This window comes from Caulobacter sp. CCG-8, assembly GCF_037402475.1.
Taxonomy (GTDB): domain Bacteria; phylum Pseudomonadota; class Alphaproteobacteria; order Caulobacterales; family Caulobacteraceae; genus Caulobacter.
Genome location: NZ_JBBEUD010000001.1, coordinates 227,865 through 281,195, shown reverse-complemented (window position 1 = coordinate 281,195; position 53,331 = coordinate 227,865). Strand labels below are relative to the sequence as shown.

General features: G+C 69.1%; 59 protein-coding genes, 1 tRNA gene and 1 pseudogene (2 of these 61 running past the window's edge). 42 read left to right on the top strand and 19 right to left on the bottom strand.

What is annotated here, in order from left to right; genetic code table 11:
- Positions 1 to 116, top strand: partial view of a 3-hydroxyisobutyrate dehydrogenase gene (gene mmsB, locus WAE60_RS01120; protein ID WP_304413049.1) — the final stretch only. 811 nt of this gene lie to the left of the window's left edge; the window shows 116 of its 927 coding nt (coding positions 812-927); its start codon lies off the left edge, out of view; it ends in the stop codon at positions 114 to 116.
- Positions 117 to 312: 196 nt separating this feature from the next.
- Complete coding sequence (hemA, locus tag WAE60_RS01115) at positions 313 to 1,539, top strand: 5-aminolevulinate synthase (protein WP_029915224.1); 1,227 nt, start codon at positions 313 to 315, stop codon at positions 1,537 to 1,539.
- Between the two features lie 33 nt (positions 1,540 to 1,572).
- On the opposite strand, the gene WAE60_RS01110 is transcribed toward hemA, so the two are convergent.
- Positions 1,573 to 2,010, bottom strand: coding sequence for a MucR family transcriptional regulator (locus tag WAE60_RS01110; protein WP_029915221.1), 438 nt, complete (start codon positions 2,008 to 2,010; stop codon positions 1,573 to 1,575).
- Between the two features lie 203 nt (positions 2,011 to 2,213).
- Between WAE60_RS01110 and glyA the strand changes: the two genes are divergently transcribed.
- The 7 genes from glyA (at position 2,214) to WAE60_RS01075 (ending at position 9,132) form a co-directional block, all read left to right on the top strand.
- Positions 2,214 to 3,518, top strand: a complete 1,305-nt coding sequence (glyA, locus tag WAE60_RS01105) for a serine hydroxymethyltransferase (RefSeq protein WP_029915219.1) — start codon at positions 2,214 to 2,216, stop codon at positions 3,516 to 3,518.
- 32 nt (positions 3,519 to 3,550) lie between these two features.
- Entirely contained in the window at positions 3,551 to 4,024 is a 474-nt protein-coding gene (nrdR, locus tag WAE60_RS01100) for a transcriptional regulator NrdR (protein WP_029915218.1), read from the top strand.
- Between the two features lie 148 nt (positions 4,025 to 4,172).
- Entirely contained in the window at positions 4,173 to 4,637 is a 465-nt protein-coding gene (locus WAE60_RS01095; RefSeq protein ID WP_029915215.1) for a 6,7-dimethyl-8-ribityllumazine synthase, read from the top strand.
- The gene (nusB, locus tag WAE60_RS01090; protein ID WP_029915214.1) at positions 4,634 to 5,095 is read left to right on the top strand and encodes a transcription antitermination factor NusB; all 462 of its coding nucleotides are present in this window, start codon (positions 4,634 to 4,636) and stop codon (positions 5,093 to 5,095) included. The genes WAE60_RS01095 and nusB overlap by 4 nt, the downstream gene beginning before the upstream one ends.
- The gene (thiL, locus tag WAE60_RS01085) at positions 5,004 to 6,152 is read left to right on the top strand and encodes a thiamine-phosphate kinase (RefSeq protein WP_337684465.1); all 1,149 of its coding nucleotides are present in this window, start codon (positions 5,004 to 5,006) and stop codon (positions 6,150 to 6,152) included. Before nusB ends, thiL begins: the two co-directional genes overlap by 92 nt.
- A 44-nt stretch (positions 6,153 to 6,196) precedes the next feature.
- Positions 6,197 to 6,727 (top strand): hypothetical protein, encoded by a 531-nt coding sequence (locus WAE60_RS01080; RefSeq protein WP_337684464.1) that lies wholly within the window; start codon positions 6,197 to 6,199, stop codon positions 6,725 to 6,727.
- A 266-nt stretch (positions 6,728 to 6,993) separates the two neighbouring features.
- Positions 6,994 to 9,132, top strand: a complete 2,139-nt coding sequence (locus WAE60_RS01075) for a sodium-translocating pyrophosphatase (RefSeq protein WP_337684462.1) — start codon at positions 6,994 to 6,996, stop codon at positions 9,130 to 9,132.
- 80 nt (positions 9,133 to 9,212) lie between these two features.
- Here the strand turns inward: WAE60_RS01075 and WAE60_RS01070 are convergent, their stop codons facing one another.
- A complete protein-coding gene (locus WAE60_RS01070) occupies positions 9,213 to 9,545 on the bottom strand; it encodes a hypothetical protein (RefSeq protein WP_029915206.1) in 333 nt (110 codons plus the stop codon).
- Between the two features lie 213 nt (positions 9,546 to 9,758).
- Between WAE60_RS01070 and WAE60_RS01065 the strand changes: the two genes are divergently transcribed.
- The gene (locus WAE60_RS01065; protein WP_337684459.1) at positions 9,759 to 11,543 is read left to right on the top strand and encodes an SLC13 family permease; all 1,785 of its coding nucleotides are present in this window, start codon (positions 9,759 to 9,761) and stop codon (positions 11,541 to 11,543) included.
- 6 nt (positions 11,544 to 11,549) lie between these two features.
- Here the strand turns inward: WAE60_RS01065 and WAE60_RS01060 are convergent, their stop codons facing one another.
- Both WAE60_RS01060 and WAE60_RS01055 read right to left on the bottom strand, forming a co-directional pair.
- Positions 11,550 to 12,122 carry a response regulator gene (locus WAE60_RS01060; RefSeq protein ID WP_156035833.1) on the bottom strand — a complete coding sequence of 191 codons (573 nt, stop codon included), beginning with the start codon at positions 12,120 to 12,122 and terminating at the stop codon, positions 11,550 to 11,552.
- A 166-nt stretch (positions 12,123 to 12,288) separates the two neighbouring features.
- Positions 12,289 to 12,774, bottom strand: a complete 486-nt coding sequence (locus WAE60_RS01055; RefSeq protein ID WP_029915199.1) for an outer membrane protein assembly factor BamE — start codon at positions 12,772 to 12,774, stop codon at positions 12,289 to 12,291.
- A 120-nt stretch (positions 12,775 to 12,894) separates the two neighbouring features.
- Here WAE60_RS01055 and WAE60_RS01050 point away from each other — a divergent pair, with 120 nt between their 5' ends.
- The 7 genes from WAE60_RS01050 to WAE60_RS01020 all read left to right on the top strand — a co-directional run bounded on the left by WAE60_RS01050 (position 12,895) and on the right by WAE60_RS01020 (position 17,244).
- A complete protein-coding gene (locus WAE60_RS01050) occupies positions 12,895 to 13,425 on the top strand; it encodes a ubiquinol-cytochrome C chaperone family protein (protein WP_029915197.1) in 531 nt (176 codons plus the stop codon).
- Positions 13,410 to 13,967: a DUF177 domain-containing protein gene (locus WAE60_RS01045; protein WP_029915195.1), complete on the top strand. Its 558-nt coding sequence runs from the start codon at positions 13,410 to 13,412 to the stop codon at positions 13,965 to 13,967. The genes WAE60_RS01050 and WAE60_RS01045 overlap by 16 nt, the downstream gene beginning before the upstream one ends.
- Before the next feature lie 109 nt (positions 13,968 to 14,076).
- Entirely contained in the window at positions 14,077 to 15,168 is a 1,092-nt protein-coding gene (plsX, locus tag WAE60_RS01040) for a phosphate acyltransferase PlsX (RefSeq protein ID WP_337684458.1), read from the top strand.
- On the top strand, positions 15,165 to 16,142 hold the full coding sequence (locus WAE60_RS01035; protein WP_337684456.1) for a beta-ketoacyl-ACP synthase III: 978 nt from the start codon (positions 15,165 to 15,167) through the stop codon (positions 16,140 to 16,142). Before plsX ends, WAE60_RS01035 begins: the two co-directional genes overlap by 4 nt.
- A gap of 190 nt (positions 16,143 to 16,332) precedes the next feature.
- Positions 16,333 to 16,635, top strand: a complete 303-nt coding sequence (locus WAE60_RS01030; RefSeq protein WP_029915189.1) for an integration host factor subunit alpha — start codon at positions 16,333 to 16,335, stop codon at positions 16,633 to 16,635.
- Positions 16,636 to 16,650: 15 nt separating this feature from the next.
- Positions 16,651 to 17,082 carry a MerR family transcriptional regulator gene (locus WAE60_RS01025; protein WP_029915187.1) on the top strand — a complete coding sequence of 144 codons (432 nt, stop codon included), beginning with the start codon at positions 16,651 to 16,653 and terminating at the stop codon, positions 17,080 to 17,082.
- A gap of 85 nt (positions 17,083 to 17,167) precedes the next feature.
- A tRNA-Pro gene (locus WAE60_RS01020) sits at positions 17,168 to 17,244 on the top strand.
- 208 nt (positions 17,245 to 17,452) lie between these two features.
- On the opposite strand, the gene WAE60_RS01015 is transcribed toward WAE60_RS01020, so the two are convergent.
- Complete coding sequence (locus WAE60_RS01015; protein WP_029915185.1) at positions 17,453 to 17,680, bottom strand: DUF2842 domain-containing protein; 228 nt, start codon at positions 17,678 to 17,680, stop codon at positions 17,453 to 17,455.
- Positions 17,677 to 17,940: a GlsB/YeaQ/YmgE family stress response membrane protein gene (locus tag WAE60_RS01010; RefSeq protein WP_029915183.1), complete on the bottom strand. Its 264-nt coding sequence runs from the start codon at positions 17,938 to 17,940 to the stop codon at positions 17,677 to 17,679. The genes WAE60_RS01015 and WAE60_RS01010 overlap by 4 nt, the downstream gene beginning before the upstream one ends.
- Before the next feature lie 141 nt (positions 17,941 to 18,081).
- Between WAE60_RS01010 and WAE60_RS01005 the strand changes: the two genes are divergently transcribed.
- The 4 genes from WAE60_RS01005 (at position 18,082) to rpsI (ending at position 21,969) form a co-directional block, all read left to right on the top strand.
- Entirely contained in the window at positions 18,082 to 19,113 is a 1,032-nt protein-coding gene (locus WAE60_RS01005; protein ID WP_337684450.1) for a COX15/CtaA family protein, read from the top strand.
- Between the two features lie 78 nt (positions 19,114 to 19,191).
- On the top strand, positions 19,192 to 20,700 hold the full coding sequence (locus WAE60_RS01000) for an alkaline phosphatase (protein ID WP_337684449.1): 1,509 nt from the start codon (positions 19,192 to 19,194) through the stop codon (positions 20,698 to 20,700).
- 318 nt (positions 20,701 to 21,018) lie between these two features.
- On the top strand, positions 21,019 to 21,492 hold the full coding sequence (rplM, locus tag WAE60_RS00995; RefSeq protein ID WP_029915178.1) for a 50S ribosomal protein L13: 474 nt from the start codon (positions 21,019 to 21,021) through the stop codon (positions 21,490 to 21,492).
- Between the two features lie 3 nt (positions 21,493 to 21,495).
- Positions 21,496 to 21,969: a 30S ribosomal protein S9 gene (gene rpsI / locus WAE60_RS00990; protein ID WP_035018686.1), complete on the top strand. Its 474-nt coding sequence runs from the start codon at positions 21,496 to 21,498 to the stop codon at positions 21,967 to 21,969.
- Positions 21,970 to 22,043: 74 nt separating this feature from the next.
- Here rpsI and WAE60_RS00985 read toward each other — a convergent pair whose 3' ends face one another.
- The gene (locus WAE60_RS00985) at positions 22,044 to 22,733 is read right to left on the bottom strand and encodes a Crp/Fnr family transcriptional regulator (protein ID WP_051695911.1); all 690 of its coding nucleotides are present in this window, start codon (positions 22,731 to 22,733) and stop codon (positions 22,044 to 22,046) included.
- 234 nt (positions 22,734 to 22,967) lie between these two features.
- Here WAE60_RS00985 and WAE60_RS00980 point away from each other — a divergent pair, with 234 nt between their 5' ends.
- Positions 22,968 to 25,901 (top strand): AAA family ATPase, encoded by a 2,934-nt coding sequence (locus tag WAE60_RS00980; protein ID WP_337684447.1) that lies wholly within the window; start codon positions 22,968 to 22,970, stop codon positions 25,899 to 25,901.
- Here WAE60_RS00980 and WAE60_RS00975 read toward each other — a convergent pair.
- Complete coding sequence (locus tag WAE60_RS00975) at positions 25,849 to 29,379, bottom strand: cytochrome P450 (RefSeq protein ID WP_337684444.1); 3,531 nt, start codon at positions 29,377 to 29,379, stop codon at positions 25,849 to 25,851. The two genes, WAE60_RS00980 and WAE60_RS00975, sit on opposite strands and share 53 nt — an antisense overlap.
- 21 nt (positions 29,380 to 29,400) lie before the next feature.
- Positions 29,401 to 30,204 carry a hypothetical protein gene (locus WAE60_RS00970; RefSeq protein WP_337684442.1) on the bottom strand — a complete coding sequence of 268 codons (804 nt, stop codon included), beginning with the start codon at positions 30,202 to 30,204 and terminating at the stop codon, positions 29,401 to 29,403.
- Between the two features lie 423 nt (positions 30,205 to 30,627).
- On the opposite strand from WAE60_RS00970, the gene WAE60_RS00965 reads away from it, so the two are divergent.
- From WAE60_RS00965 to dusA, 3 genes are all read left to right on the top strand, one after another.
- On the top strand, positions 30,628 to 31,746 hold the full coding sequence (locus WAE60_RS00965) for an acyltransferase (RefSeq protein WP_337684440.1): 1,119 nt from the start codon (positions 30,628 to 30,630) through the stop codon (positions 31,744 to 31,746).
- Positions 31,747 to 31,756: 10 nt separating this feature from the next.
- On the top strand, positions 31,757 to 33,598 hold the full coding sequence (locus WAE60_RS00960) for an alpha-amylase family glycosyl hydrolase (protein ID WP_337684439.1): 1,842 nt from the start codon (positions 31,757 to 31,759) through the stop codon (positions 33,596 to 33,598).
- A gap of 78 nt (positions 33,599 to 33,676) precedes the next feature.
- Positions 33,677 to 34,693: a tRNA dihydrouridine(20/20a) synthase DusA gene (gene dusA, locus WAE60_RS00955; protein WP_337684437.1), complete on the top strand. Its 1,017-nt coding sequence runs from the start codon at positions 33,677 to 33,679 to the stop codon at positions 34,691 to 34,693.
- A 12-nt stretch (positions 34,694 to 34,705) separates the two neighbouring features.
- Here dusA and WAE60_RS00950 read toward each other — a convergent pair whose 3' ends face one another.
- Positions 34,706 to 35,206: a TIGR02281 family clan AA aspartic protease gene (locus WAE60_RS00950; protein ID WP_337684435.1), complete on the bottom strand. Its 501-nt coding sequence runs from the start codon at positions 35,204 to 35,206 to the stop codon at positions 34,706 to 34,708.
- 278 nt (positions 35,207 to 35,484) lie between these two features.
- Between WAE60_RS00950 and WAE60_RS00945 the strand changes: the two genes are divergently transcribed.
- The gene (locus WAE60_RS00945) at positions 35,485 to 35,844 is read left to right on the top strand and encodes a hypothetical protein (protein WP_337684434.1); all 360 of its coding nucleotides are present in this window, start codon (positions 35,485 to 35,487) and stop codon (positions 35,842 to 35,844) included.
- 6 nt (positions 35,845 to 35,850) lie between these two features.
- Here the strand turns inward: WAE60_RS00945 and WAE60_RS00940 are convergent, their stop codons facing one another.
- Positions 35,851 to 36,084, bottom strand: coding sequence for a DUF1289 domain-containing protein (locus tag WAE60_RS00940; RefSeq protein WP_337684433.1), 234 nt, complete (start codon positions 36,082 to 36,084; stop codon positions 35,851 to 35,853).
- A 102-nt stretch (positions 36,085 to 36,186) separates the two neighbouring features.
- Here WAE60_RS00940 and WAE60_RS00935 point away from each other — a divergent pair, with 102 nt between their 5' ends.
- The 7 genes and pseudogenes from WAE60_RS00935 (at position 36,187) to WAE60_RS00905 (ending at position 41,378) form a co-directional block, all read left to right on the top strand.
- Entirely contained in the window at positions 36,187 to 36,552 is a 366-nt protein-coding gene (locus WAE60_RS00935; protein ID WP_029915149.1) for a hypothetical protein, read from the top strand.
- 47 nt (positions 36,553 to 36,599) lie between these two features.
- Positions 36,600 to 37,478, top strand: coding sequence for a nicotinate-nucleotide--dimethylbenzimidazole phosphoribosyltransferase (locus WAE60_RS00930; RefSeq protein ID WP_337684431.1), 879 nt, complete (start codon positions 36,600 to 36,602; stop codon positions 37,476 to 37,478).
- A gap of 135 nt (positions 37,479 to 37,613) precedes the next feature.
- The gene (locus WAE60_RS00925; RefSeq protein WP_337684430.1) at positions 37,614 to 38,828 is read left to right on the top strand and encodes an acyl-CoA dehydrogenase family protein; all 1,215 of its coding nucleotides are present in this window, start codon (positions 37,614 to 37,616) and stop codon (positions 38,826 to 38,828) included.
- Between the two features lie 23 nt (positions 38,829 to 38,851).
- The gene (locus WAE60_RS00920; protein WP_337684429.1) at positions 38,852 to 39,316 is read left to right on the top strand and encodes a hypothetical protein; all 465 of its coding nucleotides are present in this window, start codon (positions 38,852 to 38,854) and stop codon (positions 39,314 to 39,316) included.
- A gap of 20 nt (positions 39,317 to 39,336) precedes the next feature.
- Positions 39,337 to 40,494 (top strand): acyl-CoA dehydrogenase family protein, encoded by a 1,158-nt coding sequence (locus tag WAE60_RS00915; RefSeq protein WP_029915143.1) that lies wholly within the window; start codon positions 39,337 to 39,339, stop codon positions 40,492 to 40,494.
- A 148-nt stretch (positions 40,495 to 40,642) separates the two neighbouring features.
- Complete coding sequence (locus WAE60_RS00910) at positions 40,643 to 41,011, top strand: hypothetical protein (protein WP_231499510.1); 369 nt, start codon at positions 40,643 to 40,645, stop codon at positions 41,009 to 41,011.
- Positions 41,012 to 41,238: 227 nt separating this feature from the next.
- Positions 41,239 to 41,378 (top strand): annotated as a pseudogene (locus tag WAE60_RS00905) (hypothetical protein).
- A gap of 83 nt (positions 41,379 to 41,461) precedes the next feature.
- Here WAE60_RS00905 and WAE60_RS00900 read toward each other — a convergent pair.
- A complete protein-coding gene (locus WAE60_RS00900) occupies positions 41,462 to 41,776 on the bottom strand; it encodes a hypothetical protein (protein WP_029915139.1) in 315 nt (104 codons plus the stop codon).
- A gap of 68 nt (positions 41,777 to 41,844) precedes the next feature.
- The gene (locus tag WAE60_RS00895; RefSeq protein ID WP_337684423.1) at positions 41,845 to 42,486 is read right to left on the bottom strand and encodes a TIGR00730 family Rossman fold protein; all 642 of its coding nucleotides are present in this window, start codon (positions 42,484 to 42,486) and stop codon (positions 41,845 to 41,847) included.
- A 118-nt stretch (positions 42,487 to 42,604) separates the two neighbouring features.
- On the opposite strand from WAE60_RS00895, the gene WAE60_RS00890 reads away from it, so the two are divergent.
- The 4 genes from WAE60_RS00890 to WAE60_RS00875 all read left to right on the top strand — a co-directional run bounded on the left by WAE60_RS00890 (position 42,605) and on the right by WAE60_RS00875 (position 46,068).
- Entirely contained in the window at positions 42,605 to 43,438 is an 834-nt protein-coding gene (locus WAE60_RS00890; RefSeq protein WP_337684422.1) for a hypothetical protein, read from the top strand.
- Positions 43,369 to 45,303, top strand: coding sequence for an ABC transporter ATP-binding protein/permease (locus WAE60_RS00885; RefSeq protein WP_337684549.1), 1,935 nt, complete (start codon positions 43,369 to 43,371; stop codon positions 45,301 to 45,303). Before WAE60_RS00890 ends, WAE60_RS00885 begins: the two co-directional genes overlap by 70 nt.
- 55 nt (positions 45,304 to 45,358) lie before the next feature.
- Positions 45,359 to 45,541, top strand: a complete 183-nt coding sequence (locus WAE60_RS00880; protein ID WP_029915130.1) for a hypothetical protein — start codon at positions 45,359 to 45,361, stop codon at positions 45,539 to 45,541.
- 89 nt (positions 45,542 to 45,630) lie between these two features.
- The gene (locus tag WAE60_RS00875; protein WP_029915128.1) at positions 45,631 to 46,068 is read left to right on the top strand and encodes a VOC family protein; all 438 of its coding nucleotides are present in this window, start codon (positions 45,631 to 45,633) and stop codon (positions 46,066 to 46,068) included.
- 9 nt (positions 46,069 to 46,077) lie between these two features.
- Here WAE60_RS00875 and WAE60_RS00870 read toward each other — a convergent pair whose 3' ends face one another.
- Positions 46,078 to 46,512, bottom strand: a complete 435-nt coding sequence (locus WAE60_RS00870) for a hypothetical protein (protein WP_029915126.1) — start codon at positions 46,510 to 46,512, stop codon at positions 46,078 to 46,080.
- Between the two features lie 106 nt (positions 46,513 to 46,618).
- Positions 46,619 to 47,695: an alkene reductase gene (locus WAE60_RS00865; protein ID WP_337684418.1), complete on the bottom strand. Its 1,077-nt coding sequence runs from the start codon at positions 47,693 to 47,695 to the stop codon at positions 46,619 to 46,621.
- A gap of 173 nt (positions 47,696 to 47,868) precedes the next feature.
- Here WAE60_RS00865 and WAE60_RS00860 point away from each other — a divergent pair, with 173 nt between their 5' ends.
- From WAE60_RS00860 to WAE60_RS00850, 3 genes are all read left to right on the top strand, one after another.
- The gene (locus tag WAE60_RS00860) at positions 47,869 to 48,087 is read left to right on the top strand and encodes a hypothetical protein (protein ID WP_337684417.1); all 219 of its coding nucleotides are present in this window, start codon (positions 47,869 to 47,871) and stop codon (positions 48,085 to 48,087) included.
- Between the two features lie 4 nt (positions 48,088 to 48,091).
- A complete protein-coding gene (locus tag WAE60_RS00855; RefSeq protein WP_337684415.1) occupies positions 48,092 to 48,298 on the top strand; it encodes a DUF6582 domain-containing protein in 207 nt (68 codons plus the stop codon).
- 68 nt (positions 48,299 to 48,366) lie between these two features.
- The gene (locus tag WAE60_RS00850; protein WP_337684414.1) at positions 48,367 to 49,308 is read left to right on the top strand and encodes a DUF808 domain-containing protein; all 942 of its coding nucleotides are present in this window, start codon (positions 48,367 to 48,369) and stop codon (positions 49,306 to 49,308) included.
- Between the two features lie 34 nt (positions 49,309 to 49,342).
- Here WAE60_RS00850 and WAE60_RS00845 read toward each other — a convergent pair whose 3' ends face one another.
- Both WAE60_RS00845 and WAE60_RS00840 read right to left on the bottom strand, forming a co-directional pair.
- Positions 49,343 to 49,930: a sigma-70 family RNA polymerase sigma factor gene (locus WAE60_RS00845; RefSeq protein ID WP_029915119.1), complete on the bottom strand. Its 588-nt coding sequence runs from the start codon at positions 49,928 to 49,930 to the stop codon at positions 49,343 to 49,345.
- A 93-nt stretch (positions 49,931 to 50,023) separates the two neighbouring features.
- Complete coding sequence (locus WAE60_RS00840; protein WP_029915117.1) at positions 50,024 to 50,671, bottom strand: DsbA family oxidoreductase; 648 nt, start codon at positions 50,669 to 50,671, stop codon at positions 50,024 to 50,026.
- A gap of 155 nt (positions 50,672 to 50,826) precedes the next feature.
- On the opposite strand from WAE60_RS00840, the gene argC reads away from it, so the two are divergent.
- A complete protein-coding gene (gene argC, locus WAE60_RS00835; protein ID WP_337684411.1) occupies positions 50,827 to 51,774 on the top strand; it encodes an N-acetyl-gamma-glutamyl-phosphate reductase in 948 nt (315 codons plus the stop codon).
- 7 nt (positions 51,775 to 51,781) lie between these two features.
- Here the strand turns inward: argC and WAE60_RS00830 are convergent, their stop codons facing one another.
- Together WAE60_RS00830 and soxR are read right to left on the bottom strand one after the other, a co-directional pair.
- Entirely contained in the window at positions 51,782 to 52,381 is a 600-nt protein-coding gene (locus WAE60_RS00830) for a DUF1287 domain-containing protein (protein WP_337684409.1), read from the bottom strand.
- A gap of 119 nt (positions 52,382 to 52,500) precedes the next feature.
- Entirely contained in the window at positions 52,501 to 52,983 is a 483-nt protein-coding gene (soxR, locus tag WAE60_RS00825) for a redox-sensitive transcriptional activator SoxR (RefSeq protein ID WP_337684408.1), read from the bottom strand.
- Positions 52,984 to 53,058: 75 nt separating this feature from the next.
- On the opposite strand from soxR, the gene WAE60_RS00820 reads away from it, so the two are divergent.
- Positions 53,059 to 53,331 carry the 5' portion of an antibiotic biosynthesis monooxygenase gene (locus tag WAE60_RS00820; protein ID WP_337684407.1) on the top strand. It continues 84 nt past the right edge of the window, so 273 of the gene's 357 nt are visible here — the first part of the coding sequence; the start codon lies at positions 53,059 to 53,061; the stop codon falls past the right edge of the window.

Below are 53,331 nucleotides of genomic sequence, written 5' to 3'. Positions count from 1 at the left end.
CTATGGGCGCCCAGGCCGAGGCGCTGTACGCCCTCTTCGACGGCAACGGATTCGGCGGCAAGGACTTCTCGGCGGTGCTGCAACTTCTGCGCGGAAAAATTGCCGACCTTCATTGACACAGCCTTGGCGAGAGTTCTCTCTAGCGAAGCTGTCCGTTCGCGAAGGCGACGCGTCGATTGGCGTCATTTGTGACGGCCAATATCTATCGGTAGGTATACGCCCTTATGTGGACAGGGCGCGTCGCTGGTGCGAAAAGCCGAGCCTTGAGAAGGGACCGATAGGACTCGTCAAAGTCCGTCGGGTGAAGTGACCATGGACTACAAAGCCGCGTTCCAGACCGCTGTGGACCAGATCCGCGAAGAGGGCCGCTATCGGGTGTTCGCCGATGTGAAGCGCCATCGCGGCGCCTTCCCGCGAGCCACCTGGACCCGTCCGGACGGCGGCGAGAGCGAGATCGTGGTCTGGTGCTCGAACGACTATCTGGGCCAGGGCCAGAACCCCGTGGTGCTGGACGCCATGCACGCGGCGATCGACAACCACGGCTCGGGCTCGGGCGGCACGCGCAACATCTCGGGCACCAACCATCACCACGTCGAGCTGGAGGCCGAGCTGGCCGACCTGCACGGCAAGGAAGCGGCCCTGCTGTTCACCTCGGGCTACGTGTCCAACGAGGCCAGCCTGTCGGCGCTGCAGAAGATCCTGCCGGGCCTGATCATCTTCTCCGACGCCCAGAACCACGCCTCGATGATCGCCGGCATCCGCAACGGCGGCTGCCAGCGGCACATCTTCCGCCACAACGACCTGGCGCACCTCGAGGAACTGCTGATCGCCGCGCCGGCCGACGCGCCCAAGCTGATCGCGTTCGAAAGCGTCTATTCGATGGACGGCGACATCGCCGACATGGCCGGCACGGTGGCCCTGGCCAAGAAGTACGGCGCCATGACCTATCTGGACGAGGTCCACGCGGTCGGCATGTACGGTCCGCGCGGCGGCGGCGTCGCCGAGCGTGACGGCCTGATGGACCAGATCGACATCATCGAAGGCACCCTGGGCAAGGCGTTCGGGGTGATGGGCGGCTACATCACCGGCGACGCCGTGGTGATCGACGCCATCCGACTGGTCGCCTCGGGCTTCATCTTCACCACCTCGCTGCCGCCGGCCCTGACCGCCGGGGCCCTGGCCAGCGTGAAGTACCTGAAGCAGCACCCGGAGGTCCGCGAGGCCCACCAGGAGCGCGCCAAGACCCTGAAGGCGATGTTCAAGGCCGCCGGCCTGCCGGTGATGGAGAACGACAGCCACATCGTGCCGGTGCTGGTGGGCGACCCCGTGCACTGCAAGATGATCAGCGACATGCTGCTGGCCGACCACGGCGTCTATGTGCAGCCGATCAACTATCCGACCGTCCCGCGCGGCACCGAGCGCCTGCGCTTCACCCCCACGCCGTTCCACACCGACGACATGATGCGCAAGCTGGTCGTGGCGATGGAAAAGCTGTGGGCCCACTGCAACGTCGCCCGCATGGGCGGCCACGCGGCCTAGAGGAAACGCTTCTTCTTCGAATTCCGAACGGACCTACCGCCCCCGCATCTTGCCCTTGCCCAGTCCGATGGACTTGGCGAAGTCGGACCGACGCTCGGCGTAGGCCGGGGCCACCATCGGATAGTCCCCCGGCAACGACCATTTGCGCCGATATTCCTCGGGGCTCATGTCGTAGTGGGTGCGCAGGTAGCGCTTGAGCATCTTCAGGCGCTTGCCGTCTTCCAGACAGACGATGTAGTCGCGCTGCACCGAGCGCGAGACCGGCACCGCGGGCTTGGCGCGTTCGGCCGCCGGTTCGGACGAGGTCGATCCCAGGGCCGACAGCGCGCCGTGCACCGAGCGGATCAGGTCGGGGATCGCCGTGCGGGCCACGGTGTTCTGGGCGACGTAGGCGGCCACGATGCTGGCGCTGAGGCCCAGGATGTCGACGTCCTCGTCATTGGTCGCCGCCTCGCCGTACGCCGTCGCCATACCCGTTCCGCCCTGTCTGTCGATCTGTTTGAAAGTCGCCAAAACGCCCGGCGCGCCAGGTGGTCCTGGCGCCGGCGTCTGACCAACGCTTCGGCGCGCCGCGCGGTTCCCGGATTGATCACAGCGCGAAGGGCGGTAAAGAGAGCGCGACCGAACTCCGCCCGAGTCCTTTCCTCCAATCTCCCAGCCCCAGGAGAGCGTCCATGACCGCACCGGCCAACAACATCACCGCCGACAAGAGCGCCTTTTTCGGCGCCGATCTGGCCGCCGCCGACCGCGACATCTTCGACCGGATCGGGCTGGAGCTGAACCGCCAGCAGAACCAGATCGAGCTGATCGCGTCCGAGAACATCGTCTCGCGCGCCGTGCTGGAGGCCCAGGGCTCGATCCTGACCAACAAGTACGCCGAGGGCTATCCGGGCAAGCGCTACTACGGCGGCTGCGAATACGTGGACGAGATCGAGACCATCGCCATCGAGCGGGCCAAGGCCCTGTTCGGCGCCGGCTTCGCCAACGTCCAGCCGCACTCGGGCTCGCAGGCCAACCAGTCGGTGTTCATGGCCCTGCTGCAGCCGGGCGACACCTTCCTGGGCATGGACCTGGCCGCCGGCGGCCACCTGACCCACGGCTCGCCCGCCAACCAGTCGGGCAAGTGGTTCAAGCCGGTGTCCTACACCGTGCGCCAGCAGGACCAGCTGATCGACTACGACGCCGTCGAGGAGATCGCCAAGGCCGAGAAGCCCAAGCTGATCATCGCCGGCGGCAGCGCCTACAGCCGTCAGATCGACTTCGCCAAGTTCCGTGAGATCGCCGACAGCATCGGCGCCTATCTGATGGTCGACATGGCCCACTTCGCGGGCCTGGTGGCCGGCGGCGTGTTCCCCAGCCCGATCCCGCACGCCCACGTGGTCACCACCACCACCCACAAGACCCTGCGCGGCCCGCGCGGCGGCATGGTGCTGACCAACGACGAAGCCATCATCAAGAAGGTCAATTCGGCCGTGTTCCCCGGCCTGCAGGGCGGTCCGCTGGAGCACGTCATCGCCGCCAAGGCCGTGGCCTTCGGCGAGGCGCTGCAGCCGGCCTTCAAGGCCTACGCCCAGCAGGTGATCGACAACGCCAAGGCCCTGGCCGAGGCGCTGCAGGGGCAGGGCGTCAACATCGTCTCGGGCGGCACCGACAGCCACCTGATGCTGGTGGACCTGCGTCCCAAGGGCGTGACCGGCCGCGACGCCGAGCACAGCCTCGAGCGCGCCCACATGACCTGCAACAAGAACGGCGTGCCGTTCGACACCGCGCCGTTCACCGTGACCTCGGGCATCCGCCTGGGCACGCCGGCCGGCACCACCCGCGGCTTCGGCACGGCCGAGTTCACCCGCGTCGGCCAGCTGATCGGCGAGGTCGTCAACGGCCTGGCCGCCAACGGTCCCGCCGGCAACGAAGCGGTCGAGGCCAAGGTCCGCGAGGAAGTCCTGGCCTTGACGGCCCGGTTCCCGATCTACAACTAATAGGCCCCATCTTGGTCGGGAGGGCCTAGATCATGCGTTGCCCGTTCTGCGGCCACATGGAAAGCCAGGTGAAGGACAGCCGCCCGTCGGAAGACGGCGCGGCCATCCGCCGTCGCCGGCTGTGCCCCGAGTGCGGCGGCCGCTTCACCACCTTCGAGCGGGTGCAGCTGCGCGAGCTGACCATCGTCAAGCGCTCGGGCCGGCGCTCGCCGTTCGACCGCGAGAAGCTGGTGCGCTCGATCTCGCTGGCCATGCAGAAGCGTCCGGTCGATTCCGAGCGGATCGAGCGGATGGTCAACGGCATCGTCCGCCAGCTGGAGAGCCAGGGCGAGACCGAGCTGCCGTCGTCGGCGGTGGGCGAGATGGTGATGAAGGCGCTGAAGTCTCTCGATGACGTCGCCTACGTCCGCTACGCCTCGGTCTATCGCGATTTCCGGGAAACTAGCGATTTCGCAAAGTTTCTCGGGCAGGAAGGCCTGAGCGACGTCGCCGAAGACGAACTATAGGCGCATTCTACGATTCGGTTTTCGGCGGCCTAGTCGTCACTCTACACTCGGATTCGGCGGCGAAGCCGCCGAGCGGCTACGATTGGATTTGGCGACGGCGCCGTTTGGTGCGAAGTGAGCGGTCCCGTCGAGGAGAATTCTAAGGACTATGGTGGAAGACAAGATTCGCCTGCTGATCGTGGAGGCCCGGCGTTATTCGGGGCTTTCCGACGCCTTGCTGCAAGGCGCGGCGGCGGCGATCGACGCCCAGGGCGCCGATTACGACGTGATCACCGTGTCCGAGGCGATGCAGATCCCCGCCGCCATCGCCCTGGCCGAGGAGGCCGGTCACCGGCCCGTCGGCGTGCGCTATGACGGCTTCGTGGCGCTGGGCGTCATCATGCGGGGCGAGACCTACCACTCCGAGATCATGGCCAACGAGACCGCGCGCGGCCTCAACGACCTGTCGTTCGGCAAGCGCCTGGCCATCGGCTACGGCGTGGTCAATGTCGACGAGGAAGACCAGGCCTGGACCCGCTCGCGCGCCTCGGAAGGCGATCGCGGCGGCAAGGCCGCTCAACAATGCCTGGAGATCGTGGGCTTGAAGCGTCAGCTGCTGGGGCAAGGCCGATGAGCCGCGGCGACCGCATCCAGCCGCGCTCGGTGGCCCGCCTGGCCGCCGTCCAGGCCCTGTACCAGATGGAAGTCTCCGGCGTCGGCGTCGACGCCGTCGTGCGCGAGTTCTCCGAGCACCGCTTCGACCGCGACGTCGACGGCCCCGACGGCGATCGCCTGGCCCAGGCCGACGAGACCTTCTTCGCCGAGCTGGCCAAGGGCGTCGTCGCCCATCAGGCCGCGGTCGACCAGGCCATCGTCAAGCGCCTGGCCTCGGGCTGGAAGCTGGAGCGCCTGGACGCCACCGCCCGCGCGGTGCTGCGCTCGGGGGCCTACGAGCTGATGCATCGGCCCGATGTGCCGAAAGAGGTCGTGATCGACGAATATGTCGAGATCGCCAAATCCTTCTTCGAGGGACCGGAATCCGGTTTCATCAACGGCGCCCTGGACGCCATCGCGCGTGACGCCAGAAGCTGACGACGATTGGTTCGACGAGCCGACGGCGCAGGCGCCGGCGGTCGATGACGCATGGTTCGACGAGGCCGCGACGCCCGCCGCCGCGCCGCCCGTCGACGAATTCGGCCTGATCGAGCGGCTGCTGCGGCCGCTGACCCGCGGCGACCGCGCGGCCCTGGACCTGCTGGACGACGCGGCCGTGCTGCCCTCGCGCCCCGGCTACGACCTGGTGATCACCAAGGACGCCATGGTGGCCGGCGTGCACTTCCTGGCCGGCGAGGACCTGGACGTGGTGGCCAAGCGGCTGCTGCGCACCAACCTGTCGGACCTGGCCGGCAAGGGCGCCGTGCCCTACGGCTACTTCCTGGCGGTGGGCTGGCCCTCGGGCACCACCCTGACCGATCGCGAGACCTTCGCACGCGGCCTGGCCGAGGACGGCGCCCTCTACGACATCAGCCTGCTGGGCGGCGACACGGTCACCACCTCGGGCCCGATGGTGGTCTCGGCCACCTTCCTGGGCTGGGTGCCCAGCGGCGACGCCGTGCTGCGCAAGGGCGCGCGGGTCGGCGACCGCCTGATGGTCTCGGGCACGATCGGCGACGGCTGGCTGGGCCTGCTGGCCCACTGGGGCGAGGTCGAGGACCCCGACGGCGGCCTGGTGCGCCGCTATCGCCTGCCGCCGCCGCGCCTGGCCATCCGCGACGCCCTGCGCGCCTACGCCCGCGCCGCCGCCGACGTCTCCGACGGCCTGCTGGCCGATGCGGCCCACGTGGCCAAGGCCAGCGGCCTGCGGGTCAATGTCGATCTCGACCGCCTGCCGCTGTCGCCCGGCGCCCGCCACTGGCTGGGCGCCCAGCCGGAAGCCGGCGAGGCGCGGATGTCGCTGGCCTCGGGCGGCGACGACTACGAGATCGTCTGCGCCGTCGACCCCACCGACGTGGCCGCCTTCCAGGCCGCCGCCATGGCCGCCGGCGTCCCCGTGCGCGACATCGGCGAATTCGTGGAAGGCGAGGGGATCTGCGCCCTGTTCAAGGGCAAGGACATCACGCCCGAACGCCTGGGCTGGCTGCACGGCTAAGGCCGGTAGCAAAACCTCAAGCCTTCTCGGTTAACAGGCGGAGCATGACCCGCCCTATCGCCGCCTCCCGCCGCGCCTTCCTGACCGTCTCGCTGGCCCTGCTGGCGACGCCAGCGCTCGCGCGCTCGGCCAAGAAGGAGAAGAAGGGCGGCAAGGAAGGCGAAGGCGAGGAAGCGCCCGATCCGGTGATCAAGCTGCAGTCCATGGCCCTGCCGATCATCGCCAACGGCAAGCTGGTCAACTACGTCTTCGTGCAGATGACCATCACCCTCAAGGACGGCGTGCCGACCACGGTCTTCGACGAGAAGGAGCCGGTGCTGCGCGACGCCATCGTCCGCGAGGCCCACGCCAAGCCGTTCATCCGTCCCGACAGCTACGTCGCCCTCGACGAGGGACGCCTGAAGGCCTCGGTCCTGCGCCAGGCCAACGGCCTGATCGGGCCGGGCAAGGTGGCCCTGGTGACGGTGGTCAAGCAGACGCCGCGCAACTTCATCCCGCCGCCGCCCAAGCCCGGGGCACAGACCAAACCCGCGCCCAGCGCCGCGCCGGCCGGCGACCCGAACCTGGTCCCCTAGCCGCCACGGGGCGCCAAAGGGCCGTCCGGCGGCCTCCGCGCGGCCGCGAGCTCAAGTGAACGCCGTTCCCGCAACCGGTTGACACCCGCCGGTCAACTGGCACTGTCCTGCCCTTGGCGTCGCGACGGCGCCACAGGGAGCATCGAGGGGGCAAGAGGCCATAGGCCCGCCCGCCGTGTGCGGCCGGGGGCGGTCTCTTCGATCGTGATCCTGTCGGGGCGGCGAACCCTCTCGTGATTTGAAACGCGAAAGAGGGCGACTTACCGATGAGTTCTTGGCTTTACGTGGCCATAGGGGCCGGGCTGCTGGCGGTGCTGTACGGCGCCGTGCAGACGGCGTCTCTGATGCGGGCCTCGGCCGGCAATGCGAAGATGCAGGAGATCGCCGCGGCGATCCAGGAAGGGGCCCAGGCCTATCTGAACCGCCAGTACACGACGATCGCCATCGTCGGCGTGGTGGTCATCGCCCTGCTGGGCTTCTTCTTCAAGTCGTGGGAACAGCCGGTCGGCTTCGCCCTGGGCGCGATCCTGTCGGGCGCGGCCGGTTTCGCGGGCATGCTGATCTCGGTGCGCGCCAACGTCCGCACCGCCCAGGCCAGCTCCGAGAGCCTGGCCAAGGGCCTGTCGATGGCCTTCACCTCCGGCGCCGTGACCGGCATGCTGGTGGCGGGCTTCGCCCTGATCGGCGTGGCCGGCTACTTCGCCGTGCTGCTGCAGACGGGCCATGCGGGCACCGACCGCGTGGTGGTCGACTCGCTGGTCTCGCTGGGCTTCGGCGCCAGCCTGATCTCGATCTTCGCCCGTCTGGGCGGCGGCATCTTCACCAAGGGCGCCGACGTGGGCGGCGACCTTGTGGGCAAGGTCGAGGCCGGCATCCCCGAAGACGACCCCCGCAACGCCGCGACCATCGCCGACAACGTCGGCGACAATGTCGGCGACTGCGCCGGCATGGCCGCCGACCTGTTCGAGACCTATGCGGTGACCACGGTCGCCACCATGGTCCTGGCGGCGATCTTCTTCCGCGGCACCGAAGCGGTGAGCTCGATGATGCTGCTGCCGCTGGCCATCTGCGCGGTCTGCATCGTCACCTCGATCATCGGCTCGTTCGCCGTGCGCCTGGGCAAGAAGCAGAACATCATGGGCGCCCTCTACCAGGGCCTGATCGTCACCGGCGTGCTGTCGATCCCGGCCGTGGGCTGGGTGATCTTCCAGCTCGTGCCCGAGGCCGTCATGGTCGCCGGCAAGAGCGTCAGCGCGGGCGACCTGTTCCACTGCGGTCTGGTCGGCCTGGCCGTCACGGCGGCCATCGTGGTCATCACCGAGTACTACACCGGCACCAACTTCCGCCCGGTGAAGTCGGTGGCCCAGGCCTCGGTCTCGGGTCACGGCACCAACGTGATCCAGGGGCTGGCCATGTCGCTGGAATCCACGGCCCTGCCGGCCCTGACCATCATCATCGGCATCCTGGTGACCTATAACCTGGCGGGTCTGTTCGGCATCGCCATCGCCACCACCACCATGCTGTCCCTGGCCGGCTTCATCGTCGCCCTGGACGCCTTCGGCCCCGTCACCGACAACGCCGGCGGCATCGCCGAAATGGCCGGCCTGCCGGCGGAAGTCCGCGTCACCACCGACGCCCTGGACGCCGTGGGCAACACCACCAAGGCCGTGACCAAGGGCTACGCCATCGGTTCGGCCGGTCTGGGCGCCCTGGTGCTGTTCGCCGCCTATACCGAAGACCTGAAGTTCTTCTCGGCCCACGCCGAGGCGGGCGGCTTCTTCGACGGCATGGGCCCGGTGACCTTCGACCTGTCCAACCCCTATGTCGTGGTCGGCCTGCTGTTCGGGGGGCTGCTGCCCTTCCTGTTCGGCGGCATGTCGATGACGGCCGTGGGCCGGGCGGCCGAGTCGGTCGTGGCCGAGGTGCGCCGTCAGTTCCGCGAGAACCCGGGCATCATGACCTACCAGGTCAAGCCCGAGTACGGCAAAGCGGTCGACATCCTGACCAAGGCGGCGATCCGCGAGATGATCGTGCCGTCGCTGCTGCCGGTGGTCTCGCCGGTGGTGCTGTTCTTCGTGATCCAGGCCATCGCCGGCAAGGTCGACGCGTTCGCCGCGCTGGGCGCCATGCTGATGGGCGTGATCGTCACCGGCCTGTTCGTCGCCATCTCGATGACCAGCGGCGGCGGCGCCTGGGACAACGCCAAGAAGGTGATCGAGGAAGGCTTCACCGACAAGGACGGCGTCCTGCACAAGAAGGGCGGCGACACCCACAAGGCGGCCGTCACCGGCGACACCGTCGGCGACCCCTACAAGGACACCTCGGGTCCCGCCGTGAACCCGATGATCAAGATCACCAACATCGTGGCCCTGCTGCTGCTGGCGGTCCTGGCCCACGGGATCTGATCGGTTCCAACAGCCTGACATGACGACGCCCCGGAGGTTTCCCTCCGGGGCGTTTTCAGTTCAGGGGATCGGCGCCGGCCTTAGCCGTGACGACGATAGTCCTGACGGTCGTGACGCTCGACCTGGATCTGGCGGCTCAGGCGGTCGAAGCGGGCGTCCAGGTCGGCGCGCTCGCGCATCGACAGGCCGTTCGACCGGCGATAGCTGGCTTCCAGGCGGGCGATCGAGCGGAACTCGCCGCGCAGGCGCATGGCTTCCGAGCGGGTCAGCGAGCCGTTGCGGACGCCCACGTCGATGCGGTGGTCCAGGTTGGCCTGGCGCTGGTTGATCGACTGCCAGGGCTGGGCCTGGGCGGCCAGCGGGGCGGCGGCGACGGTGGCCAGGGCGGCCAGGGCGAGAAGAGTGCGCTTCATGATGTAGTTCTCCGACGATAATCTGTCGGGCGCCCGACGCGTCCGATGGAGGCCATAAAGCGCCACCCTGGCTGAACGTTCCCAGAGGCCGTCGTTGTCTTCCGTTCATGTGGCGGGTTGTCGCGGGGGAGGGCCTTGCGCCGGTGAACGGAACGCCGGCCGGACCGTTGTCTCCCCGGGCCAAGCTTGTGGCCGCGTTTGGGGCGACGGCGCGTGACCTTGCAGCAGGGACTGTCTTTCGGCCTGATCGGCGCGACCGTGCTGTGCTTCATCTGGGGACGCTGGCGCTACGACCTGATCGCCCTGGGAGCCCTGGCGGTCGGCGTGGTGTGCGGTCTGATTCCGATCAAGTCGGCCTTCGAGGGATTTTCCAACGACATCGTCGTCATCATCGCCAGCGCCTTGGTGTTGAGCGCCGCGATCGCGCGTTCGGGCCTGGTCGACACCCTGATGGCGCCGCTGCTGCCGCATCTGAAGGACGAGCGCACCCAGGCGCCCGTGCTGGCGACCGTCACCACCCTGCTGTCGATGGCGACCAAGAACGTCGGGGCCCTGGCGCTGATGATGCCATCGGCCCTGCGCATAGCCCGCAACACCGGGGTGTCGCCCGGTCGCCTGCTGATGCCGATGTCGTTCGGTTCGCTGGTGGGCGGCCTGGCGGTGCTGGTCGGCACCTCGCCCAACATCATCGTCTCTGAAGTCCGGCAGGAGGCGCTGGGCAAGCCTTTCGCCATGTTCGACTTCATGCCGGTGGGCGGGACCCTGTCGGTGCTCGCGATCCTGTACCTCGCCTTCGCCTACCGGCTGCTGCCCAAGGGACGGGCGGCCGCGATCGATATCGACGCGGCCCTCGCGGCCAACGCCTATGTCACCGAAGTCGAGGTCCCCGAAGGCTGGAGCTATGAGCGTTCGCGGGTGGCCGACCTCCAGAAGGCCGCCGGGGAAGCGGTCGCCGTCGTGGCCGTACTGCGCGGCCGCAAGCGCATCGCCTCGCCGCACCCCAACCGCAAGCTCCTGGCCGGCGACGTGCTGCTGCTCGAGGGCCAGCAGCAGGAACTGAACGAACTGATCGTCAAGGCCAGGTTGAAGCTGACCGACGCCGACCGCCCCGTCGTGATGGACGAACCGGCCGACGAGGTTCGGGTGGTCGAGGCGGTGATCGGCGCGGAGTCCGATCTGATCGGCCAGACCGCAAGGGGTCTGACGTTGAACCAGACCTACGGCGTCAACCTGCTGGGCGTCAGCCGGGCGGGCTATCGCATGGCCGGCCGCCTTGCGACGGTCCGGATGAAGGCTGGGGACATCCTCGTGTTGCAGGGCGCCGAGCAGTTGCTGCCGAACGCCCTGCAGGCCCTGGGCTGCCTGCCGTTGGCCGAGCGCGAGGTGCGGCTGGGAGGCTTCCGCCACGCCTTGCTGCCGACCGCGATTTTGGCCGTGGCCATGTTGCTGGTGGCGTTCGGCGTGTTGCCCGTGGCCGGCGGCTTCTTCGCGGCGGCGGTCGTGGTGGTCGCCACCGGGGCTCTGCGGATGCGCGAGGCCTATGCGGCGCTGGACGCCCCGGTCCTTGTGCTCGTGGCGGCCCTGATCCCCGTCAGCGACACGGTCCAGGCCAGCGGCGGCACCGACCTGATTGCCGCCTGGCTGTCGGGCGCGTTCCACGGCCTGCCGCCGCTGCTGACGCTGACGGCGATGATGGCGGTGGCCATGGCGGCCACGCCGTTCCTGAACAACGCCGCCACGGTGCTGATCGTGGCCCCGATCGGCCTGGAACTGGCCAAGCACCTGGGCCTGAGTCCGGATCCGTTCCTGATGGCCGTGGCGGTGGGGGCGGGCTGCGACTTCCTCACCCCGGTCGGTCACCAGTGCAACACCCTGGTCCTGGGGCCGGGCGGCTATCGGTTCGGGGACTACGCGCGGCTGGGCGCGCCGCTCACCGTGCTGATCCTGCTCGTGGCGCCCGCGCTGATCGCCCTGGTCTGGCCGTTCGCGGGCCGCTGAGGCGGATCAGTAGCAGTCTTCCGGATCGAGGATCGGCTCGTCGGCGACCTGGCCGTGGGCGTCGGTGAACACCTGGGCCTTGGCGGTCTCGGCCACGCCGCGCCGCTCCTCGCCCTGATAGTCGTAGTCGATCTTGCGCCGCCGGCAGGGGCCGAAATAGGCGGCGGTGCGCACGAAGTCGCGCGGATTGTTGATCACCTCGTTCAGGCGGTGCAGCACGCCCTTGGCGGTGAGGGGCTTGGCCAGGAACTCGGTCACCCCGGCCATGCGGGCCTCGTCCAGGCTGGCGCGGGTGGCGTGGCCGGTGACCATGATGATCGGCGTGTAGGGATTGTTGCTGGCCGGCGAGGTGCGCACCCAGCGGATGAAGGCCAGGCCGTCGACCGGCTGCATCATCAGGTCGGTGAAGATGATGTCGACCTCGCGCTCGGTCACGATCTTCAGCGCCTCGACGCCATCGCTGGCGACGAAGATCTTGCGGATGCCCAACGACTTCAGGACCGTGGCGATGATCTCGCGCATCGGCTCGTTGTCGTCGATGATGAGCACCGTCAACGGGCGCAGATCAGGCGCGCTCACAGTCATTCCCCCGGAAGTCGCAGCGCCACGATACGCTGCCGCAGGCTTACTTCCGGAGATTGTATCCGTCGTCGTTTAGAAACCGTTGACGGATTGACAAATTGTCGCGGGATTTCAGCCGCTTATGCTTAACGCATCGTACGGTGAAGCTTCCGTTGGGGAAGGCCTAGCGGCGGTCCTGCGGACGGTTGCCGGGGGTGTCGTCGTCCTGCGGCAGCATGCCGCCGCGACCGACGTTGCCCAGCAGCTGTTCGAGGATCGTCATCTCGCGGCCGCGGGTCGGGGTCTCATGGCCGTTGTAGGCGATGACCTTGCCGTCCTTCAGCGTGTAGGTGTCGACCGAGGCGACCTTCTCGTCGGCCGGGTTGAACTTGATCGCCACCACGTCGCGCTTGATCACCCGGGGCTTGTAGAAGGCCACGCGGTCGGTGGTCTGCGAGATGTAGTACCAGGCGTTCTGGTCGAAGGTGGACGTGGCCGAGGGCGAGCCCAGCTTTTCCGTCACGGTCGACTTGCTGTCCTCGCCGATCTTCATGTCGGTCGGCTTGGCCTCGATGGCCTGGAACCCGGAATAGCTCGTCAGCGGCGTGCAGCCTCCGGCGACGACGGCGAGGCCGATGACGGCGGCGGCGAGAACGGCAGGACGAAACATTGAGGCTCCGGAACCTAGACAGGCTGACTTTGACCTATCGCCCGCGCGGGCTTAGTTCAATGGTCCGCGTGGATCGAACGGCTAACTAGTTCCGTGTCGCGGCGAAATCGAGGCGAAGTGATGTTTCTGGACCGGCTGCTCAAACCCAGGCCCGCCAAGGCGGCGGGGGGCAAACTCTATGCCTCGGCGGTGGCGCAGGCCCGATCGGCCGCGTTCTACGCCCGGATGGGCGTCCACGACTCGATGGAAGGCCGGTTCGAGCTGTTCACCCTGCACGTGGCCCTGCTGCTGGAGCGGCTGAAGGGCCAGGGCGAGTCGGCGGCCGAGGTCTCGCAGGAGACCTTCAACGCCTATACGCGCGGCCTGGACGACGCCTTCCGCGAGATCGGCGTGTCCGACACCGCCGTCGGCAAGAAGATGAAGAAGCTGGTCGGCGCCGCCTACGGGCGGATCAAGGCGTTCGACGAGGCGGCCAATGCCTTGCCCGACCGCTCGGTGCTGAGCGCGGCCCTGGCCCGCACGGCGTTCGAGGAGCGCGGCGAGGGCGACTTGGCCGGCCTGACGGACTATGTGGTGGCCGCGCGCGACGGCCTGGCGGCCCAGCCGCTCGAGACCCTGCTGCAAGGAGAGGCCCAATGGCCGAAGGCGTGATCGATCCCTGGCCCAGCGCCGTCTCCCTGGGACGGGTGAGCCGCGGCGGCGTCGATCTGCGATTCGAGCTGGACGAGGCCGCGCGTCGCGAGATCGCCAAGACCCTCGGCCTGGTCGCCGTGGAATCCCTGACCGCCCAGATCTTCCTGCGCCCCTGGATGGACGGCGCCGAGGTCTCGGGCCTGATCCGCGCCCGGGTGACCCAGGTGTGCGGCGTCTCGGCCGACGAGTTCGAGGAGCCGGTCGAGTCGCGGTTCAGCGTCCACGTCCTGCCGGCCGACAGCGAGTACGCGCCCCAGGACGAGGACACCGGCGGCGAGCTGGGCCTGGACCCGGAGGGCGACGATCCGCCCGACGTGCTCGAGGACGAGACCATCGACGTCACCGGCTATGTCATCGAGCACCTGGCCCTGGAGCTGGACCCGTTCCCCCGCAAGCCGGGCGCGGTGTTCCAGCAACCGCCCGAGCCCGTGGACCTTTCGCCCTTCGCGGCCCTGAAAAAGCTGAAGAGCGACCCCGAAGCCGGCGGGGAGGGGGGCTGAAATGGCCCATTCCTTCCGCTTGCGTGATATTACCGCGGCTGTATCGTCCGGCCGCCTGGCCCTCACCTTTGAACGGGCGGTGCGCCGCTTCTGGAGCCGATAGCGCCTCGTGCCTGATTCCGTAGTCATTTCGATCGACGCCATGGGCGGGGATCACGGTCCGTCCGTGATCGTCCCGGCCGTGGCGCTCGCCGCCAAGAGCCTGCCCGACGTCCGCTTCCTGCTGCACGGCGACGAGGTCCAGCTGAACGCCCAGCTGGCCAAGAACCCCGGCGCCCGCGCCGTCAGCGAGGTGCGCCACACCGACAAGGCCATCTCCATGGAGGAGAAGCCCGCCCAGGCCATGCGCCGGGGCAAGGGCACCAGCCTGTGGAACGCCGTCGAGGCGATCCGGGCCGGCGAGGCCGCCGCCTGCGTCTCGGCCGGCAACACCGGCGCGCTGATGGCGATCTCCAAGCTGATCCTGCGCATGGGGGCCAATCTGGAGCGCCCGGCGATCGTGGCCAGCTGGCCGACCATGCGCGGCGTCTCGGCCGTGCTGGACGTCGGCGCCAACGTCGAGAGCGACGCCAAGCAGCTGATCGAGTTCGCGATCATGGGCGCGGCCTTCCACCACGCGGTGCACGGCTCGGAGCGTCCGACCGTGGGCCTGCTGAACGTCGGCTCCGAGGACCAGAAGGGCCATGAGGAGGTGCGCGAGGCGCACGCCATCCTCAAGGACACCAAGCTGGACTTCGACTACCGCGGCTTCGTCGAGGGCACCGACATCGCCAAGGGTACGGTCGACGTGGTCGTCACCGACGGCTTCACCGGCAACGTGGCCCTGAAGACCGCCGAGGGCCTGGCCCGCTTCTTCGCCGCCGAGATCAAGACCACCCTGACCTCGGGTCCGCTGGCCATGCTGGGGGCGGTGATCGCCTCGGGCGCGTTGAAGAAGATGCGCCGGCGCCTGGATCCGGGTCGCGTCAACGGCGGCCCGCTGCTGGGCCTCAACGGCATCGTGGTCAAGAGCCACGGCGGGGCCGACGCCCTGGGCTACGCCTCGGCCATCCGCGTGGCGGTCGACCTGGCCCGCAGCGACTTCTCGGCCGAGATCGACCGCAACCTGAACCGTCTGACCGAAACCGGCCTCAAAGCCGGTGCAGAAGAAGAAACGGCCGGAGGCGTGTCGGGCGCCGAAGGCCAGGGAGCTTCCGAGTGAGCGTAATTCGTAGCGCCGTCACCGGCGTCGGGGCCTATCTGCCGGACAACATCGTCACCAACGACCAGTTGGCCGAGACCGTCGACACCAGCAACGCCTGGATCGTCGAGCGCACGGGCATCCGCCAGCGCCACATGGTGGCCGACGACCAGCCGGTCTCGGACCTGGCCTTCCGCGCCGCCCAGCAGGCGCTGGAACGGGCCGGCAAGACCGCAGCCGACGTCGACCTGATCATCGTGGCCACCACCACGGCGGACATGACCTTCCCGGCCACGGCCACCATCGTCCAGCGCAAGCTGGGCGCGCCGGTCGGCATCGCCTTCGACGTCCAGGCCGTGTGCTCGGGCTTCGTCTACGCGCTCAGCGTCGCCGACGGCTTCGTGGCCCGGGGCCACGCCAAGTGCGCCCTGGTGATCGGGGCCGAGGCCATGACCCGGCTGATGGACTGGACCGACCGCGGCACCTGCGTGCTGTTCGGCGACGGGGCCGGCGCCGTGGTGCTGGAACCGCGCGAAGGGCAGGGGACCACGGCCGACCAGGGCGTCCTGGGCTTCGCCCTGCGCGCCGACGGCACCAAGCAGGAGCTGCTCTATGTGGACGGCGGCCCGTCGACCACGGGCACGGTCGGCAAGCTGCGCATGCTGGGCAACCAGGTCTTCAAGCACGCGGTGGTCAACATCTCCGAGGCGATCTTCGCCGCCGCCGAAGTGGCCGGCGTGACCGTGCCCGAGGTGGACTGGTTCATCCCGCACCAGGCCAACCAGCGCATCCTGGCCGGCGTGGCCCATCGCTGCGGCATCGACGAGGACAAGGTGATCTCGACGGTCGCCCTGCACGCCAACACCTCGGCCGCCTCGATCCCGCTGGCCTTCGCCCAGGGAATCGCCGACGGCCGCATCAAGCCGGGCCAGCTGCTGCTGCTCGAGGCGATGGGCGGCGGATTGACTTGGGGCGCCTGCGTTCTCCGGCTTTAAGGCCAAGCTTGGCTGTTTTCGCCCGCTAGCTTGCGCTATCGTCTCAAGTCTTGGCCCTCAGCCTTTGACTCCACGCGATAATCGCGGCATGCAGGTTTGAGTTGATGAGAGCGCGTTGCAGAAACACGGGGCTCCACCCCGTCGGACGAGGGGCGCTCTGGGGTTTGTCAATCAAGCGTAAGGGGGCGTCATGAAAGGCGCGACATTGACCCGGGCCGATCTCTGCGAGGCGGTCCACGAAGAAGTCGGTCTGACCCGGCAGGACTGCGCGGGCCTGGTCGAACGCACCCTGGATCTGGTCGCCGAGGCGCTGGAACAGGGCGAGACGGTCAAGCTTTCCGGTTTCGGCGTCTTCCAGGTGCGCGACAAGCGGGCCCGCATGGGCCGCAATCCCAAGACCGGGGAACCCGCCGAGATCGAGCCCCGCCGGGTGATCGGTTTCCGGGCCTCGCAAGTCATGAAGGCGCGAATCGACCGCGCCTTGGGCGGCTAAGAAGGATTCGATGCGGTGGCGAAGGGGCCCAACGCCTTCCGCACGATTTCCGAAGCCGCCGAGGAGCTGGGCGTGCCACAGCACGTCCTGCGCTTCTGGGAAACCAAGTTCTCGTTCATTCGCCCGATGAAGCGGGCCGGCGGGCGGCGGTTCTACCGCCCGCAGGACATCGCCGTGCTGAGCGGCGTGCGCGCCCTGCTGCACGCCGAGGGCTACACCATCAAGGGCGTGCAGAAGCTGCACCGCGAGCAGGGCCTGACCCATGTGATCGCCGCGGGCCTGGGCGACAACGGCTCGGCCTCGCTGGACGGCCTGGCCGTCGCCGCCATCGTCGATTCGCCGTCGCACGTCGAGCTGGCCGACGAGGCGAGGGGGCGGCTGGTCCTGGCGCTGGACGACCTTCAGGCCGTGAAGGCCCGGCTGGACGGGCTTTTGCGGGGCGCCTGAGGCGCTTTCGAGCGCCGCTCAAAATCCCTCAGGAATCCCATTGCTCCCGGAGAAAGCCGCACCTATAAGGGCGCTCCTTCCGGATCGGAGCGTGGCGCAGCCTGGTAGCGCACTTGACTGGGGGTCAAGGGGTCGCAGGTTCGAATCCTGTCGCTCCGACCATTCCTCCTCGCGAGGATCGGGACCGGAAGAATGGAAAGGCCGCCCGAAAGGGCGGCCTTTTTCGTTGTCCGGTGCGGCTAACACTTGCCCCCTACGGATGGCTTCGCGAGGCTCTTCCCCCAGAGGGGGAAGAGCCTCGCGCCATGGGCTCCGCCCCCTACGGGGCGGACAGACCGCGAAGCGGTCAGGTGGGGCAAGTCCGTGAGCCTCAGCGCCCGATCGGCTTGTCCGCCTTGCCCATCCACGACATCAGCGGCATCAGCGGCAGGCCCCAGCCCATGCCCGCGACGACGAAATAGATCAGGTGCACGGCGCGATTGTTCGGCAGGTAGTCGTAGAGGCTGGTGAAGGCCCAGATCCAGGCGGCCAGGAACACCATGATGCCGATTCCGCCGATCAGCTTACGCAGGCGGGCGGGGATGAGGGGAGCGCTCAAGCGGGTCTCCGGAAGATGCTCGAAACAATGCCGAGGACGGCCAGGAAGAAGATCGCGCCCACGCTGGAGACCAGCAGGCTGCCGAGGAAGCCGTCGAACCGGAACTCCAGCCGCTGGGCGATGAACGTTCCGATGAACGAACCGACGACGCCGATCAAGAGCTTGGTGAACAGCGCATGGCGACGCGCCAGCACCAGGTCGGCGACATAGCCGGCCAGGATGCCGATCACCACGGCGACGAAGACGCCAACTCCGCTCATGAACCAACTCCACCCCCGAAACCGCCCCATCATCGCACGCGAGGCCTTACGCGTCATGAGGCCATGGACGCGGGGCGCTGTCAGGCGTACGGCAAGGCTTCGCCGTATTTCGGCCCCCAACTGACGTTTTTACCGGCTGTCATGACGTCCTTCTTGCGTTCCGATCGTTCCAGGCCCGTCGCCATCTGGCTGTTCGCCGTGGCCTTCCTGGTCTTCTGCATGGTGGTGGTCGGGGGCGCGACCCGCCTGACCGACTCCGGCCTGTCGATCACCCAGTGGAAGCCGATCATGGGCGCGCTGCCGCCGATGTCGGACGAGGCCTGGCGGGCCAATTTCGAGCTCTACAAGAAGATCCCGCAATACAGGCTGGTCAACGCCGGCATGACCCTGGAGGCCTACAAGGGCATCTTCTGGTGGGAGTGGGCGCACCGGCTGCTGGGTCGTCTGGTCGGGGCGGCGTTCGCCATCCCGTTCGTGGTCTTCCTGGTGCGCCGGATGATCCCGCGCCGCCTGATCTGGCGCTGCGCGGTACTGTTCGGCCTGGGCGGGCTGCAGGGCCTGGTCGGCTGGTGGATGGTGTCCAGCGGCCTGTCGGAGCGCGTGTCGGTGGCCCCCGAGCGCCTGGCCATGCACCTGGGCCTGGCCCTGATCCTGTTCGTCGCCCTTGTGTGGACGGCCCTGGACGCCTGGTCGGGCTCGCCGCGTATCGAGGAGCGCACCGACTGGCGTGGCTGGGCCCTGGCCTTCCTGGGCGCGGTGTTCTTCCAGAGCCTGCTGGGCGCCCTGGTGGCCGGCAACGACGCGGGGCTGGTCTATAACGACTGGCCGCTGATGAACGGCGCCCTGGTGCCGGCCGAATACGCCGGCCACGGCCTGTGGGGCACGATCGCCCACAGCCAGGGGGCGGTGCAGCTGCACCACCGGCTGATGGCCTACGCCCTGTTCGCGGCGGCGGTCGTCGTCGGCGTGGCCGCGAGCCGGTCGCGCCGCCTGCCGCAAGAGGCCAAGACGACCGCCTTCGTGCTGGTCGGGGTGGTCTGCCTGCAGGCGGGGCTGGGGATCTGGACCTTGATGGCCGCGGTGCCCCTGGCCTTGGGCGTGCTGCACCAGGCCGGGGCGGCGATCCTGCTGGCCACGGCCACGACCTTCGCCTGGCGCGTGCGACGGCCCTAGACCCTTTCAGGGCGAGCGCACAACGAACTGTCACGAAACTTCAGCACAGGACGTTCGACGTCCTTGCTGGAGCTTCCCGTGACCCGCGCCTCCCTGTTCCTCGCCGCCGCCCTCATCGCCTTTTCGGCCCAGGCTCAAGCCGCGCCCAAGGCCGCCAAGCCGGCCAAGCCGGCCGCCGCCGCGCCGGTCACCAACGCCGCGCCCGGCGACGCCTATTACCAGGCCGGCCAGGCCGCCCTGGCCAAGGCCCTGACCGTCAATCCGCGCACCGGCAAGGCCAAGAACATCATCCTGTTCCTGGGCGACGGCATGGGCATCTCGACGGTGACCGCCGGCCGCATCTACGAGGGCCAGCAGCGCGGCGTCGACGGCGAGAGCAATTCGCTGTCGTTCGAGAAGCTGCCCTGGACCGCGCTGTCCAAGACCTACAGCCATGACACCCAGGTCACCGACAGCGCCGCGGGCATCACCGCCATCACCACCGGGGTGAAGACCCGCAACAAGATCATCGGCCTGACGGGCGCGGCCAAGCCCGAGAGCTGCGCCAGCGAGGCGGGGACCCGCGTCGAGACCATCGCCGAGCTGGCCAAGGCCCACGGCCTGTCGGCCGGCGCGGTGACCACCACCCGCATCACCCACGCCACCCCGGCCGGAACCTACGCCCACACCGCCTATCGCGACTGGGAGGGCGACAGCGACATGCCGGCCGAGGCCCTGTCGGGCGGCTGCGTGGACATCGCCCGCCAGCTGGTCGAGGCGCCGGCCGGGGTCCGCCTGGACGTCGCGTTCGGGGGAGGGCGCTCGCGCTTCCTGCCCGAGGCCAAGGACGGCAAGCGCGCCGACGGCCGCGACCTGACCGCCGAGTGGCTGAAGACGCCGGGCGCGGCCTATGTGACCACCGACGCCGAACTGGCGGCCCTGGACCCGGCCAAGACCGGTCCGGTGCTGGGCCTGTTCGCCAACGAGCACCTGCCCTACGAGGTCGAGCGCCCGATCCTGGGCGAGGGCGTGCCGACCCTGGCGGCCATGGCGACCAAGGCCGTCGATCTTCTGTCGAAGAACCCCAAGGGCTACTTTCTGCTGGTCGAGGGCGGCAAGATCGACATGGGCAGCCACCTGAACAACGCCAAGCGGACCCTGACCGAGACGGTCGAGTTCTCCAAGGCGGTCCAGGCGGTGCTGGAGAAGGTGAACCTGGACGAGACCCTGGTGATCGTCACCGCCGACCACAGCCACGGCCTGGTGATCTCGGGCTACGCCAACCGCAACGCCCCGATCCTGGGGCTGGCGGGCAACGAGGGCGAACCGATCCTGGCCGGCGACGGCAAGCCCTACACCGTGCTCAGCTTCGCCACCGGTCCCGGCGGTCCGGAAGGCTCGAACCTGCGCGGCGACCCGACCAAGGAAGACACCGACGACGTCGACTATCACCAGAACGCCACCGCCAACCTGCCCAGCAGCGCCCACTCGGGCGAGGACGTGGGCGTGTTCGCCGACGGTCCGGGGGCCTATCTGGTCCACGGCGTGGTCGAGGAGAGCTTCATCTACCAGGTGATGCGCCACGCCTACGGGTTCGACGCCCAATAGGAACCGTCATCCTCGGGCTTGTCCCGAGGACTCCTCTGTCCGCTTCATCATCGACGGCCATTCGGGGCGCTGCGTTCGCGGCGCCCCGTTCTGCGTTTCAACGGCGGTTGAAACAGGGGGCTCGGGACAAGTCGAGGATGACGGGCCACAATGCGGTATTATGATACCTCATCACGAAATCCCTTGTTCCATAAGGGTTTGCGGAGTTTCTTGCGCGCGCATTGTTGACAGGCCGCGAACGCTCCTGTACCTGCCGCCCCTCACGCAGACGGAGCCGCTTCCTTGGCCCCCGACGCACAAGGAATACGGATCAATCCCATGCAAAAGACCACGGCTTCCCTGAAGCCCGCCGAGGTCGAGAAGAAGTGGATCGTGGTCGACGCCCAGGACGCCGTTGTCGGTCGTCTGGCGACGTTCATCGCCATGCGTCTTCGCGGCAAGCACCGTCCCGACTACACCCCGCACGTCGACTGCGGCGACTTCGTCGTCGTGATCAACGCCGACAAGGTGAAGTTCACCGGCAAGAAGCTGGACGACAAGGTCTACTACCGCCACACCGGTCACCCGGGCGGCGTCAAGTCGACCACCCCGCGCAAGCTGCTGGAAGGCCGCTTCCCGGAACGCGTCCTGGAAAAGGCCGTCGAGCGCATGCTGCCCAAGGAAAGCCCCCTGGCGCGCAAGCAACTGACCCATCTGCTCATCTACAACAACGGTGAGCACCCGCACCAAGCGCAAAGCCCGGAAGTCATCGACTTCGCCGGCCGCAACGCCAAGAACACCCGGAGCGCCTAAGTCATGTCTGAAGCTCAAGGCTTTGACGCGCTGGCCAGCCTGTCCAGCAACCCGGAAGCTGCCGCTCCGGCCGAACCCAAGATCGACGCCCAGGGCCGCGCCTACGCGACCGGCAAGCGCAAGAACGCGATCGCTCGCGTCTGGATCAAGCCGGGCAAGGGCTCGATCACGATCAACGGTCGTGACCAGGAAGTCTACTTCGCCCGCCCCGTGCTGCGCATGATGATCGCCCAGCCCCTGGAGGTCACCGACCGCCTGGGCCAGTTCGACGTCGTCGTCACCGTGGAAGGCTCGGGCCTGTCGGGCCAAGCCGGCGCGATCCGTCACGGCCTGTCCAAGGCCCTGACCTACTACGAGCCCGGCCTGCGCCCGGTCCTGAAGCCGCACGGCTTCCTGACCCGCGACAGCCGCGTGGTCGAGCGTAAGAAGTACGGCAAGGCCAAGGCCCGCCGCTCCTTCCAGTTCTCGAAGCGCTAAGCGTTTCGGACCTGCATCCGAAGAAAGAGGCCGCGGTTTCCGCGGCCTCTTTTTTTGCCTCGAACCCGGCCTGCCTAGGCGGGATGGGCCTCGACGCTCTGTCCGACGGCCCGGAAGACCGCGCGTTCCAGTTCGGGGATGTCGAGGAATTCCAGCGACCGGCGATGGTTCCGGATGATGTTCATCTGGGCCAGGCTGCGCATCTCGCGCGTGACCGCCTCGCGATGGGTGCCGATCCGGTTGGCCAGCTCGGCGTGGGTCGGGGCGCGCGGGATCCGCGTCGCGACGGCGCCATCGCCCCGCGCCATCCGCAGCAGCTCGCAGTGCAGCCGCGCCTGGACGTTCAGGGCGCTCAGCTCGAAGACCCGCTCGGTCAGGCGGCGCACCTCGAGGGCCAGCCGGCGGGCCAGCCAGAGGGCCGCCACGGGCGAGGACTCGACGCAGGCCATGAAGTCCTCGCGGGTCATCATCCGCAGGCGCACGTCCGAGGCGGCCACGACGCTGGCCGACCGCGGCTTGCCGTCCAGGGCCGCCAGTTCGCCGAGGATCGAGCCGGGTCCCAGGTCGCGCACCGAGACCTCGCGCCCGTTGTTGGAATAGAGCAGGACCTGGACCTCGCCCTCGACGACGAACATCACGTCGGTCGCATGCGCGCCGACGCTGAAGATCGTCCGGCCCCTCGGCGCCCGGACGGTCCGCATGCGCGCCTCGACCTGGCTCCGCAGCGTGGGGTCGATCAGGAACAACAGGCCCTGGTCTCCCATCCTCTTCTGCTCGATATCCACCGCCCGCCCTCCAGAAGTGGGTCGAGAATACGCGCTCCGGGCAGGGTCTTGCAATCGAAGCGCGTGCTTCGCGCGCGAAAGCTGTGTCCTTGCCCTGGCTTAGGGCACCGACCGGACCTCTTCGAGAGGTTGCGGTCGCGTGAAAGTCTATGGCGATACTACTTTTAGCTGTGATAGCGTTTCGCCATAGCGAACCTGGGGGGCTAGGGGCGTATGGAGAAGGCGAGCGCATCGTCAGAGCGCAGGATCATCACGGTCCTGGCGGCGGACATGGTCGGGTCCACCCGGCACATCGCCGCCTGTGATCCCGACGAGGCGCAGGCCTTCCTCGACGTCTGGTTCGAGCATGTCAGCGAGGCCGTCGAGCGCGCCGGCGGCCTGCTGGTCCACTACGAGGGCGACGGCGGCATCGCGGTGTTCGGGTGGCCGGGCGCGCTGGAGGATCACGCCGACCGCGCCTGCCAGGCGGCGTGGACCATCGCGCACCCCGCCGTGGCCGCGCCCGGACCGAACGGGGACCCCGTGTTCTTCCGGGTTGGCCTCCATTCCGGGCTGGTCGGCCTGAGGGAGATCCATCGCCACGATCGGCCGCGTTTCGACGTGTCGGGCGCCGTCGTGCACGTGGCGGCCAAGCTGCAGCAACGGGCGGGGAGCGGCCAGGTCCTGATCAGCGGCGAGGCGCTGAACCTGTGCCGGCATCCTGTCGAGGTGGTCCGCGAAACGCGCGAGGAGGCGCTGGGTGAGCTGGGCGTGGACGCCTATCGGCTGGCGGCCCGGCCCGAGCGGCGCGATCCAGGCTCCGTGCCGTTCCGCTATCGCTGGCCCATGGTCGGCCGGGACGGCGAGCTGGCGGCCCTGCGCGAGCTGTTCTCGGCCGGGGGCGCTCGGGCGTCGGCGGCGCTGATCGGCGAGGCGGGGATCGGCAAGACCCGGCTGGCGGCGGCCGCGGTGAACGAGGAGCTCGCGGCCGGGAGCCGGATCCTCACCTTCCAGGGCGACGGCCAGAGGAGCACCACGCCCTTCGCCGCCGCCCGCGAGCTGATCGAGCGCCTCGGCGCCGAGCCGGGCGATCTGGCGCGTGGCGGGCTCGACGAGGAGGAGGCGGCCGTCCTCGAGGCCGTCGTCGCGCCGGCTCGCCGCGAGGACGCCCGTCCGCCGGCCCGTTGGACCCCGCTGCAGGTCGCCCGGATCTTCGCCAAGGCGTTCGCCGCCCGGATGGGCGGCGACCCCATCCTCCTGCTGATCGAGGACCTGCATCTGGTCGACGCCGAAAGCCGGCAGTTCCTGAAGCTGCTGGCGACCGAGACCCCGCCGCCCGCCCTGCGGCTGCTCGTGACGGGGCGTCCGGAAGCCTGGAACGACGCGGGCGAGATCGCGTCGCTTGTGCTGCGCCTGGAACCGCTGGGGCGGATGGAGATGAAGGCCCTGGGACGCTGCCTCTGGCCGACCCCGACGGTGTCCGAAAGCTTGCTGGAACAGGTGCTGGACCGTGCGGAGGGCGTGCCCTTCGTGCTGGAGGAGCTGGTCCGTTCGGTGGACGCCGAGGGCGCCGACGCTTTCCGGCGCCTCCCCCAGGGCGTGGAGTCGGCCATCCACGCGCGGCTGCAGCGGGTGTCGCCCCGGGCCAGGGGACTGGCCGAGGCGCTCAGCCTGCTGGGCGAGGAGATCGAGATCGACCTCGCGCGCGAGGTCCTGGGCGCCGATCGGGACGCCTTGCTCGACGACCTGGCCGAGCTGGAGCGCTTCGCGTTCCTGCATCCGGCGACCGGCCAGACCACGCGCTTCCGGCACCAGATCATCGCCGAGTCCTGCGCCAACACGATCAGCCGTTCCCGACGCCGGGACCTGCACCAGGCGGCGCTGGACACGATCCTGGCCCGTGTCGGTCCCGCCCTGGCCGGCCGCTACGAGGGGCTGTCCCTGCACGCCGAGGGCGCGGGCGATGATCGCGCCGCCCTGGACTATCTGTGGGAGGCCGGCCTGGAGGCGCGGCGCAGCGTCGCCGGCGGCTCGCTGAACCTGATCTTCGATCGCGCGGTCCGGGTGACGACGCGCATCGGCGCCGACGCCGAGAACCGCTTCGTCGATTTCGTGCTGATGGTCTGCGCCTCGATGCTGCAGTTGGGCGAGTTCCGGAAGATGAACACCCATCTGCCGCGCGCCGTGCAGGTGGCCCACGCCCGCGGCCGCCCCGACCAGGTCTGCGTCGCGCTCTCCCAGCTGGGCATGCTCTGCTGGTTCGAGGGGCGCTACCAGGAGGGGCTGGACGCCACGACGCGGGGCCTGGAGATGGCGCGGGCCATGGAAGCTCCGGCCCTGATCTTCGCCCACGAGGTGATGGCGACCAACATCCTCCACGACATGGGGCGGGTGGACGAGGCGATCGCGCGGCTGAAGCGGCTGGACGAGATGCTGGTCGGCGATCTGGCGACCGCGCGCCTGGGCGCGCCGGCCCTGCCGCGCGCCACGACCCACGCCTTCCTCAGCTGGTTCATGAACGCCGTCGGACGCTATGCGGAGGGCGTGGACCACGCCGAGCGCGCCCTGGAGATCGCGGTCACCGCCCAGGACGCCTATTCGGAGGTGCTGGCCCGCAGCTCCCTGGGCCGGAACCTGGTGAATCTCGGCCGCGACGCCGAGGCGGCGGAGTGCCTGCACCGGGCGCTCGATCTGGCCGAGCTCAACGGCTACGACGCGATCAAGGCCAACCTGACCGGCGCGCTGGCCACGGCCCTGACCCGCGCGGGCCGCCCCCACCTGGCGATCCAGCGCGTCCAGGCCTGCCTGGCCAAGAATCTACATCAGCGGACCGGGCAGCTGGAGGTCTACTATCTGCATGTCGGCTACGCCGAGGCCCTGGTGCGGACGGGCGAGGTCGAGCGCGGCCTGGTCGCGCTGGAGCAGGCCCTGGCGATCGCGCGCGCCGTCGACAGCCCCTGTCTGGTGGTCGACGGGCTGGGACTGAGGTCCCGCCTGCTGGCCGAGCTGCGCCCCGGCTCGGACCTCGTCGAGGTCGATCTGGAGGAGCAGCGCGAGATCTGCGCGCGCGCCGGGCTTGTCGCCTGGAAGCCAAGCCCGGCGCGCGCGCCCGCGGTCAGACCGTCGGCGTCACCGGCGTCGGGGGCGTCGGGGGCGTCACCCGCGTGAACCGCGCGGGAAGGCCGATCGTCACGTTGCCCTTCTTCTCGGGCCTGCCGCCGAGGCCGGCCGGTCTGCGCAGCCGCTTCAGGCGGCCGGCGGCCCGAAGGCATTCCTCGAGCACGATCATCGCCACCTTGTCGCGGCCCCAGCACTTGCGGTCGCTGCGGTCGTCGCCGAACAGCAGGTATTTCTTCCAATTCCGGACGGGGCCGGTCGGGTCCACATAGGGGCTGAGCGAGAAGCGCCGAGGGTTCTTGAAGACCTTTCCATCGAGATTGGCGGCCTGGATCACGCAGCTGACCCATTCGCCGGCCTTGATCTTGGCGCCGCTGCTCAGGGTCTCGTCGGCCACGCAGTAGCGCATCCGGACCGGGGCGTTGGGATTGAGCCGCTCGGCCTCGTAGATCAGCCGCTGGAGGCCGTTGGGCTCGCCCGGTTTCAGCGGACCGGTCGGCGGGTTCCCTTCGAGCAAGGGCAGCAGGCTGGCCAGGTCGATCCGGAAATCGAACAGGGCGCCCATCACCGACGCGAAGGTGAGCGGAATGGTCGCCATGCTGGTGCCGACGAGCTCCAGCAGGATCGTGGCGGTCTGCCGGTAGTAGAGCTGCTCAGCCGCGCTGCCCGGCGGATAGGCGACCGGGTCGCTGACGGCGTTGTGGACGAAGGCCTCCAGCAGCGTGGCCGGTTCGTCGAGCCGGCCGTTGGCCTGCAGCGCCGCCCGCGCCCGAGCGCCCGCTTCCGCCAGCAGGCCGTCGATGTGCGCGCGCATTTCCAGGCCGGCCTGGTGGGAGAAGGCCCGCAGCATCGCCTGGACCTGCAGGTTGCCGATCAGGTCGGCCAGGATCAGGACCGACCACACCTGGAGCGTGACGGCGGGCGGATGGTCCGGCTTGCCGTTTCGGTCCAGCCAGTCCTCCGGCACCTGGGTGCGGTTGAGCCGCCCGAACGGCAAGGTGTCCACCAGGTCGCTCAACCGGCTCGGGCCCGGCACGCCGAAGACCTTGGCCATGACGGCGTAGGTGGCCGGCGCCGCGAGGTCCTTGACCAGATCGAGCCGTCGGGCGTCGCCGATCCCGTCGATCGCCGCGCTCAGCGCCGCCTGGGCGCTTTCCCGCAGAAGGGCGGGCAGGCTCGTCTGTTGGTTCGCGAAGCTGGTCCCCAATCGGCCCCAAGCCTGCCGCAGCAGGCGCGACAGCTGCTCGCGACTGCTCGGCGTGGGATCGGCCGTGTCCGTGGCGACCAGCATGTCCTCGCCCGCGATCACCTGGGCGGCCTCGCGATAGTGCCGGACCGAGAAGTCCTGTCCGTCGCCGCGCAGGATCTTCACGACATCGCCGTGCCGGGCGACGAAGACCATCGTGCTGGGGCCGTCGGGGTCGGGCGAGGCGATGCGAAGGCGAGGGGCTTGGCCTTTCCCGAACCCGAGGCGCTTCAGCCGCCTGGACGTGAACAGGCCAGGGGTGTCGCAATCGCCCAGGGCGTACCCGTCATAGGGCAGTTCCTGCGGCTGCGGCGCGAAGGTTTTCCCCTCCGCCAGGGCCTTGACCACCGGCACGCCCGGCGCGAAGAAATAGTCTCCGCCTCGGGTGACCACGAAGCGGCGCAGACGGGTGACGGGGGCTACGGCGCCGGCTTCCAGGAAGCTGTCGCCCTCCCGACCGTTGTGGGATCCCAGGACCGGGCAGCGGCCGAGGCCGGCCTGGCCCAGGAACTCGCCGCCGTTCATCCATTCGGACTGGATGACCTCGAACTGCACGTCGATCCGGGCGTTGGCGGCGACGAACAGCAGGCCGCGCCGTTCGTCGGTCTTCGTCACGTCCGGCGGGAGGAGGGGGCCTCCATAGCTGATCGACCGTCGGAGGATGCGGTGACGGCTGGCCGCCTCCCGTCCGCCGATGTCGCGCGGATTGGTGCGCCGGATATGGGCGCCGAGGGGGCACTTGCGCCCGTCCGGATCGCCGACGGCGTAGCGGAAGTCGTTGAGCCGGGCTTCCGTCAATCCGGCGGCGTCGGGCGCGCCGGGAGAGAGAACGAGCGGCGTGCCGTCGGGCCAGCGGCCCATCATCTGGGCGGCCAACTTCGCCTGGGCGCTGGTGTCGCCCGGTCGCTGCGTGGCGAGGAAGGCGCGGAAGTCGACCACGTCCTGCTCCAGCTTGCGGAAGACCAGGAACGTCGAGCCGGCGCGCAGGTCGGCGCTGATCGGCAGTTGGTGCAGCGCGCCTTTCTCGTCGGGTTGGTCGAGGAAGATCTCGCCCGGCTCCACGGACTTCCAGGTCCGGTTCGGAAGCGGTCGTCCTCCGCCGGGCGGCGTCGGCGCCAGGCCCAGGTCGACGAAGGGCTGGCTCAGGCCGTCACGGAAGCCGAAGTGCTCCACGCGGGGCTCCTGGGTAAGCGGAACGTCACCCGGCACCGTGTAGGGGTCCTGGCCCAGTTCGACGTGGACGATCTCCATGCCCAGGCTGCGGAAGAGCAGCGACATCCAGTAGCGGAGCTTCTCGCCATGCCCGTCGGCGGGGTCGTTGAACGCGGCGACGTCGTTGCGGACCGCCTTCCAGAAGACCTCGTCCAGGTCGCCCTGGGGAAAGCCGCCGCCGCCCGAGAAGTAGCCGTGGATGCTGGGCAGCCCCAGTTCGCCTTCCCACTGGTCCGGGTCGCTGGGCCCGGTGTCGTGCAGGCGGGCGGCGCGGGCGGCCATGCCTTCCTTGAAGGCTTCGGGAAAGGACGCCAGCGTCACGGGGTCCAGTTGCAGCGCCGTCAGGCCCGAGAGGGTGAAGGCCAGGTTCACCGGCAGGGGGCGGTCGGCCGGGCCGTCGTCGACGCCGCCGACTTCGCCCCGCAAGGCGGCCCGGCTTTCATCCTTGTCCGGGGCGAGCGAGAGGCCGGCTTGCCGCAGGACCTCGAACAGGGTCAGGGTCGGCAACGAGCCGATCTGGGCCTCGGCCTTCCGACAAGCGGCCAGCAGCGCCGTCCTGTCGGCGACCGGTCCGCCGGCCATCTGGGTGATCAGCGTCATGCCGTCCAGGATCTCGCGGGGCGTCAGCCTGCCGTCCTTGAAGCTCTTGTCGACCCAGGCGAGCAGCGGGTCGTTGGTCGGCGCCCCGCCCGTGGCCGTCGCCTTGAGCGACGTGGCGCCGGCCATCTCGCGAAGCCGGTTGAGCAGGGGCTCGGCGTCGGCGCAGGCGATCAGCTTCAGCCAGTCGCGGAAGACGTCGACCGATCTTGGTTCGTCGTCGCGCTGATGGGCGTGCAGCAGGGCGGGATGGGCGAAGTCCAGCCACAGGGCTTCCTGGTGGGCGGCCTTGTCCGGGCAGGTCTCGATGCGCGTCTTGGTCGCCTTGATCTCGTCGTCGTCCAGGATGCGGAAGAAGAAGAACAGCAGCCAGTCGCGCGGCTTCTTGCCGGGGCGCTTGGCGGGACGCAGGAGGTTGGCCTGGACGTCCTTGCTGGTGTGTCGGTCGATCGGAATGGCTCCATCGGCGCTCATGGCCGGCCCCCTTTTGTTGGATCAGCTTTGGCGGAACAGTCCGCTGGGCGTCGGGAAATCGTGGGCGATCTGCTGGTTTTCGCGCAGGAAGGCGTCGAACAGGGTGTTGAGATTGGCGGCCTGTCCGCCCTGGGCCGGCCTCACCTGGGCCACGAAGGCGTCGAAGCGCTGCTTGAACGCCTCCAGATGCTTGATCCGCGCGACGCTGAGGTCCGAATAGGCCGCGTAGAACAGGCTGGTGTTGATCTGGTAGCGTCGGACCCACAGCCAGAACTTCTCGAAGTCCCTCGTCCTCGGGAAATCCTCGCAGTTCTCGAAGATGAGATCGAAGGCGTCGGCCAGGTATTCGGCGATGTCGCGCATATAGACCCGGAGGTCGCCGTCGAATTCGACCTGGGTCAGAAGGAAGCTGTTGAATTCCGAGGACGCCGGCGCGGTCGGAGGGCTGGAAGGCCGCGCCAGGGTGAGGAATTCGTCGAACGGCTCGGGGACGACACCCGGGATCACCGTGCTCGGAGATGTCGCCACGGGCGTCGGCTGGTTCGGACCCGCGACCGCGGGCGGGGCGGGCATGTTGAAGTAGCGGACATCCTTCACCGAGGAGCCGACCAGATACTGCTCGGGCCGCAGGATCGTCAGTCGGCCGAAATGGATGGCTGGGACGCGGTTGAGGTCGATCGGGAAGCCCTGGCGGTGCCGCTCGGCCAGGCCGTCGATCAGCGAACGCAGCCGCTCCTCGTAGGTTCGGCGCTCGTTCGGCACGCAGCCCTTCTTGATCGGCGACAGCACGGCGATCTCGGACATGCCGCCGATGGTCTTGGACACGGCCCAATTGAGCCGGCCGCCTCGGGTTCCGGGTTGCCTCATGTTCAGTCCCCCTTTTCGCGCAACGTTCCTGTGAAGCTTTCTGCAACCTTAGGGATTCTATAGGAACGCCGCACCCTTGAGATGGCGCTCCGCCGAAGAGCCGTCTTCAGATCGGAGCCCCCTCCGCCGCGACCTTGCGCCTCGTCCGGAAGCTTCGCGGTGCCAGGGCTCACGGCGCGTGTGTGAGATTCACCACGGTCGCCCGGCCGCGGCTCGCCGCCCCCCACCTCGGGCGTCGGACGTGTTTTCAAAGATTTGCATCAATTTGCATTGTGCCGTTCTGTCGGAGCGGGCAAACAGGCTTCGCAAAATGACGCCGAAGAGCGTCTCCGGTGCACGGCCCAGTCGGGAAGTTTGCATCTGTTTGCTATGGGGGCGGAGATGCGACGCTACGATCGGCCGGAACTGGATGGCCTGAGGTTCTTCGCGTTCGCCCTGGTTCTGGTCTTCCACCTGCCGGACTATCTGCCGCTCGCCGCGGGGCGGCCCTGGCTGGCCGACGTCCTGACCGCCGGCGCGTTCGGCGTGCCGATCTTCTTCCTGCTGAGCGCCTTCCTGATCACCGAGCTGCTGGCGCGCGAGCACGAGGCCCAGGGACAGGTGCGCGTCGCGGCCTTCTACGGCCGCCGCATCCTGCGCATCTGGCCGCTGTATTTCATGGTCCTGTTGGGCCTGACCGCACTCGAGCGCTGGACGCCGGGCGTGGGGCCTGCCCGGCCCGACCAGTTCGCCGCCTTCGCCTTGTTCTACGCCAACTGGCATATCGCCTTCCAAGGCTGGGTCGCCGGTCCGGTCGATCCGCTGTGGAGCATCTCGGTCGAGGAGCAGTTCTACCTGCTGGTCCCGATCCTCATGGCGCTGGCGGGGCGCAGGGCGATCACGGCCCTGGCGCTCGCGGTCCTGGCCGCTTCGTACGGCGCGATCTGGCTGTACGCCGTCCATCCGACCGCCGGCGACAACGGGCAGTGGACCAACGGCCTGGTCCAGGGCCAGTTCTTCGCCGCCGGCTGCCTGCTTTCCAACCAGCTGCGCGGACGCGTCCCCAGCTGGCGCTGGCCTGTCCGGCTGGCGCTGCTGGCGGCCGGCGCGGCGGCCTGGCTAGTCGCGGTCCGCGTCTGCGGCGTCAAGAGCTGGGACCCGCAGTCGCCCACGCCGTGGCACGCCCTGGCGGGCTGGGGGCTGGTCCTGGGCGGGACGGTCGCGATCTTCCTGTCGACCCTCGGAGTCGATGGGAAAGCCCTGCCGTCGGCTCTGACCTATGCCGGGCGCATCTCGTACGGCCTCTACGTCTTCCACGCCTTCGTCCTGCACCTGGTGTTCCACCAGGTCCTGCCGGCGCTGGACGGCTGGCGGCCGGGCTTCTCCCAGACCCTGGCGGGCCGGGGCGGGGGTCTGGTCGCGGCGATCCTGCTCCTGGGCCTCGCCGCCCATCTGTCCTACCGGTTCCTCGAGACGCCCTTCCTGCGGCTCAAGGCCCGGCTGGCCGTCGTCACGCGCTAGGAGTTTCCCGATGCCTCGCCACAGCCTCATCGCGCCCCTGGCGCTTTCGGCCCTGCTGCTGGGGACCAGCGCCGTCGCGGCGCCGGCTCCGGCCCGCTTCCCGGCCGACCGCCTGCCCGAGGACGAGATCATCTATCTGGTCATGCCCGACCGCTTCGAGAATGGCGACCCGGCCAACGACCGGGGAGGGCTGGCCGGCGGCCGCGACAAGACCGGCTACGATCCGACCTCGAGGATGTTCTACCACGGCGGCGACCTGAAGGGCGTCATCGACCGGCTCGACTACATCCAGGGCCTGGGCGCGACGGCGATCTGGCTGACGCCCGTCTTCACCAACCAGACCGTCCAGTACGAGCCCGGGCGGGAGATCGCCGGCTATCACGGCTACTGGCCGCTGAACTTCCTGGACGTCGACCGGCACCTGGGCGACCGCGCGCTCTACAAGGCCTTCGTCGACGCCGCCCACGCCCGGGGGCTGAAGGTCTATCTCGACATCGTGGTCAACCACACCGCCGACATCATCCAGTATCGCGAATGCCGCCCGCGCGGGTGCCTCTACCGGAGCCAGGCCGACTATCCCTATTCGCGTCGAGGCGGCGTCCGGGGCGAGCCGATCAACGACGGCTTCACCGGCCTTTCCGGCCAGACGCCGGGCAATTTCAAGCGGCTGACCCGGTCGGACTACGCCTACACCCCGTACGTCCCCGAGGCCGACCGCGCCGCCAAGCAGCCCGCCTGGCTGAACGACCCGCGCTTCTACCACAACCGCGGGGAGTCCACGTTCGAGGGCGAGAGCTCGCAGCTGGGCGACTTCGCCGGGCTGGACGACGTCATGACCGAGGACCCCAGGGTGCTGGCCGGCTTCATCGACATCTACGGCCGCTGGATCGACGACTTCCGCGTCGACGGCTTCCGGATCGACACCGCCCGCCACGTCAATCCGGAGTTCTGGCGGGCCTTCGTGCCGGCCATGCAGAAGCGGGCCGTCGCCGCCGGGGTGACCAACTTCCATATCTTCGGCGAAGTGATGAACGACGACCCGGCGATCCTGGCGCGCCACACCCGCGTCGACGGCCTGCCGGCGGTCAACGACTTCGCCTTCCACAAGGCGATCGTCGATGTGGTCGCCCGCAACAAGCCGACGGCCGAGCTGGGCGAGGTGTTCGACAAGGACGCGCTGTACGAAGGCGGTCCGGCCGCCGCACGGCGCCTGGTCACCCTGATCGGCAATCACGACGTCCTGCGGCTGGGGCGCACCGTCCGGTCGGCCAATCCCCAGGCCGACGAGGCCGAGTTGCTGAAGCGGACCATCCTGGCCAACGCCCTGCTGCTGACCGCGCGGGGCGTGCCGGCGCTCTATTACGGCGACGAGCAGGGCTTCACCGGCGTGGGCGACGGCGACCATGACTCGCGCGAGGACATGTTCGCCAGCCAGGTGGCCAGCTACAACGCCAACCGCCTGATCGGGACCTCGGCGACGACGGCGTCGTCGAGCTTCGACCCGTCCCATCCGCTGTACCGCGAGATCGCCGAGCTGACCCGGCTGCGCCGGCAGGAGCCGGCCCTGCGGCGCGGGGACCAGATCACCCGCTACGAGACCAAGGGGCCCGGCCTCTTCGTCTTCTCCCGGCGCCTGGACGGCGAGGAGGTGCTGGTGGCCGTCAACACCGCGGCCGAGCCCAGGACGGCCCAGGTCCAGGTCGAGACCGCCTCGACGGACTGGCGCGGCCTGCGGGGCCAATGCGCGGCGAGCGCCCTGGCGCCGGGCGCCTACGCGGTCAGCGCGCCGGCCTTCGGTTACGTGGTCTGCAAATCGACGGGAGCGGTGCGACCGAACGCGCGGCTTCCATGATCGGGGGCAAATATCGTACTAGGGCGCGCTCAAGACCAACTTGAACGGGTTCCAGGGCCTCCGGGCCGGTTTCAAAGAATGCAGACGTTTCCGCCGCACAGACTGTCCGTCGCCCCGATGATGGACTGGAGCGACCGCCATTGCCGGTCGCTGCACCGCGTGCTGTCGCGTCGGGCGTTGCTGTACTCGGAGATGGTGACCAGCGGCGCGGTGCTGAACGGCGACCGCCAGCGGCTGCTGGGCTTCGACGCCGGCCAGCATCCGGTGGCGCTGCAGCTGGGCGGCTCCGAGCCCGCCGAACTGGCCGCCGCCGCCAAGGTTGGCGAGGACTGGGGCTATGACGAGATCAATCTGAACGTCGGCTGCCCGTCCGACCGCGTCCAGAGCGGCCGGTTCGGCGCCTGCCTGATGCGCGAGCCGCAGCTGGTGGCCGATTGCATGGCCGCCATGGCCGCGGCGGTGAAGGTCCCGGTCACGGTCAAGTGCCGGATCGGGGTCGACGACCAGGATCCCGAGCAGAGCCTGTTCGAGCTGATCGACCTGTCGGCCCAGGCCGGCGTCACCAGCTTCGTGGTCCACGCCCGCAAGGCCTGGCTGAAGGGGCTGTCGCCGAAGGAGAACCGCGACGTGCCGCCCCTGGACTATCCGCTGGTCCATCGGCTCAAGCGCGAACGGCCGGACCTGACCATCGTGATCAACGGCGGGATCCCGGACCTGGACGTGTCCCTGGCCCAGCTGGAGCACGTGGACGGGGTGATGCTGGGCCGGGCGGCCTATCACGAGCCCGGCCTGCTGGGGCAGGCGGACCGCCGGGTGTTCGGCGAGGACGTCTCCGACATCGACGACTTCGAGGCGGTCGAGCTCTACAAGCCCTACATGGCCGGCCAGCTGGCGTCGGGCGTGCATCTGGCGGCGATGACCCGCCACATGCTGGGCCTGTTCCACGGCCTGCCGGGCGCCCGCGCGTGGCGGCGAATCCTGACCGTCGAAGGGGTCAAGGCGGGGGCGGGCCTGGACGTGGTGGATCGCGCCGTGGCGGCCGTGCGCCAGGCGGTCGACGCCCGCGAGGCCCGGACGCTGGAAGTGGCGGAGTAGGGCTCTAGGGCTCTAGGAGCGCAGGACCAGGGCGCGGGGCGTGGCCTGGAAGCTGGACAGCCGGCCCAGATAGCTCATGCCCAGCAGCGAGGTCTCCAGACCCTTTTCGACGACCAGGGCCTCGACGTCGCGGACTTGGGCGCCGGCCACCGACACGCTGGCCAGCTTGACCGAGGCGGCGCGGGTCTCGCCCGAGGCCGTCATGACCTTGTAGTTGTAGTCCAGCGCCTTGGTGTCGATGCCCAGGCGCTTGGCGTCGGTCTGGCTGAGGGCCACGGCGGTCGCGCCGGTGTCGATCAGGAAGCGCACCGCGCGGCCGTCGACCTTGGCCTCGGCCCAGAAGTGGCCGTCGGCGGCCTTGACGATCTGGGCGGCGCCGTCGTCGATGGAGGCCGCGACAGGGGCGGGGCCGCGCAGGTCCGGCTGGCGCAGATCGTCCAGCGACACGACGGCTTTCGCCGCCCCGACCGCCGAGAGCGCGCCTACGATCGCGATGGTCGCGAACTTGAGCATCGAAGTCACCCCGCCATACAGGCTTTGTGGCCGTTTCTACGACCGTTGCCAGGCAGACTAGCGGGCAATGGGTTTTCAACCGGTGAATCGATCCCGGCGCGACCTCGCTTGGTTAATTAATCGATAATCGATCAGCAAATTAAAAATCTGTAATACTTGGCGATAACATCATTACATCTATGTAATCACTCAATATGACTTCGATTTAACTTAAGATGATCGAACATTTCCGGCAAATTACCACTCGCAAGTTCAGTGCTTATCGAGGGAACGTCGCCATGAAAAAGATCATCGTCGCCGCGGTTGTCGCCGCTTCGGCCTTCGCCGGAGCCGCCCAGGCCGGCGCCTCCGCCACCAATTTCGAGTTCCTGCAAGCCGCCCGCTGCCGCGGCCTGGCCGCTTCCGAAGGTCTCGGCAAGGTCGACACCGCCGGCATCGACGCGTTCCTGCGGCAGGAAGGCGTGAGCCGCGAGCTTCCGGTGCGCGTCTCGGCGAAGAACAAGATCGCCGACGCCCAGAAGGAAGGCGACAAGGCCGAAGGCGCCAAGAAGGACAAGCTGCTGGCCGAACGGTCGAGCGCCTGCTCGGCCTGGCTGAACGGCGCGTCGACGGGCGCGGCCGTCAACACCTCGAACTAAGGGCCTCTAGCCTTGGCTGGCCATCAGGTTGGCCATCGGATCCGGGCGATGGGGAAGGGCGGCCATGATCGCGGCCCGTTCCTCGTCGCTCAACCGGGCCCAGCCGGCGATCTCGGGAAGGGTTCGCCGGCAGCCCAGGCAGAAGCCGCTTTGGCCGTCCACCGCGCAGACCTTCACGCAAGGCGTCGCGATGGGACGGGGCGGCGTCTTCAGCGTCTCAGGGGGCGTGGCCGAGGTCATGACCCGTATTTCGCCGTTCCAGGCCGGCCGCGCAAGGGCGGCCCGCGGCGAGACCCCGTGCGTCGATCGCGTTCGTAGTCCCAATCCTCCAAAGGAGCTTCCATGCGTATCCTGACCCTCACCGCCGCCGCCCTGCTCGCCGTTTCGGCGACCGCGCCGGCCTTCGCCGCCGATCGCGTCAGCGACGGCGAACTCGTGCGCGCCTCGCGCTGCCTGGGCCTGGCCAAGGCGGCGAACCTCGGCGCTTCGGACGCCACGGCCCTGCAGGCCTTCGTGAAGACCCAGAAGCGGGGACGCGATCCGCTGGTCCAGGACCGCGCGGAGGCCGCCGAGCGCAACGCCGCCTCGCAGGCCGGCAAGGCCAAGGACGACATGAAGGCCTCGCTGATCGCCGAACGCGACGGCGCCTGCAAGGCGCTGGTCGAGAACTCGTCGACCGCGACCGCCGCCCAGCCGGCCGGGGCCTGACCTCTCGGCTCTTTGCATCGGGCGCGGGCTGGCTTAAGTCCGCGCCCATGATCGCTTCTCCCTTCGACGACATCCGCAAGCTGGCCGCCGACGCGCCGGCCGTTCCGACCTCGACCTTCGCGGGCGGCGACCGCCTGGCGGAAATCTCGGCCTGGCTGACGGACTGGACCGGCAAGACGCCGCCGGCGGTGCTGCGCCCGGTCGTCGCCCTCTATGCCGGCGCCCGCCAGGGCGTGGGGCCGCGCGGTTGGGCCCGCGAGCGCCTCGAGGCTGTCGCCGCCGGCGGGGCCAATGTCTGCCGCATCGCCGGCGTCCAGGGTGCGGGGCTGGAAGCCTTCGACCTGGCCATCGACCGCCCGACGCCCGACGCCGTCCAGAAGGCGGCGATGAGCGAGAAGGAATGCGCGGCCACCATGGCCTTCGGCATGGAAGCCCTGGCCAAGCAGCCCGACCTGCTGATCCCCGGCGTGATCGCCGCCGAAACCGACCGCGCCGCCGGCTCCCTGGCCTTGGCCCTGTTCGGCGGTGAGGCCTCGGACTGGAGCGACGCGCCCGAGCCGATCGCCGCCGCCGTGGCCCGCGCCGCCGCCGAGGACGACCTGTCCGACCCGCTGGCCGCCCTGCGCCAGCTGGGCGGGCGCGAGACCGCCGCCCTGGTCGGGGCGATCCTGGCCGCCCGGGTCCAGAAGATCCCGGTGCTGCTGGACGGCTACGCCGCCTGCGCCGCCGCCGCCGTGCTGCACGTGCTGGACCCCGCCCTGGTCGCCCATTGCCAGGCCGGCCATGTCGGGACCGCCCGAGGCCATGCGCGCTTGCTGCAGGCGCTGGGCAAGCGGCCGCTGATCGCGCTGGACATCGCCGAGGAGGAGGGTGTCGGCGGGGTCACCGCCCTGGCCCTGGTCCGGTTGGCCTGCGAGGTCCGCTGAGGCCTTTCCGGGCTCAAACTGATCGTTGTTTACGTTGACGCTAAGGTCATCTTTCCAAACGCTCGTTCGAGCCCTAAGGTGACTCCCGAAAGTCAAAGACGGCCCCCGAAGAGGGTCGATTTCCGGGAGTCCGCCATGAACCTCGATTTCTCGCCCGAAGACGTCGCGTTCCGCGACGAGGTGCGCGCCTTCATCGCCGAGAACTATCCCGCCGGCCTGCGTGAAAAGCAGGAGGAGGGCGAGGAAATGGCCAAGGAAGACTTCCTGTCCTGGCACCGCACCCTGGCCAAGAAGGGCTGGGTGGCCCCGGCCTGGCCGGAGAAGTACGGCGGCCCGGGCTGGTCCTCGGTCCAGCGCTACATCTGGTCGGAAGAGACCGCACGCGCCGACTGCGTGCCGATCCTGCCGTTCGGCATCAACATGGTCGGGCCGGTGATCTACACCTTCGGCACGCCGGAGCAGAAGGAACGCTTCCTGCCGCCGACCCTGTCGGGCGACATCTGGTGGTCGCAGGGATACAGCGAGCCGGGCGCGGGGTCGGACCTGGCCAGCCTGAAGACCAAGGCCGAGCGCTTCACCGGCGACGACGGCAAGGAATACTACCTGGTCAACGGCCAGAAGACCTGGACCACCCTGGCCCAGCACGGCGACTGGATCTTCTGCCTGGTCCGCACCGACCCGACCGCCAAGATCCAGGAAGGCATCTCGTTCCTGCTGATCGACATGAAGTCGCCGGGCGTGACCGTGCGTCCGATCATCACCCTGGGCGGCGAGCACGAGGTCAACGAGGTCTGGCTCGAGAACGTCAAGGTGCCGGTCGAGAACCGCATCTACGAGGAGAACAAGGGCTGGACCTGCGCCAAGTTCCTGCTGGCCCACGAGCGTAGCGGCATCGCCGGCGTGGCGCGCTCCAAGCGCGGCATCGAGCGCATCCGCCAGATCGCCTCGACCGAACTGGGCGACGACGGCCGGCCGCTGCTGACCGACCCGGACTTCAAGCGCAAGGTCGCCGACCTGGAGATCGACCTGACGGCCCTGGAATACACCGAGCTGCGCACCCTGGCCGGTGAAGCCGCCGGCAAGGGCCCGGGCCCGGAATCCTCGGTCCTGAAGATCAAGGGCACCGAGATCCAGCAGCGCATCACCGAGCTGGTGCTGGAGGCCGCCGGCCACTACGGCGCGCCGTACTTCCGCGGCTTCCCGAAGGACGGCGACAACGCCCATCCGATCGGCCCCGACTTCGCCCATCGCGCCGCGCCGACCTATTTCAACGTCCGCAAGACGTCGATCTACGGCGGCTCCAACGAGATCCAGCGCAACATCATCGCCAAGATGGTGCTGGGGGTTTAGGGCGTCGGGCGCGGAGCGGGGCGATGAACCGGCTCGGGCTGGTCTTGGCTGTCACGGTCACGGTCGCTTCGTTCGGAGCGGCCGGCGGCGCTGTGGCGGGCCAGGTTCCCGAGGCCTCCTCGCGAGCCGTCGGCCAAGGTGTCGTGCATCGCACGCGCCTGGCGCCCGGCGAAGCGCCGGTGCTCGCCACCTTCGTCGGGCGCTCCGGAGATGTGCTCTGGCGTTCGAACGCGGAGGCCAAGACCGGCTGGCGGGGCGAAATCCGCTATCTCGGGGATAATCAGGGCCTGTCGCGGTTCGAGGTCGTCGAATTCGCTTCGCGCGCCGGGCCTTCATCGACGATCGGCTTCCTGGCGAAAACGCCCGGCCGCGTGACGCTTCCGTTCAAGGACGCCGACGTCTTCCTAATCGTAGAAGCCGTGAAACCAGAGGGCATGACCTATCATCTGGAAGCGGTGATCCAAGACGAACAAGTCGTAGACGAATAGTCTTCAGAGGAAACCAAGGGATGGATTTCAACTTCACCGAAGAGCAGTCGATGGTCCGCGACACGGTCGCGAGCTTCCTGCAGGACAAGTACGACTTCGAGACCCGCCGCAAGATCGTCAATTCCGAGACCGGCTGGCGCCAGGACTACTGGAAGGCCTTCGCCGAGGAGCTGGGCATCCTGGGCGCCTCGTTCAGCGAGGAGCTGGGCGGACTGGGCGGCGGCGCCATCGACAACATGATCATCATGGAGGAGTTCGGTAAGGCGCTGGTCATCGAGCCCTATCTGGGCACCGTGGTGATCGGCGGCGGCTTCATGAAGCACTCGGGCTACGCCGGCGCGGCGTCGGTGATCGAGGGCATCGTGGCCGGCACGACCACCATCGCCTTCGCCTATGGCGAGCCCCAGGCCCGCTACACCTGGCAGGACCTGAAGACCACGGCCAAGAAGGACGGCTCGGGCTACGTCCTCAACGGTCACAAGGCCGTGGTGGTCGGCGCGCCGTTCGCCACGCACCTGGTGGTCACCGCCCGCACCGGCGGCGCCCAGCGGGACACGGGCGGCGTCTCGGTGTTCCTGGTCGACAAGAGCCTGCCGGGCATCGTCACTCGCGACTATCCGACGGTGGACGGCAACCGCGCCTCGGAAGTCTTCTTCGAGAACGTCTCGATCCCCGCCGACGCCCTGATCGGGCAGGAGGGCGGCGGCCTGCCCCTGGTCGACAAGGTGATCGACGAGGCCACGGCCGCCGTCGGCGCCGAGGCCGTGGGCGTGTTGCGCAAGCTGCACGAGGGCACCCTCGACTACGCCAAGCAGCGCAAGCAGTTCGGCACCGCCATCTCCAACTTCCAGGTGCTGCAGCACCGGATGGTCGACATGTTCATCGAGCTGGAGCAGGCCGTGTCGATGACCTACATGGCCACCATCAAGCTTTCGGAGAGCGACGACGAGCGCGCCAAGGCCGTCTCGGCCGCCAAGGTCCGCATCGGCCGCGCCTGCAAGTTCGTGGGCCAGAACGCCATCCAGATCCACGGCGGCATGGGCATGACCGACGAACTGGCCATCGGTCACTACTTCAAGCGCGCCACTCTGATCGAGGGCCTGTTCGGCTCGGTCGACCACCATCTGCGGCGCTACGAATCGCTGTCGTTCGGGCCCGCGACCGGCAAGGCGGCCTAAACCGCCTACGGACAAGCAGCCGGAAAGAGCTTCCGCCGCCCGCGACACGCCGTCGCGGGCGGTTTTTCTTTGGGGGCGTGCGTTTTGTCCGCCCTGTTCCTGGGCGAGGCGTCGTTCAACCCGGCAGGACAACCTGCTGGACCTCGCTGTGACCGATCTTCGCCTCGACCTCGCCCCCCGACCGCTGACCGAAACCCTGACCGCCATGGACGCCAGCGCCCAGCTCCTGATGGAGCAGGCGCGCGAGGCCAAGGCCAAGGCCGACCGCCTGGAGGTGGCGCTTTCCCTGGTGGTGGGGGTGGTGGCCAATGATCCCGACCTCGAGGAAGGCCTTGTGCTGCAACGGATCGCGGGTCAGCTGCGGCTATGCGCCGACCTGCCGGAGATGGCCGCCGAGCTGGTCGGCTGCGACGTCGCCCGCATCGACGAGGCCATGCTGCGCGCCGCCGCCGCGATCATCGGCGCGGCCGGCAAGCCCGCGCCGACCGAACCCGAACATTCGACGACGCTCCACTAGGTCCGGCCGCGGCGCTCCGTGCGCGAAGCGTTGTCCGGCAAGGGGAATCCGAGGCTGAAGATCAATTCGTCCGTACGCGGATTTCGTCAGGGTTCGGATTAATTTTCTTGCGTTCGGGACGCGACGGCGCATGCTTTGCCTCGACGCGCTGACGACTAGGAGGGTGGGAGTCCCTGTAAGCCGCGCGCGTCTCCTGGCCCAACGGCCCCGTTGGTTTTCAAGCGAGTCTGGGAGACGCCGCCAAATGAACGTATCGAGAATGAACCACGCCATGCTGTCCTTCGCCCTGATCGGCGGGATGCTGGTCGGGGGCAGACAGACGCCCAAGCCGCCGGTCACCGAGCCCAAGCCTTCCAATCGGAAGTAGGGCGGCCGCAAACAGGCGAGAAAAAGGGGCGGCCCGCCTGGCGGACCGCCCCATTGCTTGATCTCGAAAGCTTCGAGCGGGCCTTACGGCTTGGCGACCGTGTTGCAGTCGGCGAGGCCGGCGGCGTCCAGTTCCTCGCCGCGATAGTTGAAGGTTTCCACCGCGCCCAGTTCGGCGGCGACCTTGCGGCACGCGCGGCCGATCGGCAGCGACTTGACCTGAGGAGCGGCGCAGACGACGCCGTTGCAGCGCCACATGGCGCCGTCCTGGATCAGGGTGGGAGCCTTGGCGGGGGCCTTCAGCTTGAGCACCGCGCCCTCGGCGGCGAACGCGCTGGTCGCCATGCCCAGCGTGGACAGGGCGGAGGCCGCGACGAGCGCGGTCACGAAGATACGCATGTTTGTTTCCTTATCCCCTAAGGCCGACATGGGGAGGTCGGCCGCGGACATATCGTTGCGTTTCGCAACTAAGTCAACAAACGAACGTTTGAAGACGCGTCTTCTTGCCCGTTTTCCGCAAGCCAGGCCAGTAGGGCGGGCGTTATGTCGCTGGCCTCTTCCGCCACCCGCCAGGCGTCCTCGAGCGACGGTGGGGTCAGGCCGCGGTCGATCGTGTGGCGCAGCAGGGCGAACAGCGGATCCCAGAAGCCGTCGGGATTGTGGAAGACGATCGGCTTGCGGTGCAGGTCCAGACGTCGCCACGATAGCAGCTCGATGATCTCCTCCAGCGTGCCGATGCCGCCGGGCAGCACCACGAAGGCGTCCGAGCGCTCGAACATCATCATCTTGCGCTCGTGCATCGAGGTGACGATCACGGTTTCGACGTCGTCGAACGGCTGCTCGCGGCCGCGCAGGAACTCCGGGATGATCCCCAGCACCCGGCCGCCGGCCTCGTGGGCGCCGCGCGCCGTCGCCCCCATCAGGCCCACGCCGCCGCCGCCATAGACCAGCTTCAGCCCGGCCCTGGCGAAGTCGCCGCCGATGCGGAACGCCGCCTCGAGATAGGCCGGGTCGGCCGCGTTCGACGAGCCGCAATAGACGCAGACAGCCTGGCCGGTCCCCGGGTCGGACGTCGCGTCGCCGGCTTGGCCGCTGGACAGGTCGGGCATCGTCGTCCACTCCAGAAAAATAAACAGCGCGCCGGTCCTTGTGGACAAGGTCGGCGCGCCGCACGTGAGCACCCAAGGAAATAAGGCCGTCGGGGCGTCGTCGGCCGTTGGATACGCCATGATCAGGATTCGCGAGATCGGTTTCAAGTCAGCCGCCTTCAGGTCGGCCTGTGTCGTCGCGGCCCTGGGCGCGCTGGCCCTGGCGGCGTGCGGCCGGGGGGAGGAGGGCTGGCGGCGCGATCCGGCGGCGGCCAAGGCCGAACAGCCCGCGCCCCAGGCGGGCTATCTGAAGCCGCCGCGCGTGGTGTCGGCGATCCGCGAAGGCGCCGCCGTGGCGCTGTCGGGCCAGGCCGAACCCTCGTCCAGCGTCAGGCTGGGCGCGCCGACCGGCGAGGCGCTGGTGGGCAAGGCCGACGCGGCCGGCGCCTGGCGGCTGGTGACGCCCCTGGCCGGCGAGCCGCGGCTGTACGGCCTGTCGATGACCCTGGAGGACCGGACCGTCCAGGCCCAGGGCTATCTGATGGTCGCGCCGAACGGCGCCGCGGTGCTGCTGCGCGCCGGGGCCGGGGCCGAGGTGATGGGGAAGAGCTCGCTGTCGCCGCGCCTGCTGGCGATGGACTACGACCGCAGCGGCGGGGCCGTCGTCTCGGGCGTCGGCACGCCGGGCGCCGGCTTGGGCGTCCGCGTGGACCGCGCAACGCGCGGCGAGGGCAAGGTCGGCGAGGATGGGCGGTTCTCGATCTCGCTGGACCAGCCGCTGACGGCCGGCGCCCACACCATCCAGGTGGCGGGCGAGGGCGGCGAGCAGCAGGTGGTCGTCGAGGTCAGCCCGCCGGCGACGCCGACGAACGGGCCCGTGGCCTCGACGCTGACGGCCCTGGGCTGGCGCGTCGACTGGATGACGCCCGGCGGCGGACTGCAGACCACCCAGCTGCTGGACGGCGGCCAGTGAGGGGCATGGCGCCGCGATCCGGAGCCGTGGCGGGCGCCGTGGCCGCCCCCGAGGTCAAGGCCAACGGCTGGAAGGCCATGGCCGACCTGTTCGGACTGGTGATGCGCTCCAAGGCCCCCGGCCTGCGCTGGCGCTTGACCCTGGCCCTGGTGTTGACCTTCGCGGGCAAGTTCCTGGGCGTGATCGCGCCGCTTCTGCTGGGCAAGGCGGTCAACGCCCTGACGGCGGGGCAGGGCGCGGCCGTGCAGGTGGGGCTGACCTTCGCCGCCCTGGCCGGCGGCTGGGCCTTGATCCGCTTCATCTCCGCGGTGGCCCCCCAGGCGCGCGACGCGGTGTTCACGCCGGTGGCCCAGGCCGCCCAGACCCGCGCGGCGGTCGAGACCTTCGCCCACGCCCTGTCGCTGTCGATCGACTTCCACCAGACCAAGCGCACCGGCTCGCTGTCGCGGGTGATCGATCGCGGCGCGCGGTCGATGGATTTCCTGCTGCGCGGCCTGGTGTTCAACATCGCGCCGACGGCGGTGGAACTGATCATGGCCGCCATCGTGCTGGCCAAGGCCTATGACTGGCGCTTCGCCCTGACGGCCGTGGTCACGGTGGTGATCTACGGCGTGGTGACCTTCACGATCTCGGACTGGCGGATCGGCCATCGCCGGGTGATGAACGAGGCCGACGCCGAGGCCGCCGGGCGGGCCGTGGACGCCCTGCTGAACTACGAGACGGTCAAGGCCTTCGGGGCCGAGGAGCGGGCGGTCGGCGGCTATGACAACGCCCTGGCGGCCTACGGCGCGGCCAACATCAAGGCGACCAACTCCCTGACCCTGCTCAACACCGTGCAGTCGGCGGTGATGAGCCTGGGCCTGGGCGTGATGGCCATCCTGGCCGGGGGCGAGGCGGCCGCCGGCCGGATCGGGCCCGGCGACGTGACCGCCGCCGTGCTGATCCTGGTCAACCTGTACGGCCCGCTGAACATCCTGGGCTTCGCCTATCGCGAAATCCGCCAGTCGTTCATCGACATGGAGGCCATGCTCGACCTGCGTCGCGCCCAGCCCGACGTGGCCGACGCGCCCGACGCCATCGACCTGCCGCCGCCCGCCGACCGGCGTGGCGGGGCGGTGGCCTTCGAGGGCGTCTCGTTCCGTCACGGCGCGCGTTCGGAGGGCCTGCAGGGCGTGACCTTCACGGCCCGGCCGGGAACCACCGTCGCCATCGTCGGTCCCTCGGGCGCGGGCAAGACCACCCTGGTGCGCCTGGCCCTGCGGATGATCGATCCCCAGGCCGGGCGGGTGACCCTGGACGGCCACGACCTGAAGGCGCTCAAGCAGGGATCGCTGCGTCGCGCCGTCGCCCTGGTGCCGCAGGACGTGGCCCTGTTTAACGACACGGTGATGGCCAACATCGCCTTCGCCCGTCCCAACGCCTCCGAGGCCGAGGTCTGGGCCGCTGCCGAGGCGGCCGAGCTGGGCGAGTTCATCCGCAACCTGCCCGAGGGCATGGCCACCAAGGTCGGCGAGCGCGGGCTGAAGCTGTCGGGCGGCGAGCGCCAGCGGGTGGGCATCGCCCGGGCCCTGCTGGCCGATCCGCGCGTGCTGATCCTGGACGAGGCGACCAGCGCCCTGGACAGCCGTACCGAGGCCGCCATCCAGGCCACCCTGCGCAAGGCGAGGGAGGGGCGCACGACCCTGGTGGTCGCCCACCGCCTGTCGACGATCGCCGACGCCGACGAGATCGTCGTCCTGCGCCGTGGAAAGGTTGTGGAGCGTGGTCCCCATGCGGCGCTTTTGGAGGCCGGGGGCGAATACGCGGCGTTGTGGCGGCGACAGACTCGGGAGAAACCTGTGGAAGCGGGGGCGGTCGTCGATTGATATCCGAAAACCGCCATTGTAGAACGAACGTAGAACATTGCTGGCGGTTACGGACATGCTGACGCGAAAGATCGATCGGGCCCTGGACGCGATGGCCGCCTGCAAGGACCGGGTTCCGGCCCTGCGCGAGATCTACCGCGCCGACAGCCCCGAGGGCCTGGCCCTGGGCAATCTGATGGAAGCCGTCGAGCGGGCCCAGCAGGTGCTGCAAGGCCAGGGCGTCCAAGCCGCGAAGTAGCCTTCCAGGGCGATTTGTGGGGTGCGGGCCGCCGCGCCGCCGCTATATCCTGCCGGCTCGACAGACCTCTCCACTTTCGGGAGCCGCCCATGCGCTATCTGCACACCATGGTCCGCGTGAAGGACCTCGACGCCTCGCTGCGCTTCTATTGCGAGGGGCTGGGCCTGACCGAGATGTACCGGATGGAGAACGACAAGGGTCGTTTCACCCTGGTGTTCCTGGCCGCGCCGGAGGACGTCGAGCTGGCCAAGGAGCGCAAGGCGCCGCTGGTCGAGCTGACCTACAACTGGGATCCCGAGGACTATCAGGGCGGCCGTAACTTCGGCCACCTGGCCTATCGGGTGGACGACATCTACGAGACCTGCCAGCGGCTGATGGACATGGGCGTGACGATCAACCGTCCGCCGCGCGACGGCCACATGGCCTTCGTCCGCTCGCCCGACAACATCTCGGTGGAGCTGCTGCAGGACGGCAACCTGGACCCGGCCGAGCCGTGGGCCTCGATGCCGAACACGGGCGCCTGGTAGAAGGCGGCGCTAGACCAGCTTCACCCGGGGCTCCGGCGGGGTGTAGAGCGCGGCCAGGGCTTCGAGGCGGGCTTCCGGGTCATCGATGATCGCCAGCCAGGCCAGGCGGGCCAGCTCCAGCCGGTAGTCGGCCGCATAGCCGGTCGAGAACGGCGACTGGGTGCTGCCAGGCGGTTCCGCGGCCTTGGCGTTGGCCAGCTTCTGGCGGGTCAGGATGGCGGGACGGTCGATCAGGACCTCGCCTTCGCCGGTCGCGACCCAGCCGTCTACCAGGGCGCAGGCGGCCACCGCGTGATAGACCACCACCGGCAGGGCGCGCTTCTGGGGCGCGGGTTCGGCGACCATGATCGGCTTGACGGCGGTCGGCGGGCTGGTGATCCGGAAGGCCAGGGCGTTGGCGCCGCGTAGCAGGATGGTCTTCCAGTGATCGTTGGTCTTGCTCATGGTTAAGCCTGTATCCGCTGCGCGGCGCGTGGTGAAGACCCAACGCGGCAAATGGCGCAGCGGATACAGGTTCAGACGGAAATCCCCGCCTTTCTAGGGTCTTGGCCTATTCGGCGGCGGCCGCGACCGGCGTCTTCAGGGTGGGGTAGTCGACATAGCCCTGGCCGTCGCCGCCATAGAAGGTGGTCGGGTCGGGCGCGTTGAGCGGTGCGTCGAGTCGCAGGCGCTCCACAAGGTCCGGATTGGCGATGAAGGCCTTGCCGAACGCGACGGCGTCGTACTTGCCGGCGTCGAGCGCCGCCTGGGCGGTTTCGCGGGTGAACTTCTCGTTGGCGATGTAGACGCCGCCGAACGCCGCCTTCAGGTCCACGCCCAGGCTGTCGGGGCCTTCGTATTCGCGGGCGCACAGGAAGGCGATCCGACGCTTGCCCAGTTCCTTGGCCGCGTAGCCGAAGGTGGCGGCCAGGTCGCTGTCGCCCATCGAGTGGCTGTCGGCGCGCGGAGCCAGGTGCACCCCGACCCGGCCGGGGCCGAACACCGAGGCCACCGCGTCGGCCACCTCCAGCAGCAGGCGCGCGCGGTTCTCGATCGGGCCGCCGTACTGGTCGGTGCGCTGGTTCGAGCCGTCCTGCAGGAATTGGTCGAGCAGGTAGCCGTTGGCGCCGTGGATCTCGGCGCCGTCGAAGCCGGCGGCCTTGGCGTTCTCGGCGCCCTGGCGGAAGGCCTCGACCACGCCGGCGACTTCCTCGGTCGTCAGGGCGCGGGGCGTGGGGTAGGGGCGTTCGGGACGCAGCAGGCTGACATGGCCCTTGGCCGCGATGGCGCTGGGACCGACCGGCGCCGCGCCGTCGTGGAACGACGGATCGGAGACTCGGCCCACGTGCCACAGCTGGATGAAGATGCGGCCGCCCTTGTCGTGCACGGCCTTGGTCACCTGCTTCCAGCCCTCGACCTGCGCCTGGGACCAGATGCCGGGCACGCCTTGGTAGCCGACGCCCTGCGGCGTGACGGGCACGCCCTCGGTGATCAGCAGGCCGGCCGAGGCGCGCTGGGCGTAGTACTCGGCCATCAGCGCGTTGGGGATCTGGGTGGGGCCGGCCCGCAGGCGGGTCAGCGGTGCCATGACGACGCGGTTGGGCAACTTCAGGTCGCCGACGACAAGCGGATCGAACAGGGTGGGCATGGAGAATCTCTGGAGGCTCGCCGACCCCGCGCCGGCGTCCCGAATATCTGGCGTGCCGCGTTCCGATCGCAACTGCCACAGGCTCTGATTTTATTCTGAAGCGCGCCGCAGGGAATCTGGGGGAACGTCCTGGCTCCGACCGTCGTTGGCTTGGGGAGAGACGGAGAACTCCCATGGCTGAACCCCACGAGACCCTCGACGTGACCAACGGCGACGAGGACGACGGCGTCTACGACCCCTCCACGGTCGAAGCCAATCTCAATATCGAGCATGGCGGCGGGGTCGGCGCCCGCGACCTGGCGCGGCAGAGGGAGCCGACCGAGGTCGTCACGCCCGACGACGAGGACGACGGCCCGACCGAAGGGCTGGGCCGGGCTCATCCGAAGGAATGACGCCATGGCCGAATTGAACACCGAGAAACGCGACAAGCTGCCCGACAAGGCCTTCGCCGAACCGGAGAAGCGCGCCTATCCGATCGAGGACAAGGCCCACGCCCGCAACGCCAAGGCCCGCGCCAGCCAGGCCGTGAAGGCCGGCCGGATGTCCAAGGCCGAGGAAAAGCGGATCGACGGCAAGGCCGACGCGGTCCTCAAGAAGGGTTAGGGCTCGACCGGAGCGAGCAGTCCGGTCTATTCGCCTAGGCTCCTCCCTTCGCTGCAGAGAATCCGTCCATGCCCTCCGGCCTCGCCGCCCTTCTCGACGACATCGCCGGCATCACCAAGCTGGCGGCCGCCTCGCTGGACGACGTGAGCGGCGCCGCCGGCAAGGCCGGGGTCAAGGCGGCCGGGGTGGTGGTCGATGACACCGCCGTCACGCCGGGCTACGCCATGGGCTTCACGCCCGAGCGCGAGCTCCCGATCGTCTGGAAGATCGCGGTCGGCTCGTTCCGCAACAAGCTGCTGTTCCTGCTGCCCGGCGCCCTGATCCTCAGCGCCTTCGCGCCCTGGGCCGTGACCCCGATCCTGATGGTCGGCGGCGCCTATCTGGCCTTCGAGGCCACCGAGAAGATCATCGAGGCCTTCGTCGAGCACGAGGTGGCCGGCGACGAGGCCGAGGACTTCGCCCTCAGCAGCGCCGAACTCGAGACCCAGAAGGTCAACGGGGCGATCCGCACCGACCTGATCCTGTCCGGCGAGATCATGGCCATCGCCCTGGCCGATGTCGCCGACAAGCCCCTGGCTATCCAGGCCGCGGCCTTGGCCATCATCGGCGTGCTGCTGACCGTGGCGGTCTACGGCGTGGTCGGGCTGATCGTGAAGATGGACGACATCGGCCTGCACCTGGCCAAGGGGCGCTCGAAGGCGCTGCAGGGGCTGGGGCGCGGCCTGGTCAAGGCGATGCCGGTGACCATGGAGGCCCTGACCGTGATCGGCACCGCGGCCATGCTGTGGGTCGGCGGCGGCATCATCGTCCACGGCCTGGAGCACTTCCACCTGACCCCGATCCCGCACTGGGTCGAGGGCGCGTCGCACTGGGCCGGCCAGGTCCCGGTGGTTGGCGCGATCACGGGCTGGCTGGCCATGGCGGCGGGTTCGGCCGTGGTGGGGCTGATCGTGGGCGGCGCGATCGTCGGCGCGATCCACCTGATCCCCAGCAAAAAGGCGGCGCACTAGGCGCCGCCTTTTCATTTCGTCCGGCGTGTGGCCGCTAGGCGGCCTGACGCGACCGGTAATCGTCGATCTGGCGGAAGATCGAGGCCATGGCCGCGTGGGCCGGCATCTGGTCTTCGGTGATCCGGCCCTCGGCGAAGATCAGGGCCAGGCGATCGCGCGCGCGGCTGACGCGGCTCTTGATCGTGCCCAGGGCGGCGCCGGTGACCTCGGCGACTTCCTCGTAGGACATCCCAGCGGCGCCGATCAGGATCAGGGCCTCGCGCTGGTCGGGCGGCAGCATGTCCAGCGCCCGGCGCATCTCGTCCAGTTCCAGGGCGGCGGTCGGGTTGGAGTTCGAGACCAGGGTGCGCTCGGCGACCTCCGGGTCCAGCGCGCACGAGCGCCACGAGCGGCGCTTCTCGGAGTAGAAGACGTTGCGCAGGATCATGAAGGTCCAGGCCTTCATGTTGGTGCCCGGCTGGTAGGAGGCGCGCGAGGCCAAGGCCTTGGCCAGGGCGTCCTGGGCCAGGTCGTCGCCGTGGCTGGCGTTGCCGGTCAGCGAGCGGCCGAAGGCGCGCAGATGCGGGATCAGGCTGACGAGCTCACGTTCGAAAGCGGTTTGGGCCGAAGTCTGATTGGTCATGCGGATAATCCCCGTTCGGGGAATGAACGTCCTCGCCGGACTAAGGCTCCGCTTCTCGGTAAATAAATTTGACCGAACGCCGGTCAGGTCCCGTCAGGCCTCGGCGGCGATCTGGCGCAGAGCCTGTTCGAAATACTCCGGCGGCTGGCCGCCCGAGATCAGGTAGCGGTCGTTGATCACCACGGCCGGCACCGAATTGATCCCCGCGGCCTGCCAGCGGCGCTCGGCGTCGCGGACCTCCTGGCCGTACTGGCCCGAGGCCAGCACCTGGCGCGCGGCCGCCCCGTCGAGGCCCGCCTTCTCGGCGGCCGCCACCAGGACGTCGTGGTCGGCCGGGCTGAGCCCGTCGGTGAAATAGGCGTCGAACAGGGCCCGCTTGAGCGCCTTCTGGCCGCCGACGATCCCGGCCCAGTGCAGCAGGCGGTGGGCGTCGAAGGTGTTGTAGATGCGGCTGTTCTCGTTGGTCTTCATCGTGAAGCCCACCGAGGCGGCGCGTTCGTGGATGGCCTTGCGGTTGACCGCCGACTGTTCGGGCGTCGCGCCGTACTTCTGGCCGACGTGCTCGACGATGTTCTGGCCTTCCGGCGGCATGTTCGGGTTCAGCTCGAACGGCTGGAAGTGGATGTCGGCCTCGACCAGGTCGCCGACCCGCGCGAGCGCCGTCTCCAGACCGCCCAGGCCGACGATGCACCAGGGGCAGGAGACGTCGGAGACGAAGTCGATCTTCAGGGGCTTGGTCATGGCGATATCCGGTGGCGGGCGAGACCTCGGATATAGGATGGGCTCGGCGGATTGCACGGCGGACAATCCGGCCGGCGTGACCCAAAGACCCGTTTCGCTCGCGATCGGAGTACGCTAGAGGGACCGCTCCTCAAGTTCGGGTTACGGGAGGGCGCATGGCCCCCAAGGTCTTCATCGACGGCGAAGCGGGCACCACCGGGTTGCAGATCCGCGAGCGCCTGGTCGGTCGCAAGGACCTGCAGCTGGTCTCGATCGATCCGGACAAGCGCAAGGATCCCGAGGCCCGCAAGGCGATGCTGAACGGCGCCGACGCCGTCATCCTGTGCCTGCCCGACGACGCGGCCAAGGAAGCCGTGGCGCTGATCGAGGACCCGAAGGTCAAGGTGATCGACGCCTCGACGGCCCACCGCACCGCGGCCGGCTGGACCTACGGCTTCCCGGAGCTGGACGACGAGCAGCGCGGCAAGGTGGCCAAGTCGACGCGGGTGTCGAACCCCGGCTGCTACGCGACCGGCGCCATCGCCCTGGTGCGGCCGCTGGTCTCGAACGACATCATCGCCGCCGACCTGCCGCTCTCGTTCAACGCCGTGTCGGGCTATACCGGCGGCGGCAAGGCGATGATCGCCGAGTTCGAGGACGAGACCTCGCCGCACTACACCAAGGTCCCGTACCGCATCTACGCCACGGGCCTGAACCACAAGCACCTGCCCGAGATCCAGGCGCACGGCGGCCTGCTGACCCGGCCGATCTTCACCCCGGCCGTCGGGCGCTACGCCCAGGGCATGCTGGTGGAGCTGCCGCTGCACCTGAGCATGCTGAACGGCAGCGTCTCGATGAACGAGATCCACGAGGCCCTGGCCGACCACTACGACCGCGAGGCCTTCGTCGAGGTGGCGTCGCTGCACGAGGCGAAAAGCCTGACGACCCTGGACCCCGAGGGACTGAACAGCACCAACCGCCTGAAGCTGTTCGTGTTCGGCTCGGAAAACAGCGGCCAGGTCCGCCTGGTGGCCCTGCTCGACAACCTGGGCAAGGGCGCGTCCGGCGCGGCGGTGCAGAACCTGAACCTCATGCTGGGCCTGAAGGAAGGCGCGGGGCTCTAGCCCGCGCCTACGCCCGCCAGCGGTAGTGCCCGACCGCCGTGTGGAGCTTGAACATCCACAGCGGCTCCTCCTTGGCGCCCCAGCCGATGTTGTGGACCACGCGCACGCGCTCGGGCCCCTGGCTGACCACGCCGATGTGCGGGCGGCCGCTCCAGACCCGCCAGGTCAGGATGTCGCCGGGCAGGGGATCGTCGAACCGGTCGCCGGCGGCCTTGGCGGGCGCGCGGGCCAGCAGGGCCTTCTGGCGTTCCAGATAGGTCTCCAGGTTCAGCACCCGGCGATGGTCGATATTGGAGTCCGGTCCCTTCAGGCCCCAAGCGCGCCGCGACGGATAGGCGTCGAAATTGCGGGTCATGTCCTCGTGGACCAGCTGCTGCAGGTCGGCCCGCCAGGCGTCGCGGGCCGCGCGCACCAGCACGTCGGCGCAGACCCCGGTCGAGCGCAGGACGTCGCCGTTGGGGTAGGGGATGGCGCGGTAGCTGGGGTCGTAGTCCCGGGTCACGCCCACCTGGCCGCGCGCGGCCAGGGCCAGGCGCTCGCCGCCGGCCGCGGCCGGCGGGCGCGCCACCGCTTCGCCCGCGCCGAGGATCGGCGTCGCGAGCAGCATCCCTAGTGCTGTCCGGCGATTGAGTCCCATGTCGGCAAGCTCGACCAGAATCCCGGCGAGTTTTGGGCGAACATGGGTCGCTGGCGTGGGGTTCCGGCGCGGGCGGCGTGCACCGGGTTTCAGCCGGGCTGGGGTTCCAGCAGCCGCGGCCCGGCGCCCTGGCCGCCCAGCACGTCCGCCGGGTTCCGAAGCGGGCAGGCCTTCAGCGACAGGCAGCCGCAGCCGATGCAGTCGTCCAGCTGGTCGCGCAGCTGGGTGAGGCGGAGGATGCGTTCGTCCAGCTCGGCCCGCCAGGCGCGCGACAGCTCGGCCCATTCGTCGGCGGTCGGCGCGCGGCCGTCGGGCAGGCGGGAGAGGGCGGCCTGGATCGAGGCCAGGGGGATGCCCGTGCGCTGGGCCACCTTGATCACCGCCACCCGCCGCAGGATCCCGCGCGGATAGCGCCGCTGGTTGCCCTCGGTCCGCAGGCTGCGGATCAGGCCCTTGGTCTCGTAGAAGTGCAGGGTCGAGACCGCCACGCCGCTGCGCTTGGCCACCTCGCCGACACTGAGCGTGCCGCCGGGAAAGGCGCAATCCGGCGCCGTCTTTTCGGATTTCGGCATTGTCGCTTGACCTCAACTTTGGTTGAGGTTTTACACGGAGGGCTCCTTCCACGGCAACGACCTTCAGGAGCCTCCATGACCACGCTCACCGTCCCCGATCACGCCGCCATCGCCGCCGCCCTGGCCGATCCGCCGGTCTTCAGCGTCAGCATCATCCAGACCAAGCCCGGCAAGTTCGACGAGTTCGTCGCCCTGCAGCACGAGCAGTTCATGCGGGTGCGGGGCCAGGTCGCCGGCGTGCGCGGGACCCGGATGCTCAAGTCGCCCGCCAAGGGCGTGGTGGTCCTGGTGACGTCCTTCGACACCGCGCAGAACGCCGAGCGGTTCCGCAAGGACCCGCGCTTCACC

Bases quoted from the DNA above. Each gene is read 5' to 3' on its own strand.
- hemA (WP_029915224.1), top strand. From the start codon at position 313: ATGGACTACAAAGCCGCGTTCCAGACCGCTGTGGACCAGATCCGCGAA.
- WAE60_RS01110 (WP_029915221.1), bottom strand. From the start codon at position 2,010: ATGGCGACGGCGTACGGCGAGGCGGCGACCAATGACGAGGACGTCGAC.
- glyA (WP_029915219.1), top strand. From the start codon at position 2,214: ATGACCGCACCGGCCAACAACATCACCGCCGACAAGAGCGCCTTTTTC.
- nrdR (WP_029915218.1), top strand. From the start codon at position 3,551: ATGCGTTGCCCGTTCTGCGGCCACATGGAAAGCCAGGTGAAGGACAGC.
- WAE60_RS01095 (WP_029915215.1), top strand. From the start codon at position 4,173: ATGGTGGAAGACAAGATTCGCCTGCTGATCGTGGAGGCCCGGCGTTAT.
- nusB (WP_029915214.1), top strand. From the start codon at position 4,634: ATGAGCCGCGGCGACCGCATCCAGCCGCGCTCGGTGGCCCGCCTGGCC.
- thiL (WP_337684465.1), top strand. From the start codon at position 5,004: ATGTCGAGATCGCCAAATCCTTCTTCGAGGGACCGGAATCCGGTTTCA.
- WAE60_RS01080 (WP_337684464.1), top strand. From the start codon at position 6,197: ATGACCCGCCCTATCGCCGCCTCCCGCCGCGCCTTCCTGACCGTCTCG.
- WAE60_RS01075 (WP_337684462.1), top strand. From the start codon at position 6,994: ATGAGTTCTTGGCTTTACGTGGCCATAGGGGCCGGGCTGCTGGCGGTG.
- WAE60_RS01070 (WP_029915206.1), bottom strand. From the start codon at position 9,545: ATGAAGCGCACTCTTCTCGCCCTGGCCGCCCTGGCCACCGTCGCCGCC.
- WAE60_RS01055 (WP_029915199.1), bottom strand. From the start codon at position 12,774: ATGTTTCGTCCTGCCGTTCTCGCCGCCGCCGTCATCGGCCTCGCCGTC.
- WAE60_RS01050 (WP_029915197.1), top strand. From the start codon at position 12,895: ATGTTTCTGGACCGGCTGCTCAAACCCAGGCCCGCCAAGGCGGCGGGG.
- WAE60_RS01045 (WP_029915195.1), top strand. From the start codon at position 13,410: ATGGCCGAAGGCGTGATCGATCCCTGGCCCAGCGCCGTCTCCCTGGGA.
- WAE60_RS01030 (WP_029915189.1), top strand. From the start codon at position 16,333: ATGAAAGGCGCGACATTGACCCGGGCCGATCTCTGCGAGGCGGTCCAC.
- WAE60_RS01010 (WP_029915183.1), bottom strand. From the start codon at position 17,940: ATGAGCGGAGTTGGCGTCTTCGTCGCCGTGGTGATCGGCATCCTGGCC.
- WAE60_RS01005 (WP_337684450.1), top strand. From the start codon at position 18,082: ATGACGTCCTTCTTGCGTTCCGATCGTTCCAGGCCCGTCGCCATCTGG.
- rplM (WP_029915178.1), top strand. From the start codon at position 21,019: ATGCAAAAGACCACGGCTTCCCTGAAGCCCGCCGAGGTCGAGAAGAAG.
- rpsI (WP_035018686.1), top strand. From the start codon at position 21,496: ATGTCTGAAGCTCAAGGCTTTGACGCGCTGGCCAGCCTGTCCAGCAAC.
- WAE60_RS00985 (WP_051695911.1), bottom strand. From the start codon at position 22,733: ATGGGAGACCAGGGCCTGTTGTTCCTGATCGACCCCACGCTGCGGAGC.
- WAE60_RS00980 (WP_337684447.1), top strand. From the start codon at position 22,968: ATGGAGAAGGCGAGCGCATCGTCAGAGCGCAGGATCATCACGGTCCTG.
- WAE60_RS00975 (WP_337684444.1), bottom strand. From the start codon at position 29,379: ATGAGCGCCGATGGAGCCATTCCGATCGACCGACACACCAGCAAGGAC.
- WAE60_RS00965 (WP_337684440.1), top strand. From the start codon at position 30,628: ATGCGACGCTACGATCGGCCGGAACTGGATGGCCTGAGGTTCTTCGCG.
- WAE60_RS00960 (WP_337684439.1), top strand. From the start codon at position 31,757: ATGCCTCGCCACAGCCTCATCGCGCCCCTGGCGCTTTCGGCCCTGCTG.
- dusA (WP_337684437.1), top strand. From the start codon at position 33,677: ATGCAGACGTTTCCGCCGCACAGACTGTCCGTCGCCCCGATGATGGAC.
- WAE60_RS00950 (WP_337684435.1), bottom strand. From the start codon at position 35,206: ATGCTCAAGTTCGCGACCATCGCGATCGTAGGCGCGCTCTCGGCGGTC.
- WAE60_RS00945 (WP_337684434.1), top strand. From the start codon at position 35,485: ATGAAAAAGATCATCGTCGCCGCGGTTGTCGCCGCTTCGGCCTTCGCC.
- WAE60_RS00940 (WP_337684433.1), bottom strand. From the start codon at position 36,084: ATGACCTCGGCCACGCCCCCTGAGACGCTGAAGACGCCGCCCCGTCCC.
- WAE60_RS00935 (WP_029915149.1), top strand. From the start codon at position 36,187: ATGCGTATCCTGACCCTCACCGCCGCCGCCCTGCTCGCCGTTTCGGCG.
- WAE60_RS00930 (WP_337684431.1), top strand. From the start codon at position 36,600: ATGATCGCTTCTCCCTTCGACGACATCCGCAAGCTGGCCGCCGACGCG.
- WAE60_RS00925 (WP_337684430.1), top strand. From the start codon at position 37,614: ATGAACCTCGATTTCTCGCCCGAAGACGTCGCGTTCCGCGACGAGGTG.
- WAE60_RS00920 (WP_337684429.1), top strand. From the start codon at position 38,852: ATGAACCGGCTCGGGCTGGTCTTGGCTGTCACGGTCACGGTCGCTTCG.
- WAE60_RS00915 (WP_029915143.1), top strand. From the start codon at position 39,337: ATGGATTTCAACTTCACCGAAGAGCAGTCGATGGTCCGCGACACGGTC.
- WAE60_RS00900 (WP_029915139.1), bottom strand. From the start codon at position 41,776: ATGCGTATCTTCGTGACCGCGCTCGTCGCGGCCTCCGCCCTGTCCACG.
- WAE60_RS00895 (WP_337684423.1), bottom strand. From the start codon at position 42,486: ATGCCCGACCTGTCCAGCGGCCAAGCCGGCGACGCGACGTCCGACCCG.
- WAE60_RS00890 (WP_337684422.1), top strand. From the start codon at position 42,605: ATGATCAGGATTCGCGAGATCGGTTTCAAGTCAGCCGCCTTCAGGTCG.
- WAE60_RS00880 (WP_029915130.1), top strand. From the start codon at position 45,359: ATGCTGACGCGAAAGATCGATCGGGCCCTGGACGCGATGGCCGCCTGC.
- WAE60_RS00875 (WP_029915128.1), top strand. From the start codon at position 45,631: ATGCGCTATCTGCACACCATGGTCCGCGTGAAGGACCTCGACGCCTCG.
- WAE60_RS00870 (WP_029915126.1), bottom strand. From the start codon at position 46,512: ATGAGCAAGACCAACGATCACTGGAAGACCATCCTGCTACGCGGCGCC.
- WAE60_RS00865 (WP_337684418.1), bottom strand. From the start codon at position 47,695: ATGCCCACCCTGTTCGATCCGCTTGTCGTCGGCGACCTGAAGTTGCCC.
- WAE60_RS00860 (WP_337684417.1), top strand. From the start codon at position 47,869: ATGGCTGAACCCCACGAGACCCTCGACGTGACCAACGGCGACGAGGAC.
- WAE60_RS00855 (WP_337684415.1), top strand. From the start codon at position 48,092: ATGGCCGAATTGAACACCGAGAAACGCGACAAGCTGCCCGACAAGGCC.
- WAE60_RS00850 (WP_337684414.1), top strand. From the start codon at position 48,367: ATGCCCTCCGGCCTCGCCGCCCTTCTCGACGACATCGCCGGCATCACC.
- WAE60_RS00845 (WP_029915119.1), bottom strand. From the start codon at position 49,930: ATGACCAATCAGACTTCGGCCCAAACCGCTTTCGAACGTGAGCTCGTC.
- WAE60_RS00840 (WP_029915117.1), bottom strand. From the start codon at position 50,671: ATGACCAAGCCCCTGAAGATCGACTTCGTCTCCGACGTCTCCTGCCCC.
- argC (WP_337684411.1), top strand. From the start codon at position 50,827: ATGGCCCCCAAGGTCTTCATCGACGGCGAAGCGGGCACCACCGGGTTG.
- WAE60_RS00830 (WP_337684409.1), bottom strand. From the start codon at position 52,381: ATGCTGCTCGCGACGCCGATCCTCGGCGCGGGCGAAGCGGTGGCGCGC.
- soxR (WP_337684408.1), bottom strand. From the start codon at position 52,983: ATGCCGAAATCCGAAAAGACGGCGCCGGATTGCGCCTTTCCCGGCGGC.